This window comes from Actinomycetota bacterium, assembly GCA_030650795.1.
GTDB lineage: Bacteria > Actinomycetota > Actinomycetes > S36-B12 > S36-B12 > UBA11398.
The window spans coordinates 1-56718 of record JAUSDJ010000025.1; the positions used below are offsets into that span (position 1 = coordinate 1).

General features: G+C 58.6%; 59 protein-coding genes and 1 tRNA gene (1 of these 60 only partly in view). 34 read left to right on the forward strand and 26 right to left on the reverse strand.

Annotation, left to right across the window (positions count from 1 at the left end):
* Nucleotides 1-779 (reverse strand): SDR family oxidoreductase (locus tag Q7L55_07395; GenBank protein MDO8732378.1); only part of this gene is annotated, 779 nt, incomplete at its 3' end.
* An 85-nt stretch (nt 780-864) separates the two neighbouring features.
* Nucleotides 865-1230 (reverse strand): hypothetical protein, encoded by a 366-nt coding sequence (locus tag Q7L55_07400; GenBank protein ID MDO8732379.1) that lies wholly within the window; start codon nt 1228-1230, stop codon nt 865-867.
* A 389-nt stretch (nt 1231-1619) separates the two neighbouring features.
* Between Q7L55_07400 and Q7L55_07405 the strand changes: the two genes are divergently transcribed.
* Entirely contained in the window at nt 1620-3557 is a 1938-nt protein-coding gene (locus Q7L55_07405; GenBank protein MDO8732380.1) for a M13 family metallopeptidase, read from the forward strand.
* A 288-nt stretch (nt 3558-3845) separates the two neighbouring features.
* Nucleotides 3846-5042, forward strand: coding sequence for an AI-2E family transporter (locus tag Q7L55_07410; protein ID MDO8732381.1), 1197 nt, complete (start codon nt 3846-3848; stop codon nt 5040-5042).
* A 17-nt stretch (nt 5043-5059) separates the two neighbouring features.
* On the opposite strand, the gene Q7L55_07415 is transcribed toward Q7L55_07410, so the two are convergent.
* Complete coding sequence (locus tag Q7L55_07415) at nt 5060-6208, reverse strand: hypothetical protein (protein MDO8732382.1); 1149 nt, start codon at nt 6206-6208, stop codon at nt 5060-5062.
* 95 nt (nt 6209-6303) lie between these two features.
* Between Q7L55_07415 and Q7L55_07420 the strand changes: the two genes are divergently transcribed.
* Nucleotides 6304-6567 (forward strand): hypothetical protein, encoded by a 264-nt coding sequence (locus Q7L55_07420; protein ID MDO8732383.1) that lies wholly within the window; start codon nt 6304-6306, stop codon nt 6565-6567.
* A gap of 35 nt (nt 6568-6602) precedes the next feature.
* Here Q7L55_07420 and Q7L55_07425 read toward each other — a convergent pair whose 3' ends face one another.
* Complete coding sequence (locus Q7L55_07425) at nt 6603-8126, reverse strand: hypothetical protein (protein MDO8732384.1); 1524 nt, start codon at nt 8124-8126, stop codon at nt 6603-6605.
* A 22-nt stretch (nt 8127-8148) separates the two neighbouring features.
* Nucleotides 8149-9330: an FAD-dependent oxidoreductase gene (locus tag Q7L55_07430; GenBank protein ID MDO8732385.1), complete on the reverse strand. Its 1182-nt coding sequence runs from the start codon at nt 9328-9330 to the stop codon at nt 8149-8151.
* Nucleotides 9331-9394: 64 nt separating this feature from the next.
* On the opposite strand from Q7L55_07430, the gene purU reads away from it, so the two are divergent.
* Nucleotides 9395-10246, forward strand: coding sequence for a formyltetrahydrofolate deformylase (gene purU, locus Q7L55_07435; GenBank protein ID MDO8732386.1), 852 nt, complete (start codon nt 9395-9397; stop codon nt 10244-10246).
* A 14-nt stretch (nt 10247-10260) separates the two neighbouring features.
* Here purU and glgA read toward each other — a convergent pair whose 3' ends face one another.
* Nucleotides 10261-11424, reverse strand: a complete 1164-nt coding sequence (glgA, locus tag Q7L55_07440; GenBank protein ID MDO8732387.1) for a glycogen synthase — start codon at nt 11422-11424, stop codon at nt 10261-10263.
* Between the two features lie 64 nt (nt 11425-11488).
* On the opposite strand from glgA, the gene glgC reads away from it, so the two are divergent.
* Together glgC and Q7L55_07450 are read left to right on the forward strand one after the other, a co-directional pair.
* A complete protein-coding gene (gene glgC, locus Q7L55_07445; protein MDO8732388.1) occupies nt 11489-12712 on the forward strand; it encodes a glucose-1-phosphate adenylyltransferase in 1224 nt (407 codons plus the stop codon).
* On the forward strand, nt 12709-13998 hold the full coding sequence (locus Q7L55_07450) for a trypsin-like serine protease (protein MDO8732389.1): 1290 nt from the start codon (nt 12709-12711) through the stop codon (nt 13996-13998). The genes glgC and Q7L55_07450 overlap by 4 nt, the downstream gene beginning before the upstream one ends.
* A 7-nt stretch (nt 13999-14005) precedes the next feature.
* Here the strand turns inward: Q7L55_07450 and Q7L55_07455 are convergent, their stop codons facing one another.
* The 5 genes from Q7L55_07455 to Q7L55_07475 are packed head-to-tail and all read right to left on the reverse strand — an operon-like array spanning nt 14006 to nt 20255.
* Nucleotides 14006-14935: an NUDIX hydrolase gene (locus tag Q7L55_07455; protein ID MDO8732390.1), complete on the reverse strand. Its 930-nt coding sequence runs from the start codon at nt 14933-14935 to the stop codon at nt 14006-14008.
* Nucleotides 14932-16467 carry a CYTH and CHAD domain-containing protein gene (locus tag Q7L55_07460; protein MDO8732391.1) on the reverse strand — a complete coding sequence of 512 codons (1536 nt, stop codon included), beginning with the start codon at nt 16465-16467 and terminating at the stop codon, nt 14932-14934. Before Q7L55_07460 ends, Q7L55_07455 begins: the two co-directional genes overlap by 4 nt.
* On the reverse strand, nt 16464-18542 hold the full coding sequence (locus tag Q7L55_07465) for an RNA degradosome polyphosphate kinase (GenBank protein MDO8732392.1): 2079 nt from the start codon (nt 18540-18542) through the stop codon (nt 16464-16466). Before Q7L55_07465 ends, Q7L55_07460 begins: the two co-directional genes overlap by 4 nt.
* Before the next feature lie 40 nt (nt 18543-18582).
* Nucleotides 18583-19518 (reverse strand): mycothiol synthase, encoded by a 936-nt coding sequence (mshD, locus tag Q7L55_07470; protein ID MDO8732393.1) that lies wholly within the window; start codon nt 19516-19518, stop codon nt 18583-18585.
* A 2-nt stretch (nt 19519-19520) separates the two neighbouring features.
* Entirely contained in the window at nt 19521-20255 is a 735-nt protein-coding gene (locus tag Q7L55_07475) for a response regulator transcription factor (protein ID MDO8732394.1), read from the reverse strand.
* 52 nt (nt 20256-20307) lie between these two features.
* On the opposite strand from Q7L55_07475, the gene Q7L55_07480 reads away from it, so the two are divergent.
* The 3 genes from Q7L55_07480 to Q7L55_07490 all read left to right on the forward strand — a co-directional run bounded on the left by Q7L55_07480 (nt 20308) and on the right by Q7L55_07490 (nt 22137).
* The gene (locus tag Q7L55_07480) at nt 20308-21108 is read left to right on the forward strand and encodes an alpha/beta fold hydrolase (GenBank protein ID MDO8732395.1); all 801 of its coding nucleotides are present in this window, start codon (nt 20308-20310) and stop codon (nt 21106-21108) included.
* Entirely contained in the window at nt 21096-21587 is a 492-nt protein-coding gene (locus Q7L55_07485) for a thioredoxin family protein (protein MDO8732396.1), read from the forward strand. The genes Q7L55_07480 and Q7L55_07485 overlap by 13 nt, the downstream gene beginning before the upstream one ends.
* An 85-nt stretch (nt 21588-21672) precedes the next feature.
* Nucleotides 21673-22137, forward strand: coding sequence for a DUF4395 domain-containing protein (locus Q7L55_07490; GenBank protein MDO8732397.1), 465 nt, complete (start codon nt 21673-21675; stop codon nt 22135-22137).
* A 1-nt stretch (nt 22138) separates the two neighbouring features.
* Here the strand turns inward: Q7L55_07490 and Q7L55_07495 are convergent, their stop codons facing one another.
* Entirely contained in the window at nt 22139-22513 is a 375-nt protein-coding gene (locus tag Q7L55_07495; GenBank protein ID MDO8732398.1) for a DsrE family protein, read from the reverse strand.
* A gap of 126 nt (nt 22514-22639) precedes the next feature.
* On the opposite strand from Q7L55_07495, the gene Q7L55_07500 reads away from it, so the two are divergent.
* The 4 genes from Q7L55_07500 to Q7L55_07515 are packed head-to-tail and all read left to right on the forward strand — an operon-like array spanning nt 22640 to nt 24905.
* On the forward strand, nt 22640-23167 hold the full coding sequence (locus Q7L55_07500) for an FABP family protein (GenBank protein MDO8732399.1): 528 nt from the start codon (nt 22640-22642) through the stop codon (nt 23165-23167).
* On the forward strand, nt 23164-23607 hold the full coding sequence (locus Q7L55_07505) for a Fur family transcriptional regulator (GenBank protein MDO8732400.1): 444 nt from the start codon (nt 23164-23166) through the stop codon (nt 23605-23607). Before Q7L55_07500 ends, Q7L55_07505 begins: the two co-directional genes overlap by 4 nt.
* On the forward strand, nt 23607-24563 hold the full coding sequence (locus Q7L55_07510) for a folate-binding protein (protein MDO8732401.1): 957 nt from the start codon (nt 23607-23609) through the stop codon (nt 24561-24563). The genes Q7L55_07505 and Q7L55_07510 overlap by 1 nt, the downstream gene beginning before the upstream one ends.
* Before the next feature lie 54 nt (nt 24564-24617).
* Nucleotides 24618-24905, forward strand: coding sequence for a DUF2516 family protein (locus Q7L55_07515; GenBank protein MDO8732402.1), 288 nt, complete (start codon nt 24618-24620; stop codon nt 24903-24905).
* Here the strand turns inward: Q7L55_07515 and Q7L55_07520 are convergent, their stop codons facing one another.
* The 4 genes from Q7L55_07520 to phoU all read right to left on the reverse strand — a co-directional run bounded on the left by Q7L55_07520 (nt 24906) and on the right by phoU (nt 28240).
* Entirely contained in the window at nt 24906-25667 is a 762-nt protein-coding gene (locus Q7L55_07520) for a phosphoglyceromutase (GenBank protein MDO8732403.1), read from the reverse strand.
* Between the two features lie 36 nt (nt 25668-25703).
* Nucleotides 25704-26204, reverse strand: a complete 501-nt coding sequence (locus Q7L55_07525) for a YbjN domain-containing protein (GenBank protein ID MDO8732404.1) — start codon at nt 26202-26204, stop codon at nt 25704-25706.
* Nucleotides 26201-27499: a D-inositol-3-phosphate glycosyltransferase gene (mshA, locus tag Q7L55_07530; GenBank protein MDO8732405.1), complete on the reverse strand. Its 1299-nt coding sequence runs from the start codon at nt 27497-27499 to the stop codon at nt 26201-26203. The genes Q7L55_07525 and mshA overlap by 4 nt, the downstream gene beginning before the upstream one ends.
* 84 nt (nt 27500-27583) lie before the next feature.
* Complete coding sequence (gene phoU, locus Q7L55_07535) at nt 27584-28240, reverse strand: phosphate signaling complex protein PhoU (GenBank protein ID MDO8732406.1); 657 nt, start codon at nt 28238-28240, stop codon at nt 27584-27586.
* A 194-nt stretch (nt 28241-28434) separates the two neighbouring features.
* Here phoU and Q7L55_07540 point away from each other — a divergent pair, with 194 nt between their 5' ends.
* Both Q7L55_07540 and Q7L55_07545 read left to right on the forward strand, forming a co-directional pair.
* Nucleotides 28435-29562 carry an ATP-binding protein gene (locus tag Q7L55_07540; GenBank protein MDO8732407.1) on the forward strand — a complete coding sequence of 376 codons (1128 nt, stop codon included), beginning with the start codon at nt 28435-28437 and terminating at the stop codon, nt 29560-29562.
* Nucleotides 29559-30239 carry a response regulator transcription factor gene (locus Q7L55_07545; protein MDO8732408.1) on the forward strand — a complete coding sequence of 227 codons (681 nt, stop codon included), beginning with the start codon at nt 29559-29561 and terminating at the stop codon, nt 30237-30239. Before Q7L55_07540 ends, Q7L55_07545 begins: the two co-directional genes overlap by 4 nt.
* Nucleotides 30240-30247: 8 nt before the next feature.
* Here Q7L55_07545 and Q7L55_07550 read toward each other — a convergent pair whose 3' ends face one another.
* On the reverse strand, nt 30248-30841 hold the full coding sequence (locus Q7L55_07550; protein MDO8732409.1) for a hypothetical protein: 594 nt from the start codon (nt 30839-30841) through the stop codon (nt 30248-30250).
* A 76-nt stretch (nt 30842-30917) separates the two neighbouring features.
* On the opposite strand from Q7L55_07550, the gene Q7L55_07555 reads away from it, so the two are divergent.
* From Q7L55_07555 to Q7L55_07580, 6 genes are all read left to right on the forward strand, one after another.
* On the forward strand, nt 30918-31400 hold the full coding sequence (locus tag Q7L55_07555) for a CarD family transcriptional regulator (protein MDO8732410.1): 483 nt from the start codon (nt 30918-30920) through the stop codon (nt 31398-31400).
* A gap of 2 nt (nt 31401-31402) precedes the next feature.
* On the forward strand, nt 31403-32116 hold the full coding sequence (gene ispD, locus Q7L55_07560) for a 2-C-methyl-D-erythritol 4-phosphate cytidylyltransferase (protein MDO8732411.1): 714 nt from the start codon (nt 31403-31405) through the stop codon (nt 32114-32116).
* A 13-nt stretch (nt 32117-32129) separates the two neighbouring features.
* Nucleotides 32130-32615 carry a 2-C-methyl-D-erythritol 2,4-cyclodiphosphate synthase gene (ispF, locus tag Q7L55_07565; GenBank protein MDO8732412.1) on the forward strand — a complete coding sequence of 162 codons (486 nt, stop codon included), beginning with the start codon at nt 32130-32132 and terminating at the stop codon, nt 32613-32615.
* A gap of 9 nt (nt 32616-32624) precedes the next feature.
* The gene (gene cysS / locus Q7L55_07570) at nt 32625-34016 is read left to right on the forward strand and encodes a cysteine--tRNA ligase (protein MDO8732413.1); all 1392 of its coding nucleotides are present in this window, start codon (nt 32625-32627) and stop codon (nt 34014-34016) included.
* A 38-nt stretch (nt 34017-34054) separates the two neighbouring features.
* Entirely contained in the window at nt 34055-34999 is a 945-nt protein-coding gene (rlmB, locus tag Q7L55_07575) for a 23S rRNA (guanosine(2251)-2'-O)-methyltransferase RlmB (GenBank protein MDO8732414.1), read from the forward strand.
* Between the two features lie 80 nt (nt 35000-35079).
* Complete coding sequence (locus Q7L55_07580) at nt 35080-35517, forward strand: hypothetical protein (GenBank protein ID MDO8732415.1); 438 nt, start codon at nt 35080-35082, stop codon at nt 35515-35517.
* Nucleotides 35518-35536: 19 nt separating this feature from the next.
* Here Q7L55_07580 and Q7L55_07585 read toward each other — a convergent pair.
* A tRNA-Thr gene (locus Q7L55_07585) sits at nt 35537-35611 on the reverse strand.
* A 270-nt stretch (nt 35612-35881) separates the two neighbouring features.
* Between Q7L55_07585 and Q7L55_07590 the strand changes: the two genes are divergently transcribed.
* The 9 genes from Q7L55_07590 to Q7L55_07630 all read left to right on the forward strand — a co-directional run bounded on the left by Q7L55_07590 (nt 35882) and on the right by Q7L55_07630 (nt 46570).
* Nucleotides 35882-36337, forward strand: a complete 456-nt coding sequence (locus Q7L55_07590; protein ID MDO8732416.1) for a hypothetical protein — start codon at nt 35882-35884, stop codon at nt 36335-36337.
* Nucleotides 36338-36568: 231 nt separating this feature from the next.
* The gene (locus Q7L55_07595; protein MDO8732417.1) at nt 36569-38143 is read left to right on the forward strand and encodes a DEAD/DEAH box helicase; all 1575 of its coding nucleotides are present in this window, start codon (nt 36569-36571) and stop codon (nt 38141-38143) included.
* Nucleotides 38144-38192: 49 nt separating this feature from the next.
* Nucleotides 38193-38960 (forward strand): CPBP family intramembrane metalloprotease, encoded by a 768-nt coding sequence (locus tag Q7L55_07600; protein MDO8732418.1) that lies wholly within the window; start codon nt 38193-38195, stop codon nt 38958-38960.
* Between the two features lie 19 nt (nt 38961-38979).
* Entirely contained in the window at nt 38980-42156 is a 3177-nt protein-coding gene (locus Q7L55_07605) for a multicopper oxidase domain-containing protein (protein MDO8732419.1), read from the forward strand.
* Nucleotides 42157-42235: 79 nt separating this feature from the next.
* Nucleotides 42236-42535, forward strand: coding sequence for a DUF3263 domain-containing protein (locus tag Q7L55_07610; GenBank protein ID MDO8732420.1), 300 nt, complete (start codon nt 42236-42238; stop codon nt 42533-42535).
* Nucleotides 42536-42549: 14 nt separating this feature from the next.
* On the forward strand, nt 42550-43785 hold the full coding sequence (locus tag Q7L55_07615; protein ID MDO8732421.1) for an extracellular solute-binding protein: 1236 nt from the start codon (nt 42550-42552) through the stop codon (nt 43783-43785).
* A gap of 145 nt (nt 43786-43930) precedes the next feature.
* Nucleotides 43931-45568, forward strand: a complete 1638-nt coding sequence (groL, locus tag Q7L55_07620; GenBank protein MDO8732422.1) for a chaperonin GroEL — start codon at nt 43931-43933, stop codon at nt 45566-45568.
* Between the two features lie 85 nt (nt 45569-45653).
* Nucleotides 45654-46139: a hypothetical protein gene (locus tag Q7L55_07625; protein MDO8732423.1), complete on the forward strand. Its 486-nt coding sequence runs from the start codon at nt 45654-45656 to the stop codon at nt 46137-46139.
* Between the two features lie 47 nt (nt 46140-46186).
* The gene (locus Q7L55_07630) at nt 46187-46570 is read left to right on the forward strand and encodes a cold-shock protein (GenBank protein ID MDO8732424.1); all 384 of its coding nucleotides are present in this window, start codon (nt 46187-46189) and stop codon (nt 46568-46570) included.
* Here Q7L55_07630 and Q7L55_07635 read toward each other — a convergent pair.
* Complete coding sequence (locus Q7L55_07635; protein MDO8732425.1) at nt 46567-47271, reverse strand: TMEM165/GDT1 family protein; 705 nt, start codon at nt 47269-47271, stop codon at nt 46567-46569. The two genes, Q7L55_07630 and Q7L55_07635, sit on opposite strands and share 4 nt — an antisense overlap.
* Before the next feature lie 3 nt (nt 47272-47274).
* Between Q7L55_07635 and Q7L55_07640 the strand changes: the two genes are divergently transcribed.
* Complete coding sequence (locus Q7L55_07640; protein ID MDO8732426.1) at nt 47275-48048, forward strand: DUF3027 domain-containing protein; 774 nt, start codon at nt 47275-47277, stop codon at nt 48046-48048.
* 6 nt (nt 48049-48054) lie between these two features.
* On the opposite strand, the gene Q7L55_07645 is transcribed toward Q7L55_07640, so the two are convergent.
* Complete coding sequence (locus Q7L55_07645) at nt 48055-48276, reverse strand: hypothetical protein (GenBank protein ID MDO8732427.1); 222 nt, start codon at nt 48274-48276, stop codon at nt 48055-48057.
* Nucleotides 48277-48439: 163 nt separating this feature from the next.
* Between Q7L55_07645 and Q7L55_07650 the strand changes: the two genes are divergently transcribed.
* Nucleotides 48440-49267, forward strand: coding sequence for a hypothetical protein (locus tag Q7L55_07650; GenBank protein MDO8732428.1), 828 nt, complete (start codon nt 48440-48442; stop codon nt 49265-49267).
* Here the strand turns inward: Q7L55_07650 and Q7L55_07655 are convergent.
* The 4 genes from Q7L55_07655 to Q7L55_07670 form a co-directional block, all read right to left on the reverse strand.
* Nucleotides 49255-50442: an MFS transporter gene (locus tag Q7L55_07655; GenBank protein MDO8732429.1), complete on the reverse strand. Its 1188-nt coding sequence runs from the start codon at nt 50440-50442 to the stop codon at nt 49255-49257. The genes Q7L55_07650 and Q7L55_07655 overlap by 13 nt on opposite strands.
* Nucleotides 50439-51575: a phosphoserine transaminase gene (gene serC, locus Q7L55_07660; protein ID MDO8732430.1), complete on the reverse strand. Its 1137-nt coding sequence runs from the start codon at nt 51573-51575 to the stop codon at nt 50439-50441. The genes Q7L55_07655 and serC overlap by 4 nt, the downstream gene beginning before the upstream one ends.
* Before the next feature lie 123 nt (nt 51576-51698).
* Nucleotides 51699-51986, reverse strand: a complete 288-nt coding sequence (locus Q7L55_07665) for a hypothetical protein (protein ID MDO8732431.1) — start codon at nt 51984-51986, stop codon at nt 51699-51701.
* Nucleotides 51983-52765 carry a ParA family protein gene (locus tag Q7L55_07670; GenBank protein MDO8732432.1) on the reverse strand — a complete coding sequence of 261 codons (783 nt, stop codon included), beginning with the start codon at nt 52763-52765 and terminating at the stop codon, nt 51983-51985. The genes Q7L55_07665 and Q7L55_07670 overlap by 4 nt, the downstream gene beginning before the upstream one ends.
* 136 nt (nt 52766-52901) lie before the next feature.
* Here Q7L55_07670 and Q7L55_07675 point away from each other — a divergent pair, with 136 nt between their 5' ends.
* Nucleotides 52902-53594 carry a metal-dependent transcriptional regulator gene (locus Q7L55_07675; protein MDO8732433.1) on the forward strand — a complete coding sequence of 231 codons (693 nt, stop codon included), beginning with the start codon at nt 52902-52904 and terminating at the stop codon, nt 53592-53594.
* Here Q7L55_07675 and Q7L55_07680 read toward each other — a convergent pair whose 3' ends face one another.
* Together Q7L55_07680 and Q7L55_07685 are read right to left on the reverse strand one after the other, a co-directional pair.
* Nucleotides 53595-54836 (reverse strand): class I SAM-dependent methyltransferase, encoded by a 1242-nt coding sequence (locus Q7L55_07680; GenBank protein ID MDO8732434.1) that lies wholly within the window; start codon nt 54834-54836, stop codon nt 53595-53597.
* Nucleotides 54833-56230: an FAD-binding oxidoreductase gene (locus tag Q7L55_07685; GenBank protein MDO8732435.1), complete on the reverse strand. Its 1398-nt coding sequence runs from the start codon at nt 56228-56230 to the stop codon at nt 54833-54835. The genes Q7L55_07680 and Q7L55_07685 overlap by 4 nt, the downstream gene beginning before the upstream one ends.
* Nucleotides 56231-56294: 64 nt before the next feature.
* Between Q7L55_07685 and Q7L55_07690 the strand changes: the two genes are divergently transcribed.
* On the forward strand, nt 56295-56718 hold the 5' portion of the coding sequence (locus tag Q7L55_07690) for a hypothetical protein (GenBank protein ID MDO8732436.1). Its footprint extends 188 nt past the window's final position; only the first 424 of its 612 coding nucleotides appear in the window; its start codon is at nt 56295-56297; its stop codon lies off the right edge, out of view.

Consider the following 56718-nt stretch of genomic DNA (forward strand, 5'->3'; position numbering starts at 1 on the left):
CAACGCGAGGCCGCGAACACCATGCGCTTCTCGACCGGGTCCTGCCACGTTGCGATGCGGTCAGCGTCCACGGTGAAGATCTGGCCATTTAGTGGCTCTGATGCGGCCGACATGAGGTAGACCGCCATCGGTGCGATGTCCCCTGGTCCGCCCTTCATGATCATGTTCGACGCTTCGGTCATGCGCGTGTTGGCGACCGGGGCGATGGCGTTGCAGCGGAAAGAGCCGCCCTCCCCGGCCATGGCCACACTCTTCATGAGCGCTACAACGCCTGCCTTCGCAGCGCGGTAGTTGGCGCGCACTGGATCTCCTTGCAGATAGCCGGAGGAGATCGCGACCATCGACACCGGGCGCCCGGCAGCCACTGACTGCTCTGCGGCAGCTCGAAAGACTGTGAAGTGACCCTTGAGATGCGTGTCGACCACGAAGGAGAAGTCGTCCTCGGACATCTCCAGGAAAGGCCGGTGGCGCAGCACGCCCGCGCAGCAGACCACGCCATCCAAGCCGCCGAAGGCCTCGACCGCCGAGCGCACAATCATCTGCGCGCCAGTCATCGAGGTGACTGATTCACTGACCGCGATCGCGGAGCCGCCCAACTGCTCGATCTCACGCACGACCGCGGAGGCCACCTCGGAAGTCGGCGACGATCCATCGAGCCCGACGCCGTAATCCGCGACGACCACATTGGCGCCCTCCGCTGCCGAGTCCAAAGCGATAGCGCGCCCGATACCGCGACCTGCCCCAGTGATGACGACGGTCTTGCCCTCGAGTACTCCCATGCGGGCGCCTCCTTCCTGTGTCATGGCGATTGTCCCCGAGAGGGTTCAGGCTGTCCACAAGAGCGCGAACCTGCGCCGGATCCGTTCAGGGCCGACCCTGGCCTTGACCGAAACGAGCATGACGCACAGGCCCTCGGCGTGAGCCAGTTAGCGAGGCGGCGGCCCATCGACGCTCGGTCAGCATTCGGATGAAGAAGTAGAAGCCGCCCGCGTACGCCGAGGCCAGGACCATCGACGTCATCGTCGAGGCGATCGTCCATGACCGCAACTGCTCAGTTCGCGTGGGGAAGATGTACAAGATGACGAACGCGGCAAGCAGGAATGGCGCAATGAAGGCGGACAAGCCGCGTGTGTAGCCGAGAACATGATCGTCGCGAACAGAACTGCGCCACTCGATCATCGCCGCACCAGTACCGGTTTGATAGACGATTGCATCCGGCGCCCAACCCATCCAGTACACCCCCGTGCGATAGCACCGGGAGGCTTGCAATCAACGTGTTCTTGTTGAGAGTACTCACGAGATTGAGTGTCTGGAGGATTCGGGCGCGAGAAACTCGGAACCTCTGTTAGGTCAGAAGTAGGTCTTGCGTCCAGCGAAGGGCCGACCTGAACGGCCGAGCAGCGTGAGCACAAGGCCGATGATCATGTTGACTCCCAATGCCTTACAAGCGGAAATTGTGCCGTCAACCGGGGGCTGGGGTCGCGTCCGCGAGCGCGCGGAACAACTTTCAGCGAACGCTTCTACACAAGCGCAGTGTCATCACAGGTCAGCACGGCACCAAGCAGCAGCGAGCAGGAAATGCTCCCAGTACTCTCGTTCGCAGACAAAAGGAGAGTGCAATGGCGCTGCATGATGTGGACCGCGATCCATCCGTCAATCCGGGCGTGAATTTCTATCGCTTCGCGAACGGCGGTTGGCTTGAGGCCAATCCCATCCCCGCGGGCTTTGGTGCTTGGGGCGCATTCGAAGAAGTACAAACGCGCAATGAAACGCTGATCCACGAGCTCTTGCAGAAGGCTTCGGATAGTCCGGCCAACGAACTGGATCGCAAGCTCGGCGACTACTTCGTTTCAGGGATGGATACCGATGCGATCGAACGCGCAGGTATTTCTGCCATCCAGCCCTTGCTCGATGAGATCGAACTGCTATCCACCCACCAGCTCCTGCTGGACTTCCTGCCGCGCCTTCATAACTTTGGCGTTGCTGCCTTGTTCATGTGGGCAGTGGACGTCGACCACGATGATTCGACACAGAATCTGCTCTGGCTCGTACCTTCAGGTCTAGGTCTGCCGGAGCGGGAGTCCTACTTCGCTGACAGTGAAGCAGCAACGGGATTACGAGTGGCGTATGTCGAACACGTACGCGCTCAGTTGGTGAACATCGGCACTTCTGAGCAGGACGCGGCGGGCTTGGCACCCGCCATTCTTGAGTTTGAGACGCGCCTTGCTGAGCGAAATATGAGGGCCGAGGAGCGTCGCGATCTGGATCGCACGCTCAACCGTTTCACCATCGATGCGCTGGCCGCGCTCGCTCCCAATCTGCAACTACGCGAATACTTGATCGCTGTTGGAGCGGTTGGCGCCAACACAGTGAATGTGGCGAACACCGACTACCTGCAGCAACTCCACGCCATCCTCGCTGACACCGAACTGTCAATTCTGCGCGCATACATCAAGTTTCGGGTGGTCAGTGCATGCGCGAGCGCCCTGCCAACTCGGATAGAGGATGAGGCCTTCGAGTTCTACGGCCGTCGCGTCGGAGGTCAAAAGGAACCCAAGGAGCGGTACAAGCGCGTGATTGCAGCGCTCGGAAGTGATATGGGCGAGGCGGTTGGGCAGCGCTATGTCGACGAGACATTTTCGCCAGCAGCCAAGGATCGAGCACTCGAGATGGTGCGCGAAATCGTCGAGGAGATGCGTCAGTCGCTGCGGACGCGCGCCTGGATGACCGAGCAGACTCGAGCTCAGGCCCTCGTGAAGCTCGACGCCTTCGGGGTCAAGATTGGCTATCCGGATCAATGGCGCGACTGGTCTGGTTTAGAGATCAATCGCCATTCATTCGCTGCGAATCGGCTGAACGCGACTCGATTTGAACTTGATCGTGAACTTGCAAAACTTGCGGCTCCGGTTGATGAGAACGAGTGGGAGATGCCTCCGCATATCGTCAATGCCTACTTCCATCCCAGCCGTAACGAGATCGTGTTTCCCGCCGGAATCCTGCAACCACCGATGTTCGATGCTGACGCTGATGATGCGGTGAACTATGGCGGCATCGGCACCGTGATTGCACATGAGATCACGCACGGCTTCGACGACCAGGGTCGGCGTTTTGATGCCAATGGAGAGTTTGTTGACTGGTGGCATGAGGATGACCAACAGCATTTCACCGCCTTGGCCGAGCGCCTCGTTGCCCAGTTCGACGAGTACATCATTGTGGACGATGTCCATGTCAATGGGCGGCTCACACTCGGTGAGAACATCGCTGATCTCGGTGGCATTGCTCTTGCTCAACGCGCGCACGCACGCGTGAGCGTTGATTCTCCAGATGTCGATGGGCTCACGCCTGCTCAACGATTCTTTCTCGCCAATGCAACCCTGTGGCGAGTCAACATGAGCGAGGAGTTGAAACGAACTCTCGCGCAGGTCGACCCGCACAGTCCACGCGAGATCCGCGTTGCCGGACCATTCTCTAATCTCGATGCTTTTCAGCAGGCATTCGGCCTGGATGACGATGCACCGATCATGCGATCACGAGATGAGCGCATCGAGATCTGGTGAAAGCTTGGGCGGGCTCAGGTACTTCAATCGAGGTTCAGACGCTTTCAACGAACCTGACATCAGGCATGCCGACTACTCCCGATTGCTGCATCGCGAATCTCAACACCGGAGTCGTAGGCAACTTTCCAAGCATTGAAGTCTTCAACCTTTGCCCGAACAAACACTGTGGTCATGAAATCCTCCTATTTGGCGACGCGCCTTTTGAGGTTCAAGGAATATTGCCGCTGTCGGCGCTCCGTGTCTTGCGATTTGAGGTCTTCCCCTCTCATAGGCTGAATCAGGCGATAAGTGGACGCGACGATCCAAAGATTCGGGGGCCATGTGGTGGAAAACGACGAGATTTCTGAAGCGGAGCAGGACGCTGCAATCTCCCACGCCGAGCAGGTAGCCCCCAGCCTGATTCAGGTGACCTTTTCGCACTCCAATGTCTGGCGCATCGGCTTTGTCATCATGGGGGTGCTCGCCTTGGGTCTGCTGTTCGCCTTCATCCTTGAAGACGGCGGCAATGTCATCTTTACGGTGTTGATGTCGTGGTTCGCTGCAATTGCGATGGCGCCCGTGGTTGATCGGCTTTCGCTTCACATGCGACGCGGGCTGGCCACGATCATCGTGATGCTCGGATTCATGGCTGCTGTTGTGCTCTTCATCGTTACCTTTGGCGCTCTTCTGATCGATCAGCTCAGTCAGTTCGTAGACCGGCTCCCGGATCTCATCGATGGAGTGCTTGCTTGGGTCAACAAGACCTTCTCGCAATCGATCACGCGTGAGGACATTCTCAACTCCTTCAACATCGACACCAACGACATCACGTCAATTGCGACCAAGCTGGGCGTCAATGCCTTGGGCTTCCTGAGCTCAGTGGTGGGCAGCGTGTTCGGTGTCTTTAGCTTCGCGCTGTTCACCTTCTACCTCTCGGCCGATATGCCTCGGCTCAAACGTTGGGTGTGTCAACTGTTCCCCACGCGGTACCAGGGGATTGTGGAGAACGTCTGGAGTCTCACGGCTGAGAAGACTGGTAACTACGTTGGCGCTCGCGTTGTGCTCGCGACAATCAATAGCGTTACTTCAGGCATCGTTTTCGCGGTCATTGGCTTGCCCTACTGGCTGCCCTTGGCATTGTGGACCGGAATCGTGGCTCAGTTTGTACCCACGATCGGTACATACATCGCAATAGTGCTGCCGGTGATTGTTGGTCTGGCAAGTGACAATCCATGGGATGGCGTGATCGTGCTTGTGTGGGCTCTCATCTACCAACAAGTGGAGAACCTGACCTTCGAACCGAAAATCAGCGCTCGGGCTGTCAATGTCAATCCGGCGGTGGCCTTTGGATCGGTGATTCTCGGCGCGTCTCTCTTTGGGGTAGCGGGCGCCTTCCTGGCTGTGCCTGTAACAGCAATGATGCTCTCCCTGCTCAGTATCTACGGCAACAGATATGAGCTTTCATCGGTGGTGACGACGACGACTGTGGAGGAGTCGACGAGCTGATTGGTGTTCGCGCTTGCTCACGGGCGGCCTTTTGCGCGCAATTCGGTTTGCAACTTCTTGACTCGCCGCTTCAAGCGCGCGGAAGTCGAGAGTTCTGCTGATGGACGAGACCCATCGAGCGCGCCAAGCATCGCAGTCATCGCAGCGCTGATGGGCATGGAGATCGGAGGCACCTCTTCCACCACCTCAGGCCCTTGAAGATGCTCTGACAAGACCCCGAGATCACCAACAACATTGACTCCGCTCGCACGGATGACGTCGACGTAGATGCGAGCCAGTTCTGCGGCACGGTCAAGAGCCCACTGAGGAGTTTGCATTCGAGTTTCATCGGACCCTGGAATGCGGCGTTCAATCATCGCCTTGATCAGCCCGTCATGCACCTGATCACTAAATGGCCGCCAACCCTTGCCGCCGCCCAGAGAGATGTTGAGTTGTCGTAGGAGTTCGGCTTCGGCCAGGGTCATCGACCGATTCGGTGCGGCATCTCGATGATTGAGCAGAGTGTCATCAGGCAGGCCGAGCAGATTCTCGAAGTTTCGATAGATCCCGTCCCGCTCTGCGTCATCTACGACGACCACGGTCACTCGTTCTGGCCCAGCGATGCGAGCCCATCGCTCAACGACCTCATCGTGCCGATGGCGGATCCAGAAAGTCTCTGCCTTCGGTTCCAGATCAGTTGCTGTGAGCACATGTGTAAGCCAAGGGATGTATGCGGTCTCGTATCCCGACTTGAGGATCTGCTGCCAAGCTGAGGGCAGGATGCGACCGAGATTTCGCAGGGTGATGATGACGTGGGTCCGATCCTTGCCGATCTTGTCAACGATCCCTTGCGCTGTCTCGGTTGAGGATTCGGCAAAGAACTCACTTGAGCACACGGTGATGCCCCGATACGCATGGGCATCCTTCACGAAGTCGGTCCACGCGTGCGGGTCGGGGGCCGCTGATCCGCCAACTCGCCAGCCCAGCCGCCGCCCCATCGCCGAGGATGCAATGAGTCGATGTGCCTGACCCTCACCCGGGTAGCGAACACCCCATGTGTCCAGCACCGGCCGGCTGTTTGCGAGCGCCGCTTGGATGGCTGTTGTGCCGGTCTTGTGCACGCCAATGTGCAAAGCCAGCCCACCGGGCTGCAGGCCCAGTGGAAGTCGATCAGTTGGCGCGGGCACTCGCCGACTCTACCTGCGGGGGTGGTGCATGCTGTTCACGTTCTCACTGGGAGCATGAGCCCACATACCGCCAATTCCGAGCGAAGGGCACCATCATGTCAGCCACAGATTCCGCCGACAGCATTGAAATCGGCGAAGACATTGATGTCTCGGTCGTACTTGATGTGGACAACGAGGTGCTCGGCACTGTTGTCGATGATTTGATCGTTGCCACAGGCGTTGAAGGCAGCCTTGTTGACGAGACGATCGACATCTTGGACGCCGATGGGAACCTCGTTGTCGAGGACGAAATCATTGACGTATACGACGCTGACGGTCAGTTGATCGCCGAGACAGAGGTCGTTACCGCAATCGAATAGCCGGTTGACTCGTCCGGGCAAAGTGGATCGAGTGTCTACTGTCGAGATTCGAACAGCCCGAGCATCGCTGCAAAAGTCAGTACCGAACGCGGCGCGTAAGCAGTGCGCCAGAGCCCACTGTGGATTGCATTGCTTGAAAGCAATTCCAGTGGGTGCCGGAGTGGGGTTGCTGGCTGCGACGCACTATTGGGATTGCGCAAGTCGTGGACGAGCAATCCGGCCATCAACGCAGTAGATGTCGCTGGTTCAAAGACCTCGATGCCGAATCGAGCTGCTCCGCGATAGCCGGCTTTGAGTGCTCGACTCTTGATCACAGACTGAGTGCGGGTCATCGGGGCAATGTTGATCGACACAGTTTTGCCCTGATCTCGAGCCACGAGTGATCGCCAGCGTTGCAGGTGCTTTGCCAAGACGTAGTTCGGCCCTTGCTGCCCAATCAATGAGTCGTTGAGCCCATGAAAGTCATCGATGTGCGCGGTGGCGGCTGAATAATTGGGTTCGAATTTGCGAGCCATTCGCATCGGCAGTTGCAAGACTGTGTTGACTCCCCGTGTTTGCCACCGACGTTGTGATTCCGAAACGGCCTGGCTCGGAACGAGATAGACGTCGGTTGGGGATGAAAGCGAGGCGAGTTGGATGGGCTTTCCGGCATTGCCCAGCGCTTCGACGATGACGTCGACGGCAACGCTCAGCCGCACGTGCTTTGCCCCGTCGGCATATGCGTAAGAGCCCAGAATCAATGGGGCATCGTTCCTGGCCAGCCACTGAGCGATCTCGGGTGTTTCGACAAGGAGGTCTACTCCGGCGAGTTCAGCGATGACGTGATCTTCGTCGGGGTGAACTACCGCATGATCGTCCTCAGGTCGTGCCAAGGGAATGTGCAGAGTTCCCGAGGTTGCGCGAGCGATGGCGATCAACCGACTCCACGTGGCAGATTGCGGAAGGTCGACCGCATGCACTGTGGCACCCCAGCGCAGCAGTGATCTGGTCGGCGCCATCTCGGCACCTGCACCCAGTACTGCGATTTCAAGATCGGACAGATCAAGCCAGTCAGGGTTGTCGAGCAAGAGATTCAACGAGGCGGCAAACTCTGGCTCCGCGATGCCCGCCTGAACCCAGAGTTCCAGTTGCCGGCGCAGATCTCCATCGAAAAGGCGTTGGCCGCCATATGGAACCGAGAAGCCCGTCTCTCCAGCAGCGCGGCCACGGATAGTGGCAGTACCGAGCTGCGCAGCCGAGTTCAGCGCTGTGTCGAGCGAACCAAGTTGCCCATCTCGCGAGAAGTGAAATCGTCGGTGTGCTGAAGCGAGTCCAGCTGCGGCCATCGCAACTGCTGACTCAGGATGTTTCGCAGCGGCGAGCGCTGAATCCTTGATTGGTCCCAGATAGCCATGACGCCAATCGTCAGTGTGCTCAATTCGTGCTGCAAGCAAGGGGTCAGTTTCGCGCACACTGTCAGCGAGAATCGCGCGCCCGGTGGCCAGGGAACTGACCCGTCCGTCACCGCCAGTAGGGAAGGTGATGCCTTCGCTCGGAGCCGGTTCGGTGAGCTTGCGCATTTTCCGACAATAGTCCCGTGCTCTACTGCCGCGAGCTCAGAGATTTTCGGTATCTGGCCAATTCGGCGGTTCGATTGATCCCGATCACTGCCACGAGCCCCTGCGAGTCCCGGCATTCAATAATGCAGGAACCATCCTCATTCAACTCAATGACTGTGTGGTCGCTCGCGAGTTGCGGGATGCCAAAGGATTGAATCTGCATGTCATATTGATCAGACCAGAATGAGGGCACCACAGCAAAGGGCGCAAGTTCAATCCCGCCTGAATCCAGGAGACTATGCAGGGCCTTGCCCGCATAGGTGCCTGTGTCGCCAGCCACGGTCCAATGCTCAACGCGTCGCGCGGCTGGGCCGAACAGGGCGTTCGGGTGACGCGCGATGTCCCCGCAGGCGAATACGGCAGCTGTGGTGCCAAGGGTTCGAAGCCGCCCATCGGCCAGGACGCCATTGGAAGTATCGAGTCCTTGGCCTTCGAGCCACTCAACATTGGGTTGCGAGCCGATAGCTTCCAGCACGAGATCGGTCCCAATCACCTGACCATCTTCAAGCACGACTTCACGAATCGTGGAGTCTCCTCGGTACTCCCGAACGGTCTGTCCAAGGATGAACCGGACGCCGTAATCAAGGTGGCGCTGAGTGACGATCTCGCCGATGGTGTCACCGACGGCAGACGCCAGAGGGATCAGCTCTGGTGAGATGACCGTGACCTCGCAGCCGCGCGTGATTGCAGCAGCTGCCACCTCACATCCGACAAAACCAGAGCCAACAATGGTTACTCGAATACCGGGTTGGAGATGCTGCGCAAGATTTTCGGCTTGAGCCAAGGTGCGGAGCAGATGCCTTCCGGAAGCTGGACCCGGAATGGGAAGTGAGCGCGGCCGCAAACCTGTGGCAAGGATCAGGCCGTCAAAATGCATTTCGAGAAGTGCGCCTGCAGAGTCTTGATACGTCAACAATTGCTGCAAGAGTTCAACCTTCTGAACTGTTGACCCCAGACTCCAGGTGAATTCGGATTCGCTCTGCTTCATGGGCATCGGAAAAGTTCCAGTGCTAGCCAAGGAGAGTGCTTCCTTGGAGACCGATGGTCGATAGAGCGGCGCTTCATCGCCGATCAGTGTGATTTGGCCCGAGTACCCAGAGGAGCGCAAGGACTCGGCTGCTCGTACGCCGGCAATGCCGGCGCCGACCACCGCCACCCCGCTCATGACCTGATCGCGTTCATCCGGGGCACGCTACCTCTGCTCCAAGTCATCTCGTAGATTGCATGGCGTGACCGACATCAAGCACTACATCCTCACGTTCAGGTGTGTGGATGGTCCAGGCATCGTGCATGCAATCACGGGTGCCCTGCTTGAGGTGGAGGGCAACATCTTGGAGCAGGCGCAATTCACGGATGAGGATTCCGGCATCTTCAGCATGCGCACCAAATTTGAATCCCCGCTCGAGATCGACGAAGTCCGAGCAGCCGTCTTGGCCAAGGTGGCTGGCTTTGATCCAGAACTCTCACTGAGGCATGAGACTGATCGCCGCCGAGCGTTGATCATGGTGTCCAAGCACGATCATTGCTTGGTCGATTTGCTGTATCGCCATGAGATCGGCGAGTTGCCGATCGATATCCCGCTTATCGTCTCCAACCATCCCGACTGCGAACACATCGCCAAGCGACATGGCATCGAATTCATCCATCTGCCGGTGACGCCCGAAACGCGCACGAGCCAAGAATCCGTGCTCTTGAGTCTTGCCAGAACTCATGAAGTCGACGTTGTGGTCCTGGCCCGATACATGCAGGTGCTCAGTGAGAGCTTGTGTGCCGAATTGGCTGGAAGAATCATCAACATTCACCACTCATTTCTGCCTGGCTTCCGTGGTGCTCGTCCCTACCAACAGGCCCATGACCGCGGAGTGAAACTCATTGGAGCCACGGCGCACTTCGTCACTGCGCAGTTGGATGAGGGTCCAATCATTGAGCAGGCCGTCGAAAGAGTCACGCATGCGCACACGGCAACCGACTTGGCCGAGATTGGCCGAGATGTAGAGCGAGTGGTGCTGGCCAGAGCTGTGCGGCTGTTCGCTGAAGATCGCATTATGCTGACGGGCAAGCGCACTGTGGTGTTTCAGTAGGCGAGAGACGAAAGTCAACTCTCCATTGCGGCTTGATAGACGTCAACTGTTTGCTGGGCAATTGCATCCCAACCGAAGTGAGCCACAGCTCGTTCGCGTCCGGCCTTGCCCATGATGGCTGCGCGCGCGGGATCCTCGATGAGTGAGTTCACGGCGCCGGCAAACTCTCGTTCAAATCTCGCCGGGTCATTGACGTCGTAGTGCACGAGCAGTCCGGTTTCTTGATCTGCCACGACCTCTGGAATGCCGCCGACATCGCTGGCGATCACGGCTGTCTCACAGGCCATCGCTTCGAGATTGACGATGCCGAGTGGTTCATAGATTGACGGGCAAAGAAAAGCGAGAGCATTCGAAAACAGGGTGATCAGGGTGTCGCGATCAACCTGCTTTTCAATCCAAATAACGCTGTCTGCTCCTCGGGTCGCGCGCAAATCGCGGACAGCTCCAGCGGTTTCAACCTCGATTTCAGCAGTGTCGGCTGCTGACGCACACATGACGAGAGGGATATCGCCGGCGAACTGCTGGGCGGCCCGCAGTAGATGCACGAGTCCCTTCTGCCGGGTGATGCGTCCGACAAATAGCAGGTAGGGCTTTTCGGGGTCGATGCCTAGCCGCTCGAAGCTGGCAACGCTGCTCTGCGGCTTGTAGATCGAAGTGTCAATGCCGTTGTGCACGACGTGCACTCGCGCCGGGTCAACGAAGGGGTATGAGGCCAGCACGTCATTTCGCATCCCATTGCTTACGGCGATGACGGCCTTTGCCTCGGCGTAGGAGGAGCGCTCAACCCAGGATGAGACGTGGTAGCCCCCGCCGAGTTGCTCTTCCTTCCACGGCCGCATGGGCTCCAGGGAATGGGCCGTGATCACATGAGGAATGCCGTAGAGCAGTGATGCCACGTGGCCGGCGAGGTTGGTGTACCAGGTGTGCGAATGGACGAGATCCACATTGGCCACGGCCATGGCCATTTCGAGGTCAACACCCAGAGTCTGGATGGCCTGGTTGGCGCCGTGCAGAGAAGTGGGGACCGGGTGTGCCGTTGCATCTGCTCGATGTCCGCCAAAGCAGTGCACATACACCGGGGTCAATCTGCGGAGCTCGTGGACGAGTTGATCGACGTGCACGCCTGCGCCACCGTAGATCTCAGGTGGCCATTCGCGAGTGAGAATTCCAATGCGCACCTGATGAGCATAGGCATTTGAATGGCAGCCGCTCGCGCGGGCATTTCGGCACTAGGGTTCAAGGATGAGCGCGGAACCACATGTGCTAGCCATGGTCCTCGCCGGCGGTGAGGGCAAGCGACTCATGCCCTTGAGCGGAGACCGCGCCAAACCCGCAGTTCCTTTTGGTGGCTCCTATCGGCTCATTGATTTTGTCCTCTCAAATCTCATTAATGCCGGCCTTCGCCGCGTTTGCGTGCTAACCCAATACAAATCGCACTCCCTGGATCGCCACGTGACTCAAACTTGGCGGATGCCGACTTTGCTCGGCGATTACGTCACGCCAGTTCCGGCGCAGCAGCGGCTTGGCCCGCGCTGGTACACCGGCAGCGCTGACGCGATCTTCCAGAGTCTGAACCTGGTGCACGATGAAGCACCTGAGTATGTGGTGGTCTTTGGCGCTGACCACGTCTATCGCATGGATCCGATGCAGATGATTCATGCACACATTGATTCAGGCGCCTCAGTGACGGTTGCTGGCATCAGAATGGCGAAGTCAGAGGCTCACGAGTTTGGTGTCATCCAGACCGCTGCTGATGGTCACACCATTAGCGAGTTCCTCGAAAAGCCAGCAAATCCGCCAACAATTCCGGGCGACGATGAATCCTGCTACGTGTCGATGGGCAATTACGTTTTCACTACGGCAGCTCTGATTGACGTGCTCCGTGAAGATGCCGCTGATCCGGCATCGCTACATGACATGGGTGGAAACATCATTCCGATGCTTACAGCCCGCGGTGAAGCGCGCGTATACGACTTTGCGACGAATCTGGTGCCCGGTGCAACGGACCGCGATAGGGGCTATTGGCGCGATGTCGGAACTCTCGACAGTTACCACGACGCGCACATGGATCTGGTCTCAGTTCACCCAATTTTCAATCTGTATAACCGAAGGTGGCCGATCCTCTCTCATCTGCCTCCGCTACCGCCAGCAAAATTTGTCGAGGGTGGAAATGCTCACGAATCGATGATTGGGGCGGGCACGATCATCTCGGGCGCTCACGTTCGCACCTCGGTCATCTCCTCAAATGTGTCGGTCGAATCCGGCGCCTACGTCGAAGGCAGCGTCTTGATGCCAGGTGTGCGAATCGGACGCAATGCTGTCGTGCGCCGAGCCATCCTTGATAAGAACGTCATCATCCCCGACGGCGCCCAGATTGGCGTCGACATGGAGCGGGATCGGAGTCTGTACACCGTGAGCGATGGTGACATCGTCGTTCTGGGTAAGGGCATCCAGGCAGCACGATGAAATCACGGTTCGTTGCCATCGTGGCAGCGATCGCGATGTGTTTCGTTCCGTCGATTTCTACTGCAGCCCCGCAGGCATTTCCGTGGATTATCGGAGGAAGTACAAGCACCATTGATCAATCGCCCTGGCAAGTTCTGATCATCATCCGTAATTCGATGCAGTGCTCCGGCAGTCTGGTTAGTACCACGACGATCATCACCGCCGCCCACTGCCTCAATGGCTACGCAGCAAGCGATATCCGCGTCTGGGCTGGCATTTCAAAGACAAGTGGGAGATCACCGTCGACGGAATTGCCGGTGGCATCCATCACGCCGCATCCTGAATTCAGGCTCGACACATTCGACAATGACATCGGTTTGATCACCCTTGTTCGGCCGATCGACCTCACTGGGAGTCTGCAATTGCTCGCGCTGCCCTTTGGCCTGGATGCGCGATCTTGGCCGGCAAGTGGCGCAAACGCGGTGGTCTCTGGCTGGGGCGTGACAAACCCCACTGGCTCCACCACCACTGATCAACTGATGCGAGCAGATGTTTTGGTCCTCGCTGGGCCAAATGACCCCTGCGGTCAGTACGGACCTGATGTGGTACCCCTGCAGGATGTGTGTGCTGGTTCGCCTACTGGAGCAATCGATGCCTGCCAAGGCGATAGTGGTGGCCCTCTGGTCGTGGCTTTACCAGTGCCAACCCTTGCAGGTGTAGTCAGCTTCGGAACGGAGTGCGCGAAAGCCGGCTATCCGGGCTTGTACACACGGCTGACCACATTTCTGCCTTGGCTGCAGTCCCAGTTCGATGTACCAGTAGCGGCCCCTACGGCAGCAACTGGTGTGGTGGTCCGTTCCTCTCAAGGGCGAGTTGATGTCTCGTGGATTCCACCGGTGAGCGCCGGCATTGCCTCGACAAAGTGGAAAGTGACGGCGCAACCCAGTGGGCAAAGCTGCATGACAATGGCCTCGACTTGTGCGTTCACTCAGCTGACTCCGGGTCAAGAAGTCTCATTCACAGTCCAAGGCAGCAATGGCTTTGGCCAGGGGCTGCCGACAGTGGCAAGCCTGCCTGTCAAGGTCAGTGGTGGCCGAAGTGTGGTCGGCGCGCGAGTCCCAATACAAACCTTGGCGTCCTGGATTGGTGTTGATTTCGAATCAGTCTCCAGGGTCATCGTTCGCACTCCTCGAGTGTGCATGGTGGTGGGTGTCCGAGTGCGAATGAAGGCAGCGGGTACTTGCGTCGTGCAGCTGAATCAGGGACGCAAAGCGCAAAAAGTGACGGTGCGAGTCGTGCTGGCATAGCGCGCCGCTACTCGTTGAGTTCGTGCCTTTCGATACTCACCAAGCGCGGAGTGCCGTCAGGTGCGAAGGCACGATGCAACACGATGAATGCTCCTGGTTGCATTTTCGGATCCCATGCCGGTCGGCTCGCATCCTCGCCCATCGCCTCGGCAATGGTCTCCAAAATCGTTGGCAGCACTGGACGATGTGAGCAAATCACCATGGCGTGATGCTGACTCACAAGATCGCGCATTCGGGCAGCCGTCTTCTTGGGATTGGATTCAAAGTTCTCTTCGCTCAGCGCCGATTCGGAGATGACGGGAACCTGCGCGTATTTGGCGAACTTCTTCACGCTTTGCATGCATCGCTCGGAATCTGAGGAATGCACGGCAATCACTCCGTAAGCGTCCAGCAGTGGAACCAATGCCTTGGCCTGACTGCGGCCCTTGCCGCTTACCGGCCGTTGATGGTCGTTCTTGCCCTTGAAGTCAGCTCTCTTAGCCGCTTGTGCATGCCGCAGAATAATCAGCGGAACGGTCACCGGCAAGGTTGCTGCTTGCTCGACCAGATAAGCGTCGTGCTCGTAGGAGAGTAATTGCCTTGCTTGCGCAACTGGCATCCAGCGAATCTCGTCTACCTCATCGTCGGGCAGGAACTCCTCTTCGCTTTCAACCCGGGCGGCCCAATAGTCGACCATCTTGGGTACGCCAAGTGCTTGGTATTCCTGAGTCGGCAGTCGAGGCCCGAGCACTGCTTGCACTCCGGTCTCCTCGTCGCATTCGCGAATGGCAGCTGCGATGACGTGCTCGCCAATGTCGATCTTGCCCTTGGGCAGTGACCAATCGCTGCGATGGGGGCGATGAACAATCAAGGTCTCGTATCGACCCTGCACCCCGCGCAGTAGCACCACTCCTGCAGCGCGAACTGGGGCCTGGCTTTCCTCGTCGCTGGAACTCATACGAGGCCAGAATCTCGAGCGGCCTTCTTGGCGCCGCTCCATGCCTCAGCAAACTTCAAGCGACCCTCGTATTCAGCTTCCACTTCAAGTGCGTGCAACAGTCCAAGCGCAAAGCCGGTCTGTCCGTCTGTCTCAGAACTCTGAGCGAGTTCCTGAAGGAAGTGCTGTGCGACGAATGCATCCTGATGATCACCGAGCAGTTCAGTAATCTCGGCGAGCGCTTTTGAAAAGCGGCGCCTGTCGCCGCTGGGGAACACGGGGAGCACCGCATCGAGGGCATAGCGTGCGCGCTTGGCTTTGATCCGCGCGCGGTGCCACTCGCCAGGCGGCCCTTGGAGTTCAAGGCGCTTGCAGGATTTCGCCAAAGATTTCCAGGCCTTTTCGACCAGTGGCGGCAGCACTTCCTCGCAGGCTTGGTACGCCTCATCCAGGATTCGTGGAGTCCGCGCGGCTTCGACGAGATCCTCGATGAGATGAGCGTGCCGGTCACTGCGCAAGGCAGCCATTGCGCCTGACCGAGCGCCGTCCAGCCGTCGGTCAAGAGCAGTCCGCACGGCCGTGACGGCCAGTTCCGATTGAGGCTCGGGCAGAAGTGAACTGTGCGCGATGAGTCGTGCCTCTAGCACTTCACTGTCGCGGATGATGCCCATTTCAGTTGCGAGCCAGGCCAGTTCGTCTTCAAGAGCAACTGCCCACTCATGTTCAAGCAAGGGATCGAAGGTGCGCAGGATGCTGCGAAGGCGCCGGCCGGCGACGCGCACCTGATGCACGGCATCGGGAAGTTCGCGTCGTACGGCGACATCGGCAAAGATCAGATTTCGCACGTGACCTGCAATGGTGGAACGGATGGCATCGGCCGCGATGCCAGTTCGCGGAGGCATAGGCAGTTCTGGCACATCGGCAGGCGCGGAGGCCCGAGGTCCCAGCGCCGCAGCGGCCTTGCTCATCGTTCCAGGAACGGCGCCAGCGACCAGGAGTGCTGAACTCAGACGATCCATGGCTTCAAGAGCTGCTGGATTGTCGTTGTCGAGCAGTTCAATCTCGAGCTCACGAAAAATTGCCAGTGGGGTGCCGGCTTGATCAACCACTGTGACCGTGTCATCGACGATCTCTACGAGCGCGGTTGCGTCGGCACTGCTGACAATGTGCGCAGTGCGCTGGGTGCGCAGTTCTACTACTGGCTGCAATTCCTGCGCGCGGACGAGAGGGCTGATGATGTCAGCGAGTTCAGCGGGAACATGCCCAATGGCTCCGGAGTCCAGCGGCGTCTGCAATTCATCGCGCACCCAGTCGCCTTCGCCGAATACCGGCAACTTCAGATGCCATCCCTGGTCGGCGCCGCCCTCGCGTCGGCGCAGAGTCACCTGCCAACGAAACAAAGTGAGATCCACTGTGTCGTGGTAGACGGCGGTCATTGCAACAGTGGGATGCGTTTCGATTTGATCAACGACCGAAGAAAGATCCGGCCAGACAAACATCGCGTGGACTCGGAACTTGCGTTCAATCTCGCGATGGCTCGTGGGTGCGCTCACGACAAACCTGAATGACGTGTGCGCGCCATCAATGTCTCCTGATAATCAGGCAGAAGGCTGCCGTCTTCGGCGTGGACCTTGCGCGTCCAGACCCCTTCAACAGAGAGGTTCCAGACGCAGAAGTCCCCACCCATCGCCATGTCGAAGAGCTCATTGACCCACGCAATCTGGGTTGTATCGACAAGTCGGACCAAGGTCTCGACGCGTCGATCCAGATTGCGATGCATCATGTCTGCGGACCCAATCCACACCTCGCGATTGCCAGCATTCTCAAAGCAGTACGCCCGCGAATGCTCAAGGAAGCGTCCCAGAATGCTGACAACGCGGATGGTTTCGCTGAGTCCGGGCACCCCCGGTCGCAGAGCACAGATTCCGCGAACCCACACATCGATAGGGACGCCGGCTTGCGAAGCCCGGTAGAGCGCATCGATCACCGGCTCGTCCACAAGGGCGTTGCACTTGAAGCGAATGCCAGAAGCCATGCCGGCTTCATGGTTGTCGATCTCGCGCTCGATGCGTTCGACCAAGCCGATGCGCACTGAATGCGGGGCAACGAGCAGTCGCGCATATTCGGTGTTCATGGAATACCCCGAGAGCACGTTGAACAGATTGCCAACGTCCTCACCCACCTCTGCGGAGCAGGTCAGCAGTCCCATGTCCTCGTAGAGTCGAGCTGTCTTGGGGTGGTAATTGCCTGTGCCCAGATGGCAGTAACGACGCAATTGGTCGCCGTCATTTCGGACGACCATCGAGGCCTTGCAGTGCGTCTTGAGTCCGACGAGTCCGTAGACCACGTGCACTCCGGCCTCTTCAAGTTTGCGGCTCCAGTCGATGTTGTTCTGTTCATCGAAGCGAGCCTTGATCTCGACGATTGCGAGTACCTGCTTACCATTCTCGGCAGCCGTGATCAACGCGTCGATGATGGGTGAATCACCCGAAGTGCGGTACAGGGTCTGCTTGATCGCCAATACATGCGGATCGATGGCAGCCTGTTCCAAGAAGAGTTGCACGCTTGTGCTGAACGAGTCGTATGGATGATGCAGCAGAACATCGCGCTCACGAACGACTGCAAAGATGTCGGGTGCTTTCGAGGTCTCGACCTCAGACAGGGAGCGCGAAGTGTGCGAGACGTACACCGCCTGCTTGAGATCGGGACGATCAAGCCCGGCGAACGCCCAAAGCCCAGTTAGATCAAGGGGCCCTGGGATTCGGAAGACCTCACTTTCGGTGATGTCCAGTTCGCTGGTAAGCAGTTCGAGCACGTACGGATCAATGGAAGCTTCGACCTCCAGGCGCACTGGGGGACCGAATCGACGTCGCATTAGTTCACGTTCGAGCGCGAGCAGAAGGTTCTCGGCGTCGTCTTCTTCTACCTCAACATCCTCATTTCGTGTGACGCGGAAGCTGTGGTGTTGCAGAACCTGCATGCCTGGGAAGAGTTCGCTCAAGCGCGAGGCGATGACATCTTCCAACGGAACAAAGCGTTGGGAGCCCAGCGGAACAAAGCGCGGCAGAGAAGGTGGCACCTTCACACGTGCGAAGAGTTCGTTGCCAGTAATCGGATTGCGCACAACGACTGCGAGATTGAGCGAAAGCCCGCTGATGTAGGGAAAGGGATGCGAGGGATCAACCGCGAGGGGAGTGAGCACGGGAAACACCTGAGCGTGGAAGAACTCGTCGAGCGAGGATCGTTCACTTTGAGTCAGTTGCTCGTAGCGCAGCAATTCAATGCCGTTGGCGGCTAGGCCGGGGAGTACCTCTCCTTGGAAAACCTGTGCGTGTTCACGTTGAAGTGAATGTGCTCGATTCCAGATCGATTCGAGAACTTCCTTCGGGTTCTTGCCACTTGCCGAGCGAACCGCGATGCCGGTGGCGATGCGTCGCTTCAGGCCGGCAACGCGCACCATGAAGAACTCGTCGAGGTTGCTCGCGAAGATTGCAAGAAACTTCGCTCGCTCCAAGATCGGCAGATTCTGGTCTTCGGCAAGTTCGAGCACTCGTTGATTGAATGAGAGCCAAGAGAGCTCGCGATCAAGAAAGCGCTCGACGGGCAAAGTCTCGGATGAACTTGTCACGACGGCATAGTTCCATAAGAAGATGAACAAGCCGTAGGCATTAGATGTCCGATTGGTAGCGGTACATGACGTCGACATCCCAGTGCGCGAAGCCCATATTCTCGTAAAGAGTGATAGCGGCTTCGTTTGTTGCGTCGACGTAAAGCATGCTCTGCACAAGTCCGCGCGAGCGCATGTGATGCAGTCCAGCCAGAGTGAGGGCGCGTCCCAGGCCCTTGCCCTGCAGGGTGGGATCAACACCGACGACGTAGACCTCGCCGATGGCGTCGTGCACGTGGCCATGGTGGTCAGATTCGATGGATCCATGCACTTTGGTCCAGTGAAAGCCGAGCATTCGGCCAGAAGCCTTGTCGGCCGCGATCAGAAATCCGGGCACTGAAAACCACGGCTCGGCCATGCGTCGATGCAGATCTTCAATGGTCCAGTCGCCTTGCTCCATATGGCCGGCGAAGGCCAGAGAGTTGACCTTGACCCACTCCTCGTCATCAACACCAGGAATGAAGGTGCGCAGGATGACGTCGTCTGGGAATACGGCTTGGGGAAGAGGGGCCAGCAGTGAGCGCCGCATCTGCCACAGAGTGCGCAAATGCCGAAAGCCAAGACTGATGGCCCATTTGCCAGCATCGGCCTGCTCGCCATGGGCCCACAACCGAAGCTTGCCCTTCGGAGTTGCGGCCAGAATCTCCGTGATGAGTTCGCGGCCTAACTCCTCATTGCGCGCCTGGGGAGCGACGGCGATTTCAGCGCTTGGACCTTCGACTTCATCAGTGATGTCCAGATGCGCATAACCCACGAGTTCCTCCTGCTGCCAAAGCAGGAAATGGCGACCTTTGTCATCGCCGCCGTTGCGAAGGTGAAGGAGCACATGCTCGGAGACCGGCGACAGGCCATCAAAGTCTGTGACCTTTTCAATAAGCGCGACTGCGAGGTCGATCTGCGGCTGGTCAAGCCGAGTGGTGATTTCCAGGCCCTTCACGCCTACTGCAGCCTGACTTCGAGGATCTCTTCTTCAAGCACGGCCATCGAGGCATTGTCAAGATGCTGTGGCACGAATCGATAGCCGACGTTGCGCACTGTTCCGATCAGAGCCTCGTTCTCGATGCCGAGCTTGGCGCGCAGCCGACGAACATGGACGTCAACGGTGCGAGTACCACCGAAGTAGTCGTAGCCCCAAACCTCCTGCAGCAGCAAAGCTCGCGTGAAGACTCGGCCTGGATGTTGAGCCAGAAACTTCAGAAGCTCGAATTCCTTGAAGGTCAGATCAAGTGCACGTCCACGCAGTTTCGCGGTATACGTGCCTTCGTCAATCATGAGCTCGCCGCTGCGGATCTCTTCGGAGCTTGCAGAATTCGGATCGATTTCTGGAGTCCGACGGGAAGCAGCAAGTCGCAAGCGTGCTTCGACTTCTGCTGGCGAGGCGGTGTCAAGGAGCACCTCGTCCATGCCCCAATCCCATTGAACGGCGGCGAGGCCGCCTTCAGTTGTGACGAGAACAAGTGGGGCCTGCACGCCCGTCTGCTGCAAGAGACGAGTCAGACCACGAACCGCCGGGAGATCGCGCCGACCGTCGACGAGCAGAACGTCGCATTCGGGGGCGTTCAGCAGGGCTGTGGGTTCGGCCGGCAGGGTGCGCACTTGGTGAGTGAGCAGCATCAGTGCCGGGAGGACTTCGGCGGAGGATTCGAGGGCACGGGTGAGCAGCACGATTCGCATCTGCTGCACCTCCTAGGCCTTACGCGCCTGTGACTAGAGCGACAATGGTCCCATGAGACCAGTCCGTCAAACCACGCTGGTCGCCACAGACGGGGTCGAGCTCACAGTTAGGCAGCTCTACGGGGCAGGGGGAGCGGCGTTTGTCGTCGTCCATGGATTCAATGGCAGTGGGCTCGATGAGCAGGTCCAGGCCATTGTCGAGCGCTTGGCCGGCTTCGGGGACGTCATCACCGTTGACTTGCGGGGGCACGGGGCTTCACAGGGGCAATCGACCGTTGGGCGGCTCGAAGTCCTGGATGTTGACGCGGCTGTTCGCTGGGCCCGGGACTTGGGCTATGCCAAGGTCGTCACCGTTGGCTTCTCCCTGGGAGCCGCAGTGGCGATCCGGCAGGCGGGGCTGGCGATCAGCCCGGCTCAAGCCTCCGACGGCGATCCTGACGTCTTCAGCCCCCCTGACGTGGTCATTGCCGTCAGCGGCCCGGCCTTTTGGTACTACCGCGGCACTCGGGTGATGCGATTGGTCCATTGGCTCATCGAGACGCCTACGGGGCGCCGGGTGTTGCACGCCAAGGGCACGCGCGTTGCGCCAGAGAAATGGCCAGTGGACGGTCCCATTGAACCCGTGGCAGCCGCGGGAATGCTCGGAGCCACGCCTCTGTTGGTCATTCACGGAACCGCAGACAGGTATTTCCCCTTGGAGCACCCCAAAGCCCTTCATCGGGCGGCGCTTGAAGGTGGCAATGCCGATACTGAGCTCTGGGTCCTGGATGGCTTCGGACATGCTGAGGCAGCCATGGATCTGGAAACGATCGACGAGTTAGCGAGATGGGGGTTAGCGCGATGCGCGGAGTAGTCCTCATTCTTGTTGTGCTGATCGCGGCGAGCGCTTTTGGCCTGTGGCGTCGGCAGACCGACGGTCAGATGAAATCAGTCGCGCCCTCGACGCAGGCACCCATCCCGGTGGCTGACGACGATCCTGAAGTCGATGTCACCACGGCCTCGGCTGCCGAGCACGGGGGTGAGCAGTTGACATCCGACCTCTTGGGCGCCGAACTGGGCTCGGAAGCAACCCTCGTGCAGTTCTCAACTGCCTTTTGTCAGCCTTGCCGTGCCACTCGACGCATTCTGGATGAAGTCGCCAACATGGTCTCGGGAACCGTGCATATAGAGATTGACGCCGAGGCCCATCTGGATCTCGTTCGCAAACTCGATGTCCGTCGCACTCCGACAGTGCTCGTGCTTGATTCGCGCGGTGTCATCTCCAAGAGGGCAGTCGGGCTGCCTCGCAAAGCCGACGTGATCGCTGCACTCGGCCAAGTCATCCAGTCATAACCTGCAAATGACTCGCACGCGCTTGGCACTTGCAATGACCGTTGGCGACCTTGTTCCAACTCTTAGAGGGGATTAGCCTCACACCATGTCTCAGCCTGTTGATTGCGATCCGCGCGTCGAAGTTGATGTGCGCGGCCCCCGCTTTGCCGCTGCTGTCACCACCGTGGTGCTCGCGGTCATATTGGTTACCTTGGATTCGCCTGTCGGTGCAACTTTGCTCGTGGTTCAAGCTGCAGTGTTCGGCTTGGGCGCATTTGTTGGCTTGCGCGCCCAGCCCTACGGCATGTTCTTTCGTGCCTTTGTGCAGCCGCGTTTGGACCCGGTAACTGAATTCGAAGACGCGGCACCGCCGCGCTTTGCCGCGCTCGTGGGCTTCATCTTCACTGCGGTCGCGTTGCTTGGCCTCATCACTGGCGTAACCGTGATCGCTTACGTGGCCGTAGCCATGGCCTTGGGGGCGGCATTCTTGAATGCGGCCTTCGCCTTCTGTCTGGGCTGCGAGATGTACTTGATCGGCCGCCGGATCTTCGAGCGACCAGTAGCAGTCTGAGTCAGTAGACCAGCGCCTGCGAGCCAGTCGTGAGAATCTCTTCGACGAAACTCGCTGCGCCAGCAATGCGAATACCGGCAAGGACATCTTCCGAAGCAATGTTGCGGCGCTGTGCGCACTGAGAGCACAAGGTCACTGATCCAGTGGCAATGATTGCCGCAAGAAGATCTTCTAGCGGTGCAGCGTGAGGCAGGCTGAACTCTGCAGCCTTTCCTGGCAAGGCAAGCCAAGCGGCTTCGCCAGCGAGCCAAAGACTTACGCGTGAACCGGAAGCTGCAGCGATCGCAGCAACATTGAACGCTTGCGCGCAGCGCTCAGGATCGTCAATACCAGCTACAACTTTGACGACCAAAGGTCTCAAGGAATTCGCAGTCATGGAAGGTAGGCTTCCGTACATGCTTGAAATCGTCTACACAGGTGCCGTCGTCGTCGCTCTCGCGCTTCTTGGTGTCGGCTTGTGGCGTGGCGCCTTTCGTCTGTTCATGAGTCAGAGCTGAGCTCGGTGGGAGCAAGCGCCTACCCGACAGAACTGTCTGCGCTGTCCTGGCTGATTGGGCGTTGGGTTGGTGTTGGCACCGGTCAGTACCCCACGATCGAAGATTTCCGATTCGGGCAGGAACTCGCATTCAGCACAGACGGGCGACCCTTCCTCACCTATACCTCGCGCAGCTGGCTGTTGGATGAGGACGGCAATCGGGTGAAGCCACTGGCGGCGGAGTCAGGCTTCCTTCGGCCTGGGCCGGGTAACACCGTAGAAATGCAGCTTTCCCATTCGACTGGCTATTCGGAGATTTGGTACGGAAAAATTGAGGTGACCGGCATCGAGCAGGCCCAGATCACCGGCGCTCGAGCAGAGTTGCGCACTGATCTGGTTGCCCGCACGGAAAGCGCGAAGGAGTATGTCGAAGGGCATCGGCTCTACGGGCTGGTTGACGGACGCTTACTCTGGACCTTTGACATGTCGGCAATGGGTCAACCGTCGAGCAATCACCTCGCGGCAACCTTGCACCCGATTGAGGAGAGTCTGTGAACAGCGACTGGGATCAACGCCTGCGCGAACATGGATTCCGCATCACCCCCCAGCGCCAATTGGTGCTTGAGGCCGTAGAACGCCTGCGCCATGGCACTCCTGAAGAAATCTTGGTCGAGGTCCAGCGCACGGCATCGGGAGTGAATCTTTCGACGGTGTACCGGACCCTGGAAGTCCTGGAAGATGTCGGCTTGGTGACGCACGCTCATATTGGCCATGGCGCACCGACCTATCACGCTGTTGACGATGAACTGCACATCCATTTGGTATGCGATACCTGTGGACGAGTCTCGAGCGCTCCGGGTGAGATTGCGAAGATCTTCGTCGAGCAGTTGCGTTCCGATCACGCCTTTGTCACCGACATCTCGCATATGGCCATACATGGCGAGTGCGAATCCTGCTTCGGTGTGCTTGGCGAGGACTTGCTGCGGAGTCGCTGATGTCGATCTTGCCGCCAGAAAGCATCGTGGATCAGGGAATCGCCTGGCACTACGGCGATCCGTTCGGAGAGCAACGCCAGTTGCTCCAGGGCATCGGCATAGTTGACCTCAGCAATCGCGGAGTGCTGACGGTTACCGGTGTTGATCGGCTCACCTGGCTCAATGACCTCACCACGCAACTCGTCAACAGCCTCCCTGCGGGACAGAGTGCGCTTGCACTCATTCTGAGCCCAAATGGGCACGTTGAATATGAGATGCATTTGGTTGACGACGGCCTGACCACCTGGATCATCACTCAACCTGGGCAGGCAGCAGGCCTGCTGACCTACTTGGATTCGATGCGCTTCATGCTTCGAGTTGACTTAGCAGATGTCAGCGAAAGTCACGCGGTGGTGTACGAGCCAAGGCATTCAACTGACCCACGGCACCCCTCCTGGCTCGTTCCTGAGCACTTTGCGCAGCGCGGCTTGGCCGGACGTGAAGTCGTGCTTGAGCGACAGGAACTTGCGGAGCGTTTGAGTGCTGCGCCTCAAGCCGGCACCTGGGCACTGGAGGCCCTTCGAGTGGCGGCTGGCATGCCTCGCATGAATGCCGAAACTGACCATCGAACGATTCCAAATGAGGTCGATTGGCTCGGATCCGCCGTGCATATGAACAAGGGTTGCTATCGGGGGCAGGAGACGGTTGCCAAGGTCTACAACCTTGGCCAGCCACCGCGTCGACTGGCGCTCATTCACCTGGATGGCTCTTCTGAAGAATTGCCTGCTCATGGGGACGTGATCTCAGCAGGCGAGAAGACAGTGGGATGGATTGGCACCGCCGCTCGTCATTTTGAAAGTGGCAGCATCGCGCTGGCGGTGCTCAAGAGAAATGTAGCTCCGAATGCTGCGCTGCTTGTCGAGCACAATGGCGAGCTCATTTCGGCTGTTGAAGATCCAGCTCCAACAGGATGGTGAACTCTCCGCTGATCCCATAGCGGCATTGCGACGCGCATCAGTTACCTTGAGCCGATGTTCTATCAGGTGCAGAATCTCGTGCTGATCGTCTTGTGGGTCCTATTTCTCATCATCAAAGTATTTGCATTCATCGACTGCATTAGGCGACCCGCCCAAGCATTCACAGCCGTGAGCCGACAGAGCAAGTTGCTGTGGCTCATTCTTACGGGGGTTTCTGCGCTGGCTGGCCTCGTCGTGCAAGACCCACTATCGATCTTCGGTATCGCCGGGCTGGTGGCCTCACTCGTTTATCTCTTTGACGTACGGCCACGCATCATCGAGTTGTTTGCCAACCGCTGGTAGCTACTTCTTACCTTGCGCTGCAACTGCAGCGGCAGCGGTGGCCGCAGCCTCAGGATCCAAGTAGTCGCCGCCGGTTTTCAGTGGTTTGAGATCTTCATCCAGGCGATACACCAAGGGAATTCCAGTTGGAATGTTGAGACTGGCGATGTCAGCATCTGAAATGCCGTCCAAATGCTTGACGAGTGCGCGCAATGAATTGCCATGGGCGGCAACCAGCACGGTTCGCCCGCTGCGCAGTCCCTCTTGGACGATGACATCCTGCCAATACGGCACTAGTCGAGTGACGACGTCAGCGAGACATTCAGTTGCGGGTCGCGCTTCTGGCGGCAGAGTTGAGTAGCGAGTGTCATAAGTCTGTGCGAACTCACTGCCGGCATCTATGGGTGGCGGTGGCGTGTCATAGGAACGACGCCAGAGCATGAACTGGTCTTCGCCGTATTGCTCGAGTGTCTGCGCCTTGTCCTTGCCTTGCAGCGCTCCGTAGTGACGTTCGTTCAGTCGCCAGTTGCGAAAGACCGGAATCCAATGTCGATCGCACACATCCAAGGCAATCTGTGAGGTCTTGATAGCTCGCTTCAGGAGCGAGGTGTAGACGAGGTCGGGGAGAAGGCCGGCGTCGCGCAACATCTCGCCGCTTCGGACTGCCTCGCCAAGGCCCTTCTCGTTGAGATCCACGTCCACCCAGCCGGTGAACAGATTCTTCGCATTCCATTCGCTCTCGCCGTGGCGAAGCAGAATGAGGGTGTACGGAGCTTGGCCCATGGTCATGGCAGCATTTTGCCGGTCTCCCGGCGCACTTCACGCATCGGGATGTTCGAGCAGGTGCCGGAAAGCTTCGAGGTTGATCGTGGACTCGCCACGAGAGATGCGCCAATCCCATTCGCGCTGCATGGCACCAAGAAAGCCCATTTCCAAAATTGGGTTGAAGGATTCGTCGGAATATTCCAGAACCGCACCGAGAAGCCGATCCACTTCTTCATCGTCGATGGAGCGCAGTGAGACACGGCCTGTGAGGTAGATGTCGCCGAAGTGATCGATCGAGAATGCCACGCCATACATCCGTCGGTTGCGCTCGAGCAACCATTCGTGAACTCCGGCGAAGTTCTCCTCAGGGCACCGTGCGACGAAGGCGCTGACCGTCACTGAGTGCTGGCCAATCGTCAAAGCGACATTCGTCTTGAGCTTCTTGACTCCAGGCAAAGTGACGACAAGGGTCGGTCCAGCGATCTCTTCGAACTCGATCTCATTCGCGTTCAGATACGCACGAATGACTCCAGCGACCGACTGCGGTGTGCTCACTGTGCGACGCGCGTTGCCTGAAGCTCGAACTCTTCCATCGCTCGTGTGTAGGAAGTGATGAGTCCACTCGCGGTGGACTCCCAGCCGAACCGAGAGGCGTGGACACGGCTGCTCGCACGAAATTCAGCCATCGTCTTGGGATCTGTGAGCAGTTCGGACAGCACTCTCGCGTATTCATCGGCATTGTGCCCGGTGATCAGAACGCCGCTGGAACCGTCGGACACCGAGGTGCGAAGCCCACCCACCGCTGCAGCAACTACGGGAGTGCCGCATGCCTGAGATTCGATCGCGACGAGTCCGAATGACTCCGAATACGAAGGCACGACAGTGAGGTCGGCGGCGCGATACCAGTCAGCAAGGGTCGCGCGATCCGTTGGCGGCTCGAATCGAACCAGATCGCTGATGTTGAGCTCGTTTGCCAAATCGAGCAGCGCTGTGGGTCGGTCCAGACCAGATCCTGAAGGACCGCCGGCGATGACGATCAGCAGTCGCGATCGAAGTGCTGGGTCGGCTGCCAGCATCGCTGCAGCGGCACGAAGCAGCACGTCGGGAGCCTTCAAAGGCTGGATGCGTCCGACGAAGAGCAGCACCTTGGCCTTTGCTTGCACACCGAGTCGAGCCCGCGATTCTTCCTGGTTGCCTGGCGAGAACAGTTCAAGATCGACTCCCGGATGCACGACATCCACCCGAGTTGGATTTGCTCCGTAAAGTCCAATGAGCTGGCGTGCCTCGTCATTTGTATTGGCAATCAAGCGAGTTGCCGCACCGACGACCTGCTCTTCTCCGATAAGGCGACCGGCAGGCTCGGGGAGGTCACCGATAGCCAGATCGGCATTCTTGACCTTCGCCATGGTGTGCATTGAGTGCACGAGCGGCACTCCCCAGCGCTCTGACGCCAACCAGCCGACCTGTCCGGACAGCCAGTAGTGCGAGTGGATGAGGTCGAACCAGCCCTCCGGGCGTGCGGCTTCGGCTCGCAGGACACCCGATGTCACGGCGCAGAGTTGACCCGGAAGGTCCTCCTTGCGCAAACCCTCAAAGGGACCGGCTGTGACGTGTCGAACCAGAATCCCTGGAGCAAATTCGACTACTGGCTCAATGTCGGAGGAAGTGGCGCGAGTGAATATCTCGACCGCGACCCCAGCGTTTGCCAACTGTTTTGCCGTTTCCAGGACGTACACATTCATGCCGCCGGCATCACCGGTGCCGGGTTGATCCAAGGGAGAGGTGTGAATCGACAGGAGAGCCACTCTCTTGGGCAAGCGGGTGGAGGCCCGCAACTGCCGCACTGTCATTCGTAACTCCCTGAGTAAGTTCGAAGGGCAGCCTGACACATCACCGCAGACCTGACAAATGGTTTGGGCAGACCCGATAGGGGGCTATTGGGTGAGCGAGACGCCCACGTACGGCTCGCCAGTCACGATCGTGATCAGGCGACGGGTCACCGAGACCGCATGATCTGCGTAGCGCTCGTAGTAGCGAGAAAGCAGAGTGATGTCGATCGCTGCCTCGATACCGCTTTCCCACGATGGGGAGAGCACAACCCGAAATAGCTCTCGGTGCAGCCGGTCGACTTCTTCGTCGTGTGCAGCGATATCGGTGGCAAGGGACAGGTCCTTGGTGGCGATGACCTGACCGGTTTTGGTCACAATCGCCTGAGCCAGATCCCCCATCTCTTCAAAAGTTACGCGTAGATCCGCAGGTACGACGGGGTTGGGAAAGCGCATCCGGGCTTGCTTGGCTACGTGTGAGGCCAGATCGCCCATGCGCTCTAGTGAGGCGGCGATTCGAAGGGATCCAATGAGGATGCGAAGGTCGCGAGCAGTGGGCTGCTGAGCAGAAATCAGGTCTACGCAACGCTCTTCGATATCGGCTGTGAGGATGTCGATGCGTTCGTCTTGAGCAATGACTGACTGGGCCAGATCGTTATCGGAGTTCAGGAGGGCTCTCGTAGCGCTGAACATGGCCAAACCGACCAGAGTCGCGACCTCAACGAGTTCTGCGTTGACTGCCTCGATATCGCTTGCGTATGCCATGGGCTGGTTTGCCCCCCTTCGCGGTGGAGCATACGCACCCATAGTTGGAGTTTGCCCGAGTTCTATGACCAAAGGGTGAACGGGGATTGTCAGGCAGGTGAACGCCTTGCCCCTTGGGTGAACCCTGAGCAAATGCTTCGCATTTCAGGCTCTAGAGATTTCGCCTCGTGCGGAGCCGTCCCTATCCTTCAATTGTGGCTCGCCGTCTTGTTCGTCCTGTGGATGCCAATGGGCTACCTCTTGACACGCGCGAAATCCCTGATGAGGTAGCAAGAATTCTGGCCGTTCTCCCGTCGGCCTCAATAGTTGTTGATGCTCAAGGCGAGATCTTGCGGGCGAGTGCTCGAAGCGTCGCCCTTGGTTTGGTGAATCGAAATGCCATCACTATTGGCGAGATTGCTCGATTGGTGGCCAAGGTTGCCAACGATGGGGAACCTCGAGAGCAGGAGATGCGCGTTCGCCGACCGCCGCTGGGTCGGGAATTGCTGGAGCTTCGCGTCAGGGTCGCTGACCTTGGAACTGGCGGCATCCTCGTGTTGATTGATGACCTTGCCGAAGAGCGACGCGTTGACGCTGTGCGACGCGACTTTGTCGCCAACATCAGTCATGAGTTGAAGACCCCCGTGGGCGCTCTGGCGATCTTGGCCGAGGCCGTTCAGTCAGCCAGTGAGGATCCGGTTCAGGTCCGGCACTTTGCAGAGCGCATGCAATTGGAGGCCACTCGGCTTGGTCACCTGGTGCAAGATGTCATCGATCTTTCTCGATTGCAGGGCGACGATCCCCTCGAGCACTCTGAGGTCGTCGACGTCGATGAACTTGTGAAGCGCTCGCTTGAAGACGTGCGGACGATCGCCTCGGATCGCGAAATCGATCTGGTGATCGGTCCAGACTCCAACGCACTTGTGTACGCCGATATCGGTCAGCTGCAAACGGCCGTTCGCAATCTCCTGGTGAACGCGATCGCCTATTCCTCCGATGGCACCAGCGTGGCTGTGAGCGCTCGACAGGTCGACTCGATCGTTGAAATCATGATCAAGGACCAAGGCATCGGCATCCCGGCAAATGATCTCGATCGCATCTTTGAACGCTTCTATCGCGTTGATCCCGCGCGTTCGCGCGTGACAGGTGGAACAGGTCTTGGCCTGGCGATCGTCAAGCACGTCTGCCTAAACCATGGCGGTGAGTGCACCGTGTGGTCCGAGGTCGGAGTGGGTTCGACTTTCACTCTTCGCCTGCCTACGTATCGCCTTGAGACCGAGGCCGAGTTCGACGGCCTCAATATTGTCGAATTGCCGACAGCGGATGGAGCCACGAACTCATGACGAAGGTCCTGATTGTAGAGGATGAAGAGTCGTTCTCCGAAGCTCTTTCGTTCATGCTCAAGCGCGAGGGCTATGAAGTCGAGGTGGCTGGCGACGGGCACAAGGCCCTCGAACTTTTCGATCGCAATGGAGCCGATCTGCTGCTGCTCGATTTGATGTTGCCTGGAATTTCGGGCACCGAAGTGTGCAAGCACATTCGCCAGAAGTCAGCAGTACCGATCATCATGCTGACGGCTAAAGATGGCGAGGTTGACAAGGTTGTCGGTCTAGAACTTGGCGCCGACGACTACATCACCAAGCCCTTCTCATCGCGTGAACTCTTGGCTCGTATCCGCGCGGTACTCCGGCGGCACGGTGATGTGGACGATCTCTTGCCCTCGATTATCGAAGAAGGGCCGATCCGCATCGATGTCGATCGGCACATCGTGACGGTCCGAGGTGCTTCGGTAGCGATGCCCCTCAAGGAGTTCGATCTCCTGGAGTTTCTGATCCGCAATGCTGGTCGTGTGCTGACGCGAACTCAACTGATTGATCGAATCTGGGGCGCTGACTACGTCGGTGATACCAAGACCCTCGATGTCCACGTGAAGCGTCTGCGCTCAAAGATCGAGGTCGATCCAGCTCATCCCACGCATCTGTTGACGGTGCGCGGACTTGGGTACAAGTACGAGGGCTAGGTCAAGCTTCAGTTCGTAGTGCTTGCTGGCGCGGAACTCGGGCCTTCCATGAGCGAAGGCTCGGGAATCGCCGCGGGAGTAACTGCGAGCGGCACGATCCCTGAGTACAGGCCAACTGATGGCACTGTCAGAACCTCGATTGTGGTGTTGCCAGCATTTTGGAAGTTGAAGCGCACAGGCACGTAGCTACTCGTCGGGGCGCTCAAGCCACTGACGGGCACCTTGATCTGAGCATCGACATATCCGAACGGGGTGCTGCTGCCAGACGTCAGTTCGCCAAAGGCTGGTGCTGGCGTCACCGTCTTCCCGTCGACTTCGATGCCGTTGAGTGCGTCTGAAGTGACGCCGACATTCACGATCGTGCCGATCAGCATTGAGTCTGAGCCGGCTTCGCCGGTGACCAGGGTTGCGTTGAGGATCTTGATGTCGCCGATTTGGGTCTGGGTTCCATCGCCCGTGTTCATCGTGGCCTGCATGCTCGTCGTGGAGTTTATGCCGTTGAAGCAGCCACTAAGGGCAGGCACAGCGACAATGGCCAGCAAACTCAGGGCGATCGTGCTGCGGCGGACAAGGGGGCGGTGGCGCGTATATGTGTTCGTCACAGGATGCAGAGTAGCGACCAGGAATTCGGCTGTCTTCGCGTGGTAGTCTTAGTGGTCTCGAAAGGGGTTTAACTCAATGGCTTTCAATGTCGGCGACACCGTCGTCTACCCGCATCATGGGGCTGCAGTAATCGAAGCCATGGAGATTCGAACCGTAAAAGGTGAGAATCGCGAGTATCTCGTCCTCCGCGTGGCTCAAGGTGATCTCACGGTCCGGGTGCCTTCTGACAACGTCGATCTCGTAGGAGTTCGTGACGTCGTCAACCAAGAAGGTCTTGACCGCGTCTTCAATGTTCTGCGCCAGCCATACACCGAAGAGCCGACCAACTGGTCGCGTCGGTACAAGGCAAATCTCGAGAAGCTTGCCTCTGGCGATGTCATCAAGGTTGCTGAGGTTGTTCGTGATCTTTGGCGTCGTGAGCGCGAGCGAGGTCTCTCGGCTGGTGAAAAGCGGATGCTCGCCAAGGCACGCCAGATCCTGGTCAGTGAACTGGCTCTAGCGGAGAAGACCAACGAGGTTAAGGCTGAGGCCATCCTCGATGAGGTCCTCGCCTCGTAGACGTGGCTGTCCTGGGGCGCACTGCCGCTCTGGTGCCCGCTGCCGGGCGCGGTGAGCGTCTGGGTGCCGGCGTTCCCAAGGCTTTGCGTTTGATCGGTGGCACTCCCATGCTTGTGCACGCTGTGCATGCCTTGGCGGCGTCCCGAGCTGTTGACTTGGTTATCGTCGCTGCGCCTGAATCTGAAGTTGACGAGGTTCGTGCACTCTTAGCGGAGCAACCCGGAACCGCAGAAGTCATCGTGGTTACAGGTGGAGCCACTCGGCAAGAATCTGTTGCCCGGGCGCTGCTCACCTTGCCGGCAGACGTCGACGTCGTCCTTGTGCACGACGCTGCTCGCCCACTCGTTCCCAGCGAGATGGTGGGTGCTGTGGTCGCTGAAGTTCGGCGCGGTCACGACGCTGTCATTCCGGCCCTGCCAGTAACTGACACGATCAAGCGGGTTGATGCGGCCGAGAACGTGATCGGTACACCCGATCGCAGTGAGTTGCGAGCAATTCAGACCCCGCAGGGCTTCGTGCGCTCAGTCTTGCAAGCGGCGCACGCAAGAGCCGACGACAATTCGGCAACCGATGATGCATCTCTCGTTGAGCAGCAAGGCATCACCGTGCACGTGATTGCGGGTCATGAAGAAGCCTTCAAGGTCACCCGCCCGCTCGATCTGGTGCTCGCTGAAGCGGTGCTGGCAAAGCGAAGGGCTGCGCGTGCCATCGGATAACTCGGCGCTCCAAATGCCACGCGTTGGCATGGGTGTTGACGTGCACGCTTTTGCAGACGGACGCCCAATGTGGATGGCCGGATTGTTCTGGCCTGAGGAAACGGGCCTGGCAGGTCATTCAGATGCTGATGTTGCGTCGCACGCCCTGTGCGATGCACTCTTGTCTGCTGCCGGACTTGGCGATCTCGGTTCGGTCTTCGGAACGGATGATCCGCAATGGAGCGGTGCCTCAGGGATTGCGATGCTCAAGCATGCCGCGGCGCTGGTTCGTGCGTCGGGTGCGCAGATCGCCAATGCCTCGGTGCAGGTTGTTGGCAACAAGCCTCGCGTCAGTAGCCGGCGTCAAGAAGCAGAGGCAGTGTTATCAGCTGCGGTGGGAGCTCCGGTCAGTGTTTCCGGCACCACTACCGATGGCCTTGGTCTGACCGGGCGCGGCGAAGGCGTTGCCGCGATTGCTGTTGCCCTTGTGTTGCCAGCACCAGCCGCGCCTGATCGGTAACCTGCGCCCGTGGCAATTCAATTTCATGACACAGCTACGCGCAGTGTGCGCGAATTTGTGCCCCTCGAGCCGAACAAGGTAGGCATCTACCTTTGTGGTGCCACTGTTCAGGCTCCGCCGCATGTGGGCCATATCCGCAGCGGCGTTGCCTTCGACATCCTGCGCCGCTGGCTGATGGCTCGTGGATTCGACGTCACCTTCGTCCGCAACATCACCGACATTGATGACAAGATCATCAATAACGGCAGGGCGGCAGGGACTCCCTACTGGTCGATCGCCATGGTCAACGAGCGCGCATTTGCCGACGCCTATTCGGTGCTGGGTTGCCTGCCTCCTTCGTATGAGCCGCGCGCAACCGGTCACATCACAGAGATGGTGACGATGATGCAGCGACTCATCAATGCAGGCCATGCCTACGAACTCAATGGCGACGTCTACTTCGATGTGCAGTCCTTTGCCGACTACGGCCAACTCAGTGGTCAACGTCCCGACGAGATGGTTGCCTCGATCGATTCTGAAGCCAAGGGCAAACGCGACGCTCGCGATTTCGCGATGTGGAAGTCCGCCAAGCCTGGCGAGCCCTCTTGGCCCACACCTTGGGGAGAAGGTCGACCCGGATGGCATATCGAGTGTTCAGCAATGGCTGGCAAATATTTAGGTCCGCAATTTGATATCCACGCAGGCGGGCTTGATCTGATCTTCCCGCACCACGAAAATGAAATTGCGCAGTCACAGGCCGCCGGTGACGCGTTCGCCAACTACTGGCTGCACAACGCCTGGGTCACGACTGCTGGCGAAAAGATGAGCAAGTCGCTCGGTAATTCGCTGCTGGTCTCAGAAGTCATCAAGCGGGTGCGACCCATTGACCTGCGCTACTACCTTGCGTCTGTTCATTACCGCTCGATGCTCGAGTACTCAGATGCTTCAGTTCAGGAAGCTGGCCAAGCCTTCCGGCGGATCGAAGGATTCCTGGCTCGCTCTCGAGATCAGCTCGGCGATGAGGCGTCAACCCTCGCGCCCTCGCGTCCGGCTGAATTCGACTGGGCGATGGATGACGACTTATCAGTCGCCCAAGCCTGCGCGGTCTTGCACGACACTGTCCGAATTGGCAACGCGGCCATCGCAGAGGGCGATCGCGCGCTTGTGTCTACCACGTATGCGCACGTCATCGGCATGCTTGATGTGCTTGGACTGAATCCTGCGACTTGGCCAGGTGAAGCCGGTTCGACTGAGTTGACGACGGTGATTGGTGGCCTCATCACGGCTTTGCTCGATCAGCGGCAGGAGGCTCGGGCGCGCAAGGACTTTGCCGCTGCCGATGCGATTCGCGACGGGCTGGATGCTCTGGGGATTCAGATAGAGGACACTCCTCAGGGTGCTCGATGGAGCCTTGAGCACTGAGTCTTGACGAATACTTCTATAGCAAGGGGCAACACACCATGGCTGGGAACTCACAGCGTCGCGGGGCAATGCGCACGCCCGGAAGCAAGAAGGGCGCGAGCGTTGGCTCCGGCGGTCAACGCCGTAAGCAGTTGAAGGGCAAGGGCCCAACTCCTAAAGCTATTGAGCGTCCGTACCACGCTGCTGCCAAGCGGCAGCGCGCCGCTGAGCGCACTGATGATCGCGCTCCTCGCACCAATGTGCGTCGACCGGCAAAGCGCGAAGACGCGAGCATGCTAATGGGGCGCAACTCCGTTGTAGAAGGCTTGCGTGCAGCCGTGCCGGGCAAATGCCTCTATATGCAAACCCGGGTCGAGGCCGATGACCGTTGGCGTGAATCTCTGCGCCGCGCGATCGCCGCAAACATCCCGGTGCTCGAAGTGACCAAGCTCGAACTGGACCGCATGACTGACGGCGGTGTGCACCAAGGTTTGGTGCTGACCGTGCCCGCCTATGAGTACGCCAACGTCGAAGAACTAACCGACAGCACATTGCTCGTTGCCTTGGATGGGGTGACTGATCCCCGCAACCTCGGTGCAGTTGCTCGATCGGCAGCTGCCTTTGGAGCCGGCGGAATCGTCGTTCCGGCTCGTCGCTCCGCTGGGGTTACTGCTGGTGCCTGGAAGACCTCGGCAGGTGCTCTTTCCCGAGTGCCAGTTGCCCAAGTCACCAACCTCACTCGATCGCTGAAGTCCTTGCAGGAGGACGGTTTTACCGTGGTTGGCCTCGCTGCTGATGCCGAGCACACTCTCGCTGAACTCCCAGCACGCGTTCTGTCTGAGCCGGTTGTGATCGTCATCGGCTCAGAGGGCAAGGGCCTGTCCAGACTCGTCGCAGAAACTTGCGATTGGAAGGTGCGAATCGAAATGACCAAGGGCAATGAGTCGCTCAACGCCTCGGTTGCAGCAGGCATTGCCTTGCATGCAGTGAGCAGCGCTCGATAGGCGAATGAGCCGCTGAAAAAGTCGAAGTCTGGCTACAGTCATGGCATGCCGTGCCCTCGGTCCTCGAGCGAAGGAATCACATGAATTTCAAGTTCGCAGTACTTGTGTCAGGTATCGGACTCGTTGTCAGCCTCGGCCTTGCCGGATGTTCCAATAGTGATTCCAGCGCCGATGTCACGACGAGCCCATCCCCTTCGACGTCAGTCATAGGCGGAATGACCGAATGCACGCAAGCAGCCATTGAGCCAACATTGCTGGCCGAACTCAAGGGCGATTCGCAACTCATGGATTTCAGTCACCTGATGTGTGGCGATGGCTGGGCCACGGTGAATGGACTCATTGGCGATGGCAAGCAGGGCGCGCCTACTGCATTTATTTTCGAGCAGGAGGGGCAGTTCTGGATTCCGAAGCAAGCTGCCGACGTCTGCGGAACTATCAACTACAAGACGGATCCAGTTGCCTACCCCAAAGACGCTTTGGTGCCCGAGGCGCTATTCGAGAGCGCCTGCCTGACCTGAAAAGGCCAGTGAGGGGCTTTGGGGCCCCCGGTCAGGATTGAACTGACGACCTACCGCTTACAAGGCGGTTGCTCTACCACTGAGCTACAGGGGCGCGGGCCTCTGAGTGAGAGGGGCGCGGCGCCAAGTGTAGGAGTCCCGAATATGGTCAAAAATGCACCCACTCCGCCCCTAGTCAATGGGGAGGATGGGTCATACTGGTTGAGAGATCCAAAGCGGGCACGACCGACACATCACGATTTGGCCACTTCTGGGAAATTGTCTGTGAATCCTTCCCACTTTGTGGTTTCGTGTATATATTCGCGCGACAAGGCGTAAGAACAACGGCTGGCGAGTTCCTCGCCTGCCAACAACCGGAGGAATCATGAAGAAGAGTGTTCTCGGCATCACCGCAGCCGGACTGATCGCAGGCACGGCCCTTATCGGTGCACCTGCACAGGCCGCAACATCGAACGTCACCGTCCAGGTGAAGCTCGTCGACTCCTCACTGCTCGCTAGTGACGGCGTGCCAGCATCAAAGACCGCTTGCGTCACCGAGGATGGCCCCGCAGCAGGCGCCACCCTCAAGACCCCGATCGTGTTCAAGGACAAGTCCGGCAAGGCCATCGCCACCGGCGCGATCACCAAGGTCAGCCTTAACTACGTCGGCGGCGACTTCGCTGGCTTCTTCACCTGCACCCTCAGCGGTGTTGTGAAGGTCGACACAGCCAAGGCCAAGTCAGTCACTGTTGGCAAGACCAAGCCTGTCAAGATCAATGGCGGCCTCATCGCCAGCAACAAGGGCTTCGTCAAGATCGAGCTCTCAGCAATCGATCAGTAGCTAGAACTGTTCAAATCCCCCACCAGCTGCAGCGGCCGGTGGGGGATTTGTCTTTTCTTGAGGCGATTTCGCGATCCGAGCGAAGTCCCGTACCGTAACGGGGTCATCAGCCGATGACTGGGAGCTTTTTAGCTCACGTGCGAGTCTTGATACCCACGCGACCAACTGTCGCCATTCGAGACACGCGAATTCGTCTCGAATGAGAGTTGTGTTGCTGTGCCGTCTGCACCTTTGTCCGAATCCCCTTCATTCACCGATCTCGGTGTAGCCCCGCAGTTTGCGGAGGCTCTCGGTCGGCAAGGGATTCTCGAGCCCTTTGCAATCCAGATCGCCACGATTCCTGATGCCATCGCTCGTCGCGATGTGCTGGCTCGCGCCCAGACCGGATCAGGCAAGACCTTGGCCTTCGGCCTTGCTGCCTTGACTCGTTTGCTGGGCACCACCGCGAAGCCGCGTCAGCCACTGAGCCTGATTCTCGTTCCCACCCGTGAGCTCGCAATGCAGGTCAGCGACACCCTTCGCCCAATAGCGGAGGCTGGCGGCCTGCGCCAGCGGTTGATCGCCGGTGGCATGCCGTACAACAAGCAACTCGAAGCACTTGATCGTGGTGTGCACATGCTCATCGCAACACCGGGTCGCCTGATGGATCTTGCAGAGCGCGGATCAGTGGATCTCAGCAGTGTGGAAATCACGGTGCTCGACGAGGCAGATCAGATGGCAGATATGGGCTTCATGCCAATCGTTCGCGAAATCCTCGACCTCACCAAGCCGGGCAGCCAGCGCCTGCTGTTCAGCGCAACTCTCGATGGTGACGTTGATGTCATCCGCAAGGCGTACATGAACAACCCCGTTACACATTCACTTGCTCCCGCCTCTGCGTCTGTTGAGACGATGGATCACCACGTGATGCTCGTCCACCCGATGGACAAGGAACTCATCACTGCACAGATTGGTGCCCGAGATGGCCGCACGATTTTCTTCGTGCGTACCCAAGCTGGGGTTGATCGTCTCGCAGCACATATGACCTCTCAAGGCATCGCGACCGGTGCTCTCCACGGTGGCAAGACTCAGGCTGTTCGCACGCGAACCCTTGAAGCCTTCCGCAATGGCCTCACCCCCGCACTTGTTGCAACGGACGTTGCTGCACGAGGTATTCACGTTGATGGCATCTCGCTGGTTGTTCACGTAGATGCACCGCGAGACCCCAAGGACTATCTGCACCGCGCCGGCCGCACCGCTCGCGCAGGCGAGTCGGGCACGGTCGTGACTCTGGCAGCTCCTAAGCAGCAGCGCACTATCTCTTCTCTGACCAGCCGCGCTGGTGTGGATCCGGTAGTGAAGCGCGTTCGTCCGCTCGATGCCCACCTGGTTGAGGTCACAGGCGCTCGTGAGCCTTCCGGCACTCCATGGTTCCCACCGCGTGAAGCTCCTGCGCGCTCAAAGTCCGGATCTCGATGGGGCGCTCAGGGTGGTCGTTCCGACAAGCCTCGATACGGGGACAAGCCCCGTCGCTTCGAAGATCGTCCGGCCCGTGATGATCGTGCGCCTCGCACGGATCGTTACCGTGATGATCGGCCTCAGCAGTCGGCTGCGCCGCGTGCGGATCGTTATCGTGATGATCGTGCGCCGCGTGCGGATCGTTATCGCGATGATCGGCCTCAGCAGTCGGCTGCTCCGCGCTCAGATCGCCGTACCGACAAGCCACGTCATTCCTCGCGCCCGACCGCAAGCGCAGGTCGTCCGCACAAGGCAAGTGCCCCCGGCAAGCGCGGTGGCGCTCCTACGGCTCAGCGCAAGACTCGCTGAACCTAGACTCCGGTGAGCGGGGGATCCCTGCGCATTCACTGGAGCCTTGATGATCAATTGGGTCGTGCCCGAACAGGTTTCGGGTTTGGCTATCTGGCCGTTGGTTGTTGTGCTGGCCTTGCTCGTTTTTCTCAACATTGTCAACAATCGAGTTGCTCCGCAGACCCAATATTTGCTGTGGGCATTTGGCTGTGCGGTCGTGCTGATTGCGATTGGTCTGCTCGACGGCTGTTCCTGGACCGATATGGGCCTAGGACGCCTGTATCTGTTGAGCGGAGTCTTTTGGGGCGGGCTCTGCATCGTCTTGATTGCGCTCGTCTACTTCATAGGCTCGCTCATGCGGCGGACGCGAACTGCCTTCCATGATGAACGCATGTCCGGACTCAGCGCATCGGGCGTGCTCTTCCAGGCGCTCGTGGAAGTGCCACTCGGAACGGTGCTGCTTGAAGAGATTGCATTTCGCTCAGTGCTGTTTGCGATGCTCGCGCGCAGGTTTGGCTTGATTTGGGCGATTGTCCTGTCGTGCATTGCATTCGGCTTGTGGCATGTGTTGCCATCGATTGGCACTCACGAGCAGAATCCAGCACTCGGTTCGGTCGTGGGTGAAGGTCGTCGAGGCAATGTGCTCGCCGTGCTGTTCAGCGTGGTGGGCACCGCCCTCTCCGCAGTGGTCTTCATCTTTCTGCGACTTCTGTCTGGCAGCGTGCTGGCACCCATGGGCTTGCATTGGGGAACCAATGGACTGGGATATGCATTCAGTTGGGTGCTCATTCGGCTCAGGGATCGAGGAGCCAGTCGTCTGCCGCCAGCTGCTTGATCTCCACTAGCGTTCGCATATGCGAGGCAAACACTGGGGAATTCGAGTTGGCTCTGTTGTAACAGCGTGGCTGCTGATCGTTGGCGTCACCATCGGGGTTGCCGCTACAGCTTCCTCCCGTGTCGCTGCGACCGCGTTCACGGCATCTTCAGCCTCGGCGCGCCCTTATGCCGAGCCGGTCGTGCTCTCACCAAGCAACGGTGTTCTCGAAGTCACGCTCACCGCGCGTCAGGGCCGTGCGACTATCGACACGGCAGCAGGTCCGGTGCGCAACGCACTGCTGTTCGGCTATTCGGTGCAGCAGGGAAATGCATCGAACGGCGCAATGAATGCAGTCGATCTCTACCCAGGTCCAACCTTGCAGGTCAATCCAGGTCAGAAGCTGATCGTCCATCTGGAGAATGAACTCGAGGGATTGACGATCAAAGACTTCAGCGATCCGGCATTCACGCCGGCCGGCAAAGCGGTGTCCTTGTATCCCGCGCAATTGACCGAAGCTCCGATGAACAACCACACGCATGGCTTGCATGTCAGTCCTGCGGGCAACTCCGACAACGTGCTGCTGAACATTCCGGCTGGGATGGCAAATACCTATACCTATGCGATTCCTGCGGATCATCCGCAGGGTTTGTATTGGTACCACTCGCATCGGCACATGCTGACCACAGCGCAGACCTACCGAGGCCTTATCGGCATGCTGGAGATCGGTCGCGCAGATGGGGGTATTCCTGCAGTGACGCAGAACTCGCTGCCGGTGCGAACAATGGCTTTGCAGTACAACTACGTCTTTGATCGTGCCAACGGTCAGACCACCTTGAATAATGCCTTCTGGCCAGCTGATCTGAGCACTTTGAAGCCAGCCACGAAACAGTCGCTGGCCGACGGCACCTACGAGCCCAAGCTCACGCCAGTCAATTTCACGGACACCAAGCCCGGCACGCAGTACTTCACCGCTTGGTGGACGGGTCCACTGAGTGTCGATAACAACCGTGGGGTCTTCCAATACGTGCCTAGCAATCTGCAGTCCTTTGTCGGGGACGACGGCAAGACGCTCGTGCCAGCCAATCCCAATCTGCCTGATGCCCAGCGCGATGTTCAATACACAGTCAACGGAGCGTTCCAGCCTGTCGTCAGTTCAGCGCCTGGGCAGACCGAGATCTGGGTGCTCGGCAATTTCAGTGAGGCGGCATACATGCGCGTTGCCATCACTGAGACGGCTACCGGGCAGCGGACCAAACTCGCCGTTGTCGCGCAGGATGGCAACCCCTACGAGACAGTTCAGACCCCACCGACCGAGAACGGCACCACCTTGTTGATCCCGCCGGGTTCGCGGTACGCACTTGCCGTGACGATGCCCAAGACTGGCGGACTGTCCCTTGAGATGCCGTCATACGAAGGTCAAGGAGACATCACCACCAAGAACATGGGGATTCTGTATACCAATAATGGAACCCCCAAGTCTCCTGCAGTGACTGGCACCGTCCACCTGAATCCGCTATCGGTGAGTTACATGGATGGCTTCTTCGCCTACCCAACACAGACCTTGCTGACCACACAGCCAACAACGGGCAGCGGAACGACCGTTGCCTTTGCGCAGGGTCAGGCACTTAATGCCTACACCTCTTTCGACGACCTCTCGAATGTGAAGCCCGCAGTGCAACGCACGCTGGTGATCAGTGGTGGCTTCGCGAACACCCTCAGCAATCCGCAGGATCCAAATACCTTCACCTACCAGTTCGATGGCAATCAATTCCCGAACATCCCGCTGCTGCAGCCTCGTTTGAACACATCGGAGCAGTGGAATTTCGTCAATCAGAACAACGACCAGCATCCGATCCACATTCACGTCAATGACTTTCAGGTTGTCGACTACTTCGACCCGGTGGCCAAGCTTCATCTGACCAACCAGCCCTTTGGGCAGGACAATCAGAACACTCCGGCACCGCTCTACAACAAGAGTGGGTCCACGGTCGTGACTCCCGGGCGGATGTCGCTGCGCACTGAATTCAAGCAATTCATTGGCGCGTACGTGGTGCACTGTCATCGTCTGAACCATGAGGACAACGGATTGATGGCACTGATCAATGTCATTCCGAATATCACGGCGTATACAGTGGCCGTGCCGGGGGATGCCAAGCGTCCAACGCGCGTGACGATCATCAACGAGGACACCCACAAGACCATTGCTGCCCTTGCGCCCTTTGGCGCTTCGAGTGCGCCGGTTGATGTGGCAATGGGCGATGTGAACGGCGACGCAATTCTTGACTTGATCGTTGGAGCCGGCAAAGGCGCGCAGCCTCGAGTCAAGGTGTACTCCGGTGCGGCCGATACAAGCGGCGCGAGCTTCCACGCTGTGCTGCTCGACACTCTGGTTTTCGATCCCGGATTCCGCGGCGGTGTCTCAGTTGCTTCAGCCAACATCGATGGAACCCAAAATGGCGACAATGTGATTGTGGGCTCGGGTTCGGGCATGCCTGCAACGGTGAAGGTATTGAAATCTGGCACTGACGTCACCACTCGCAGTTTGTTCGCAACCTGGCAGCCGTACGGCGGATTCACCGGCGGGATTGATGTCGCTGCCGGATTGGTGGATGCCAGCGGAAGATCAAGTGTCATCACGGCTCCGGGTGCGGGCATGGAAGCACGCATTCGCACCTACATGTTCGACCTCTACACGCCGACCGCACAGCATCGAGCCATGGCCACACAAATGGGGCAGCCGGTGAATTCGACGAACAAGCCGGCACTGACCAGCGATTTCCTTGCTTTTGATTCGGGATTTCGAGGCGGAGTCAATCTGGCCACCGGCTGGGTCGCCGGGCAGGAGGGCGGCTTCTCGCGCATCGTCGCCGGGCAGCAGTCAGGTGGCAGTTCTGTCGCGGTGTTCAGCAGCGGATCAGCATTGGAAGGACACCCAGGGATGTATCTGGTGCCAGCCGATGACTACTCGATGGCCACCACCTTCATCAAGTCCGCTGCATTCCAGGCCTTCCCAGGCTCCAGCAAGGGGGTGCAGGTAGCGACGAGTGCCAACCCCAGCTCAGCGGATCTACTGGTTGGCGGTTTCGTCGGCGGCACGGCCAAGGTCAAGGCCTTGAATCTGCAACGTACCAGCAAGCAGGCCAAGCAGTGGTCGGCCACCACCCTCTACGCTCGCGATTTCGGGAGCTCCATCGGGGCATTAGGCGGCCGATGAGCCCAATCAGCAGCCAAATGACACGGTTGTGATTTACCATCTACGATGGTGTCACCGTTCACAATCGAAAGGACCCGGCATGGATTCAGCCCGTCAGGCTTATGGTCAGCCTGTGGTCGCCGAACTGTCCGATCGTGACCGTGCAATCTTGGAATTCGAGCGCCAATGGTGGAAATTCGCCGGTGCCAAAGAGCAGGCGATCCGTGAACTGTTCGACATGAGTGCAACGAGGTACTACCAGATTCTCAATGGCCTCATTGATCTCCCCGCCGCGCTGGAACTTGATCCCATGCTCGTCAAGCGGCTGCGTCGTATGCGCTCCTCTCGCCAGAAGGCTCGCTCAGCGCGTCGACTGGGCGCGGAGCTTGAATCTCGCTGATCGCGAGTACAGCCATGCGCCGTCTGACCACTTCAGTGTTGGCAGGCAGTCTCATATTCGGACTGCTCGCCGTCCTGCCCATCTCGCCTTCAATCGCCGCAGGAGATCACCTGGTGATCTGGGCCGATCAAATTCGGGCTGATGTCATCAAGCAAGAGTTCCCCGATGGCTTCAAAGGAACCAAGCTGACGGTCGTCGTCAAAGAGAGCCTTGCAGCAATCGAAGAGCAGCTGAAGAGCGTGAAGCCAGAAGATGGCCCGGACGTCATCGCAGCTGAGAACACTTCGACTGGCGCACTCGTCCAGGCAAAGTTGATCCGCCGCCTGACGCCAGGCAAGACTGTCGCCAGTCTGTTTCCGACCAATGTCCTCAATGGTTTCCGCTACAACTCCCGTACCTACGGCATCCCGATTCAATATGAGAATCTCGCGATGGTGACTAACACCGCGCTGGTTCCAAAGCAGCCTAAGACCTTTGCCAAAGTGGTTGCGGTCGCCAAGAAGTTGCTCGCCAACGGCAGGGCAACGGCGGGTGTGGCCGTTGGCCAAGGTGACGCGGGCAACGCCTACAACATGTACCCCTTCTTCAGTGGGCTGGGCGGCTATGCACTTGGTGTTGATGCCAAGGGCAATATCAATCCGAGCGATGTCGGCGTCGCAAACCCGACTTTCCTTGCCAATGCCGGGCAGATCAAGCAGTGGAATGCGGATCGTGTGATTGCCTCCTCGATGACGACCGCGGCAGCCAAAGACACGTTCGCGGCCGGCAAGGCTCCGTTCTGGATCACTGGCCCGTGGGATCTCAATTCGATCGTCGCCCTGCCTTTTGGCTACCGCATCACCTCCATTCCGAGCATGGTTCAGACCAAGGCAACTTCGCCGCTATTGGGCATGAAGGGCTTCATGGTCACCGTTTTTGCTCAGGCTCATCAGATGCGCAAGGTGGCGAACAGTTTCCTGACCGAAGGCATTGCCCGAGCCGGAATTCAAGCCGCCTTCGCGACGGCTGCACGTCGGATGCCCGCAAATCGCAAAGCTGCCTCGGGCGTCACTGATCTGCGGCTGCGGGCTTTTGGCACCGCAGGTGCCTCTGGAGTGGCTATTCCGAATGTTCCACAGATGCAAGATGTCTGGGGTCCGCTGGGCACGGCTTGGCTCGTGACGACCAAGGGATCGGGCGCCTCAGCTCCCGCTTCGGCCTTCACTGAGGCTCAGGCAAAGGTGGTTTCAGCCATCTCCGCACGCTCCTAGAGACCCCTGCGTCCGTGGCGTGAGCCACAATTTCCATTTGCACTCTCCTAGGCAGAGTGCTAAAAATGACTTAGCACTCGACACCTGTGAGTGACAATCTACGGAGTGACAACTCCCGCTCGGACGTTCCTGGAGGAACAGGTCAATGGCAAAGATCATCGCATTTGATGAAGAGGCGCGTCGCTCGCTTGAGCGCGGCATGAACGTGCTCGCAGACGCAGTCAAGGTCACCCTTGGCCCTAAGGGTCGCAACGTTGTCTTGGAGAAGAAGTGGGGCGCACCCACGATCACCAACGACGGTGTATCTATCGCCAAGGAAATCGATCTCGAGGATCCCTACGAGAAGATCGGCGCTGAGCTCGTCAAGGAGGTCGCCAAGAAGACCGATGACGTCGCAGGCGATGGCACCACTACGGCAACTGTTCTTGCTCAGGCGCTCGTGCGTGAGGGTCTACGCAACGTTGCTGCCGGCTCCAACCCCATGGGCCTCAAGCGCGGCATCGACAAGACCGTCACAGTGATCTGCGATGAGTTGCTGTTGATGGCCAAGGACGTCGAGACCAAGGAGCAGATCGCTTCCACCGCTGCGATCTCTGCTGGTGGCGATGCTGAGGTCGGCAATCTCATTGCTGAGGCAATGGACAAGGTTGGCAAAGAAGGCGTCATCACCGTTGAAGAGAGCAACACCTTCGGACTTGAGCTTGAACTCACCGAGGGCATGCGCTTCGACAAGGGTTACGTCTCCGCGTACTTCATGACCGATCCCGAGCGTATGGAAGCCGAACTCGAAGATCCTTACATTCTGATCATGAACTCGAAGATCTCTTCAGTGAAGGATCTCCTGCCACTGCTTGAGAAGGTCATGCAGTCAGGCAAGGCCCTGGTCATCATCGCTGAAGATGTTGATGGCGAAGCGCTTTCCACCTTGGTGGTCAACAAGATCCGTGGCACCTTCCGATCAGTTGCAATCAAGGCGCCGGGCTTTGGCGATCGACGCAAGGCAATGCTGCAGGACATCGCGATTCTCACCGGTGGACAGGTCATCTCTGAAGAGGTCGGCCTCAAGCTCGAGAACGCAACACTCGATCTGCTTGGCCGCGCCCGCAAGGTGCAGGTCAGCAAGGACGAGACCACCATTGTTGAAGGCGCGGGTGACGTTGACCAGATCAACGGTCGCGTGAATCAGATTCGCACTGAGATCGAAGGCTCGGATTCGGACTATGACCGCGAGAAGCTGCAGGAGCGCCTGGCCAAGCTGGCCGGTGGCGTTGCAGTGATCAAGGTTGGCGCAGCAACTGAGGTTGAGCTCAAGGAGCGCAAGCACCGCATTGAAGATGCCGTCCGCAACGCGAAGGCTGCAGTTGAGGAAGGCATCGTCCCTGGAGGTGGCGTTGCGCTGATCCAGGCTCTTGCCTCGGCATCTGCAAAGATCGAAGCACTCGGCCTCACAGGTGAGCAGTTGGTTGGTTCGAACATCGTTCGGGTCGCCATCAGCGCACCGCTGAAGCAGATTGCCGAGAACGCCGGTCTCGAAGGTGGAGTCGTGGCCGAGAAGGTTCGCGAACTCACCCCGGGCCATGGTCTGGATGCCTCAACTGGCGAGTACGTCGACATGATTGCCATGGGCATCATCGACCCAGCCAAGGTGACTCGTTCGGCTCTGCAGAACGCAGCCTCAATCGCTGGCCTGTTCCTGACGACTGAGGTCGTTGTGGCTGACAAGCCTGAGAAGTCGGCACCGGCAATGCAAGGTGGCGGCGACATGGGCGGTATGGACTTCTAGTCCGCCGCACACACTCATACAAAGGACGGCATCCCTTTTGGGATGCCGTCCTTTGTATGAGTGCCGGACTACATAGGGTCACTCCATGCCACTCCCCGCTGGCTCTTGGAGCCTTCAGCAGACTCATCCGGTCCTGACGTTGCAGTCGGAGGTCAAAGGCCGCCCATTTACGTTGAAAGCCCCGATTGACTCCGCTGACGTCACCGTTGCCGAAGAGGTGACGGTGTCGCTGGGCGTTGGAATCGATCAGGTCACCGCGGGCAACTTTCTTCTCGATGCGGCCCTGCGCGGCTTTCTCGTGAACTACGGAGCACATGAGCTCTTCTTCACGGGCACTGGTGATGCAAAGGCTGATCCGGTGACTTTAGGTGGCCTGGCCAAGGCTGGCAGAGTCGCTGTTGATCTCACCTTGGAGTTGGGCGAAATTTCTAGCACGGCACAAGCCTTGGTTATCGACGTGACAGGCACCGCCATATTCAAGGACGTTGATGTCCCGATCCCTGGCATCGGAAGCTTGGATCAGCTCGCCCTGGCAGTGCATGCGCAACTAGAACTCGTCCTCACTCAGTAATTCACCCATAAGTTCTCCCCCATCGGTCTGCTGAGTACTCTTGCGGGATGCCTACGGGAACTGTGAAGTGGTACGACACTGAGAAGGGCTTCGGCTTCATCGCATCTGATGACGGCGAGGATGTATTCGTGCATGTGTCGACCCTGCCCGACGGCGTTACTGCGCTGAAGCAGGGAACCAAAGTTGAGTTCGGAATCGTCGACGGTCGCCGAGGCAAGCAGGCGCTTTCCGTCTCGATCATCGGACCGGTTCCGTCAGTGGTCAAAGGCAGCCGCAAGCCTGCCGGCGATCTCGCGGGAATCGTTGAAGACGTCATCAAGATGCTGGATAGCGTGGCAACTCAACTTCAGCGAGGTAAGTATCCTGCCGACGCTGTTGCCCAGAAGACCGCCGCAGTGCTTCGTGCTGTCGCAAATGATCTGGACATCTAACTCGGTCTGAGTGCCTGCACGAGTTCATAGGCAGTCCAGAGCGCTAGGCCCAGCAGCACAACGCCAGATGCGATTCGCACCTTCGAAAGTGGCACCCGCTGCTGCAGCCATCTTCCGAGAACGACCGCGAGTCCGCCAACAGTGATCAGCGCTAGCCAGGAGCCGATGAAGACCGCGATGGGTTGTCCGGTCTTGGCTGCCTGCGCTGCTGTGAAGATTTGAGTCAGATCGCCCCACTCTGCTGCGAACAGCACAAGGAAGCTCGTGATGAATGCACGTCGGGCCGAGTCGCTAGGTGCATTCGCTACCTTCGCAAGCACCTGCAATTCTTCATCAGACTCAGCAGCGATTTCCTCGGATCGAGATTTCAAGCCACCGCGGATCAGAATGACCGCACCAACCGCGAAGAGCACGGAAGTCACGGCTAGCACTGGTTCTACTGGCAACAAGGCGATGAAACCCCCGGCTACCACTGCGATGAGGCATTGCATGAAAAAGGCTGCGCTCACACCGAGCCAGACCCACAAGTGTCGGAAGCGGGTTGCGAGAACCAAAGCAGCAATGAAGGTCTTGTCGGGAAGTTCAGCCAGGAAGATCACTGGAAAAGTCGTAAGAATGACCGCGAAGTCGACATTCCACATAAGTCGCGAGCCTAAGTGCCCCCGGCCCTGCACTGTTGGGCGGGAGTGCGCGAGAATCACGGTGTGACCCCTTCGAACACTGCAACTGCGATCAAGTCTGATCCAGTGCTCATCGGCGCGAGCGAACTTGCCCGTGCGGCCGTGGTGGATGAGGTTGGCACTGAGTTCGTTGGCGAGCATTTGGGTTCGCACATGGACGCTGAGCGCATCGTCACGCATTTGTTCGTCTGCACGAACCCGGCTTATTTGGGTTGGAACTGGGCGGTCGTGCTTGTCCGCGCAGCCCGCGCTAAATCGGCAACCGTCAATGACGTCGTGCTCATGCCTGGTGACCACGCGCTCACCGCCCCGGCGTGGGTGCCTTGGAGCGAGCGCGTACAGGCAGGTGATCTCGGTGTTGGTGACATTCTCCCAACTCCAGCCGATGATGCTCGCCTCGTTGCGGGTCTCACTGGCGAAGACGAGCTTGAGGGCGTTGCTTCGCTCGCCCCGCTCAGCCCAGGGCAGTGGGAGATTGGCCTGGGTCGGGTGCGCGTGCTGTCATCCATTGGCCGCGAAGAAGCTGCTCAGCGTTGGTACGACGGTGAGACCGGACCACAAGCAGCAATGGCGCGCAATGCGGCGCTTGAGTGCGGCACCTGCGGATTCCTTCTGACGATGGGAGGCATTGTCGGACAGGCCTTTGGCATTTGCGCGAACGAGCTTGGGGCAGCAGACGGCAAGGTTGTCAGTCACAACTTCGGATGTGGCGCGCATTCAGAGGTTCTTGTCGAGTCACCTGTCGAGCATGCCGAACTCGCGCTACCAGATGAGATGGGCGACCTCGGTCACTCTTAGGCCCTGCTAGGCCCGAAGCTTGCCTCGCAGGTAGAACAATCCACCAAGGCCGCTGACCATGCCGATGGCGCAAGTCAGCATCCACCATCCGGCCCCGGCATCCCTGGCGAGCAGGATTGGCAGCCCAATTGCCGCAGCGAGCACCCAGGCCACGGTGCCCAGGCGGATAGCAGTCGAAGCCGAAATCACTGCCTCGTGCTCTGGGCGATACGCACTCGAGCGACTCATGAATGCTCTCCGATTTCGATGGATGCTGTGACGGACACGGTACTGGCTGCCTTGGAGCAGGGACGTAAGGTCGGGCTATGAGTCCTCGCGCACGGCGCATCATCACGCTCGTCGTGCTTGTATCGCTAATCGGCACCGTTGTCCTGGCCGCACTGCTCAGTACATGAGGCGGCTGAGCACCAGAGTTCTTGCGGTGTCGCTCGGCTTGATCATGCTGGCGGTTGTTCCAGCGCAGGCTGTGCCTTCGTGGAAAATCCAATGCAATTTCCAAGACAAGAGATTCACCGAGATCAGTGGGCTGACTCGCTCATTGAATTTTCCCGGTGTGCTGTATCTCAACAACGACTCTTCTGATGGTCCATACATCTATGCCGTCGATGAGCGGACATGCAAGACGCTGGCGACGCTGAAGATTCAAGGCAGCCGCGCGCGAGATTACGAAGCGATTGCGTCAGGGCGTGATGCCCGAGGACGAGCAGTTATTTGGCTGGCAGACATTGGTGACAATTTGGATTCTTGGCCCTACGTCGAGATCTTGCGCATTCGCGAACCCGGAGTTCTCAAGTCGCAGACGGTCCATTCCCGAACCGTGCGAGTGAGCTACCCCGATCGCCCACATAATGCCGAGACAGTGCTTGCCAACCCTACGGACTCGCAATTGTGGATTGTCACCAAGCAACTTGCGCACGGAAGTTTGTACAAGCTGCCGAAGCCCTTGCGAAAAGCGAATACGGCCGTACTTATGCAGGCCGAGGACGGATTCATCACTGATGGCGCGGTCTCACCCCAAGGCGATCGTTATGTCTTGCGCACCTACTTTGATGCGACTGTGTACGCTGGGCTGCCGCCAGGTCGTGAGCAGGTGACCTTTGACCTGCCCGGGCAGTTTCAGGGCGAGGCGATCACCTGGACTGCTGATGGTAAAGCCCTGCTCATCGCGGGTGAGCGCGACGATCGATTACTGAGAGTTGAAATACCTCAGGCGGGTTGATGAACGATTGCTTCGGGTGCACTCACTGGACGCACCAGCAAGATCGTCAGTGCGATGCCGAGAAACACCGGCACCATCAAGAAGGCCAAATGGAAGCCGATGTGGTCGGCGAGCACACCGAGCGCGATTGGGGCGGTAGCAACGGCGATGCTCGCGAAGACCAGTGCGAGGGCGGACGCTCGGTCGGTCAGACCGTCAGAGACCTGGATTGCCCTTGCAATGCCAAGCGGAGTTTGCACACTGATGCCAATGCCACCCACGGCTAGACCAAGAAGCACGGCTGGCCACCAGGTGAAGCTCCAAGCCACGACGAAGGCCAGCAGCGAGAGTACGACCGAACCTCTAAGCAGGAAGTCGGCAGCATGCCGCTCGGCGAGCCGAGCGCCGATCAAACGTCCAAGCAGCATGCCTCCGGTGATTGCTCCGATTGAAGCAGCCGCCGCGCCGGCTTGGAATCCGCAACGTTCGCGCAAGAGATCTGCACTCCAGAAGGTCATTGAGAATTCGGTGGCTACGAAGCTCATGAACAGTGCCAAACTCCAGTAGATCTCGCGCGGCATCTTGTCTCGCCGTTCGTGCACGAGTTCGCTGGCCGCAGTTCGATACGCATCGAGATTGCGCCCTCGGGCAAACTCCACGATGACCAGAGCAATTACGGCGACCCAGATGCCGGCACGCCAGCCAAGAACCGTCGCCGTGGCAAGGCCAATCGCCAATGGTGCAAGCAAGCCGAGAAAGGCAGCGACTGCATTGGTTTCGAGCAGTGCGCTTGCCCCAGCTTCCCCCTGATGGTCCATCACGAAGGCGTTCAGAGCAGAGACAAAGAAGGAGCCGCACATTGCCGCGATGAATGCACCAGCCAAGGTGACCGGAAAGCTCCCATTGGGTGACGTGTAGATCACGATGCCCGCGATGGCTCCAATTCCACCAACGCGCATAACGACGCCGCGGCCCCAATACATGAGCGCCTTGCCCGCGAGCAGCGAGCCGATGAGGCTGCCTGTTGCCAGGAAGGTGCCGTGCAAGGCCGCGATCGAGCGAGTGGTGCCCTGCTCATCGCGAAGTAACGCCTGGGTGGAGCCGAAGGCATAGATGAACCAAGCGAAGAAGCCGTTCTGCAGGTAGCAGATCCAAGTTGGCTTATCGCGACGAGGCCGTGCCGTGGCAGTGGTCATGAAAGTTCAGAGATCACAAAATCGATACAGGTAATGAGCGCGCGTACATCGTCTGGCTCAACAGATGGGAAGACGCCAATCCGAAGCTGATTGCGGCCAAGTTTGCGGTAGGGCTCGGTGTCGACAATCCCATTGCTGCGCAGGGCTTTTGTGATCAGCGTTGCATCGATCGAGTCGTCGATGTCGAGAGTCGCGACAACCCCAGAGCGTTTTGCTGGATCAATGACGAAGGGGCTGGCAAGCGGATTTGCCTCTGCCCAGTCGTACAACAAGCCCGATGACTCTGCAGTACGAGCTGCGCACCAGCTCAAGCCACCATTGCCGTTGAACCAGTCAACCTGCTCGGCCATCATCAAGATGGTGGCGAGTGCGGGGGTGTTGTAGGTCTGGTCTTGAACTGAATTGTCGATCGCGGTCTGCAGATCAAGGAATGGCGCGATCCAGCGCTCAGTGGCCTTGATTTCGGCAACGCGCGCCAAGGCGGCTGGTGACATGAGTGCGAACCACAGGCCCCCGTCTGAGCCGAAGCTCTTTTGCGGTGCGAAGTAGTACGTATCGAACTGCAGAGGGTCAACCATGAGGCCGCCAGCAGCAGACGTGGCATCGATGATGACGAGTGAATCAGCATCGGCACCAGCCACCCGAAGAGGCGTGACCGCTACACCAGTTGAAGTCTCGTTGTGCGGTGAGCAGTAGGCATCGACACCGGCTTCAGCAAGGAAACTGGGGGCATCGCCGGGCTCTGCAGTGCGAATCGTTGGTTCGCCGAGGAACGGCGCTTCCTTCACGCCGCTGGCAAATTTTGCGCCGAACTCGCCGAAGGACAAGAACTGTGCGCGATCGCGAATGAGTCCGAATGCTGCGGCATCCCAGAATGCAGTGGAACCGCCATTGCCCAGAACCACTTCGTAGCCATCAGGCAGGCTGAACAGATCAGCAAGACCAGCGCGCAGTCGCCCCACCTGTGACTTGACTGTCTTCTGTCGGTGGCTAGTGCCCAGGTAGGTCCTCCAGACGTCAGTGAGCGCATCGACCTGCTCCTGACGCACCTTCGAAGGTCCAGCACCAAAGCGGCCATCGACGGGAAGGAGTTCAGCAGGAATCTGGATGTTGTCGGGCACAGAACGCTCCATTGACTTGGGTAACCGGGGACTCACGCTCATCGACCTCAGTGCTGCAGTCGCGGATGAGGCGCCCGTGCTGGGCGCGGGGCTAAGTCTATGGACTCTGCCAGGCATCCCAAATTGGCGCTTGGTTCAGCGCTGGAGGTAGGTCCGAGCCAGCATCGCCACGAGGGCATCCACGCTCATCCCGCGTTTCGCGGCATCTGCGCGCAGAGCCTTGCGGATGGATTTTGGGATCTCGATAGTCAGTTCCACGAGCTTGTCCTCCTTGGGGCCAAGGAGGGCGTCAGAGGTATTTCCGGAGTTCAGCGGGGCGCGTTCTCCGAGTTCGCGCGGCAGAGTCGGATGCCACACGGCATCGTTGGCCCGTGACAGTGCCGCCCGTGGGGTGGGATCGAACTCTGGTTTGGCATCGCTCATCTTGGCTTCTCCGTTGTGCGAATGGCGGGCATGAGTTCGTCATAGAGGGCATCAAATACCCGGGCGAGTTCGACGCCCGCAGGCGAGTCCCAGGCATGAATGGGCATCCCTGCGGCTTCTGCCTGTTGAATGGCGTTGCGCTCCGGGATGATCTGGTCGCTCACCAGCGTTCCGTATGAGTTGCGTAGTTCTTCGATGCGCTGCCGCTGCTCAGCCACAGACGGCCTGGCCTTATTAACCACAATCGCGGCGGGACGCATGAGCGGGTTGGTCGAACTGCGGATGACCTCAGCAGCCTCCATCGCCTGCTCAGCTCCGCGCAGCGCAAAGAATCCAGGTTCGGTGACGATCAAGGCGCAATCGCTGGCGCTGAGCGCATTGCGCGTCAGCTCGCCAAGTGATGGCGGGCAGTCGATCAGCACGATGTCGTATGACCTGGGCAGGCTGGCCAGGCTGGCTCGCAAGCGAAGTGAGGAGTGCCGGCCTTCAACCGTGTTGCGATGTTCGAGGGCTCGCTCGGCGGCAAGCACATGCACCTTCTTTCCCCAAGGGGAATGCTCGACTGCATGGATGGCAATGCCGGGACGGGCGTCGGCCATGACGTCGTTGATGGTGAACAGTGGATTCTCAATCTTCAAGCCCATCGTTGCGTTGGCTTGTGGATCAAGATCGACCACGAGTACTCGGTGCCCGCGAGCCCAAGCCGCACTTGCCAGACCAAGAGTCACCGATGTTTTGCCCACTCCACCCTTCATCGAGACGATGGAAAAGGTGGGCATGGGGCCACATCGTACGTGTCAATGGCCAGCCGTCTGGCGAATCGTTGCGTAGTCCTCCGGCGGCACGGCTTTCGCCATCTGACATAGGCTTAGGGCTGCCTCAGCACACATGCCATGCGAGCAAGGAAGGGGCAACATGACTGCATTGATCGATACAACTGAGATGTATCTGCGAACCATCTTTGAACTCGAAGAAGAAGGCATTGCACCCATGCGCGCCCGAATCACGGAGCGTTTGCATCAAAGCGGCCCCACGGTTTCACAGACAGTTGCGCGAATGGAACGCGACGGACTCGTCGTGGTCGCACCGGATCGGCAGTTGCAGTTCACCGATGAAGGTCGAGACGCAGCAATACGCGTGATGCGCAAGCATCGGCTTGCTGAGTGCCTGCTCGTCACTGTTCTTGGCTTGCCTTGGGAAGACGTGCATATCGAAGCCTGCCGATGGGAGCACGTCATGAGCGAGACAGTCGAACTTCGACTGCTCGAGATCCTCGGGCACCCGACCGAGTCGCCATATGGGAATCCGATCCCAGGGCTCGACATTCTGATGCCCAATTCTGCAAGCGCGGTTCAGGACACTGTTGGCCTGCTTCCACTGACCGAGGTGGTGACCATCGAGGTTCAGCGCGTGAAGATCCGCCGCTTGGCCGAGCCTGTTCAAGAGGACGCGGTCGCGATGGCGCAGCTTCGCCGAGTCGGCGCGACTCCTGGCTCAACTGTGGTCGTCAATCGCACTATCGGCGGCATTCATATTGGCATCAGTGGCGAGTACGCCGAATTAGGCGACGAGGTCGCGCAGCATGTACTGGTTCAGCCGCAAGCCTGATCAAGCAACGTCAAGCTGCATGCGCAGCGCAACTCCTGATCGGTAGCCGTTGACCAATTTCACGCCAAGGGTTTGGTGCAACTGAATCGTGTTGAGATCGAAACCCAGTCTCGAAGCAGCCATGTATAGGCGCCAAACCCGAGCGGTTCCCAGTCCGGCCTCACTTACAGCCTCATCCCAATGTCCTTCGAGATTTTCGCACCAATGCTTGAGCGTCAGCGCGTAGTGCTCACGCAGATTCTCATCATGTCGAATCTCAAAGCCAGCAGCATTCATCGTGCTGATGAGATGCCCTGGTCCGGAGAGTTCTCCGTCGGGAAATACATAGCGATTGATGAATGAAGTGCGGTAGTGCGAAGGCTCACTGTCATTGGGACGGGTGATCGTGTGGTTCAGCATCCGACCACCCTGGCGCAGCTTGCCGAACATGAAATTGAAGTATGAGAGGTAGTTGGCTCTACCGATGTGCTCCGTTAGCCCAATGGATGAAATTGCGTCGAATTCCGTTTCAGGAACATCGCGGTAGTCGCTGAAGCGAATCTCGGCAGAACTGCCTAGCCCAGCATCGTCAATGGCTTGTTGACCCCAAAGTGCCTGCTGCTGCGACAGAGTCACCCCGATTGCCTTGACTCCGTAGTGCTTGACGGCGTGGAGGATCATCCCGCCCCAGCCACAGCCGACATCGAGCACGCGCATACCAGCTTGTAAGCCGAGTTTGCGACAGACCAGATCGAATTTGGTTGCTTGAGCTTGCTCCAGGGTGGCACTCTCAGTTGGAAATACTGCGCAGGTGTAGGCCATCGAGGGCCCCAGCACCCAGTTGTAGAACTGATTCGAAACGTCATAGTGGTGATGGATCGCATCGGCATCGCGGCTCTTGGAATGGCGACGTCCGGAAAGCTTGTGCTCCTGTGGTGGTGGCGCTGGGCGTGACATCACGTAGGGCAGCAGTTCCTTGGCCAGGCGCGCCTTCTCCTTTACCCCAAGGTGGGATGTGTCCAGCGGCCACAGTTTGGCAAGGGCCTGGTATGTGTCTCCGATGATCTCGAGGTCGCCACTCACATAGGCGCGAGCCAATCCGAGTTGTGAGCGCTCAGTCGCGATGTATTGCGCTCCACGTGGGTTGCGCAGTTCAAGTGCAACCTCAGCATCGGGCGGGCCAGCTGTTGAGCCATCGAAAGCACGAAAGCCAACTCCGCGCTCTTCTGGGACAATCCTTGCAAAGACTTCAGAAAGCGTCATCGCTGTTCCACCACCTTTTCGTACAGTCCCAGCAGTCGCCCTGCAGGGTCGTAGCGTGTTTTAAGTGCTGGGTACTGCGTCCCTCCGTAGATAGACCAAAATGTGGTCTGATCGTAGAACGAAGTTGAGTAGAGAGATTTACGGCCATCCAATTCGGTCACCTTGGCTTCGATCCGGCGATTGACCAGGCCCGCCTTTGGGTCGACGTCATCAGCCACCGGCACGCTCGACCAAAAGCCGACATTCACATACGTGGTGTCCGGGTCGAACTCGTACAGTGGCCAACTGGCCTGCGGATCGCGTTGCTTGAGTGGACAGATCCAGATCGGACTAATGCCTACTTCCTGATGGAAGAACTCAAGAAATTCTGGGAGCCGATTAATTGGCACTTCGATGTCTTGCACCACTGCCTCTCGTTGAGGCTTGCGCTGAAGGCGGTTGAGTTTCCCCGAGATGTCATAACGGTGATCAAGTGCAATGAATTTCCAGTAGACGTCGCTACGCAACTTTGACTTGGGCCAAAACTTGCGCACCAAGGGCTGCTGGGCTCCGAATGCGCGGGAGCACCAAAACCAATCGGTGTCCCACCTCCACAGATAGTCGTGAACGGTCAGGTAGTCATCTGATCGCGACTGGATCGACCGGTAGTACGGCTGCTCGCCTGTGTAGTCGCTCGTGCGGATACCGGGAGGCAGCTCGCGGTGCATCGTCCCTAGGGACAGATAGTGCTCACGATCAGAAAAGATGGAGCCATCAATGAAGTCGACCGGCTCGTCTTCGTATAAGCGTGTACTCGTGATCTGCGCAATGGCTTCTGTCAGTTGTGTCGACGAGGCAAAGTGGATATGTCGCAGATGCACGTACGGCAGTGCAGGTTCGAGTTCGATTGTGATGCGCAGCGCGTACCCGAGAGAGCCATAGGAGTTGGGAAATCCGTAGAAGAGATCACGATGTGGATCATCGTGCGCCCCAGTGACAGTGACGACTTCGCCGGCGCCGGTGAGAATGTCCATCTCGATTACAGATTCATGCGGGCTGCCTTGGCGGAAGCTGGCTGCCTCAATACCCAGCCCGGTGACAGCTCCGCCCAGAGTGATGGTCCGAAGTTGTGGAATGCACAGTGGCATCAGGCCTAAGGGGAGGGTGGCCGCGACGAGGTGCTCGTAGGTGGTCATCCCCAAGACTTCAGCCGTGCGGGCTTGCTGATCGATCTTGAGGACGCCATCAAATGAGGCGACATCCAGACCCGGAACTGTGACTGCTGCTCGTGGTCGAAAGAGATTAGAGGTCTGCTTGGCCAATCGGATGGTGCTTCCCTCAGGGATTCGCGAGTACTGGTCGGCAATCCGGGCAACCAAAAGTTCGTATCGTTGATCAGCTGCGGATGTCAGCATGAAAAGCCACGGTAGTCGGTACGTGCGTACTCGTCCAAGGAAAGCAGTAGGAGATGATGAGGCGGTGAAGCTTTCCCGGTGGTTACCCCCCGTGCTCGGATTCGCCGTGTTCCTGACCACCCTGTTCGGACTCGGCTTGATCGTGGGCGATTGGACCTCGCGCAATCTTGAGATGAGAGCGCTTGTGAGTGCAGTTGAAGATTCTGAATCGGCTATGCAGTGGACCGATGATCAGATTCAAAGCATCATCAAGCAGTACGGCGCGAATGGCACCCTTAAGCCGGCTCAGCAGAAGAAGGCCTTCGACGCGCTATCCGAAGCGGCGTATGAGGGAAACTTCGCTATTGGAGCCGCAGGGGAACAGGTCGCAAAGGTCAGCGTTCTTCCGTGGCACGGCGATATCAAGAGCGCGCAGACTGCCTACCTTGCGCACAACAATGCATGGCAGGACTACATGCAGACCGCGACGGATGATCCGACTGTCTTAT

Bases quoted from the DNA above. Each gene is read 5' to 3' on its own strand.
- Q7L55_07400 (MDO8732379.1), bottom strand. From the start codon at position 1,230: ATGGGTTGGGCGCCGGATGCAATCGTCTATCAAACCGGTACTGGTGCG.
- Q7L55_07405 (MDO8732380.1), top strand. From the start codon at position 1,620: ATGGCGCTGCATGATGTGGACCGCGATCCATCCGTCAATCCGGGCGTG.
- Q7L55_07420 (MDO8732383.1), top strand. From the start codon at position 6,304: ATGTCAGCCACAGATTCCGCCGACAGCATTGAAATCGGCGAAGACATT.
- Q7L55_07425 (MDO8732384.1), bottom strand. From the start codon at position 8,126: ATGCGCAAGCTCACCGAACCGGCTCCGAGCGAAGGCATCACCTTCCCT.
- Q7L55_07430 (MDO8732385.1), bottom strand. From the start codon at position 9,330: ATGAGCGGGGTGGCGGTGGTCGGCGCCGGCATTGCCGGCGTACGAGCA.
- glgC (MDO8732388.1), top strand. From the start codon at position 11,489: ATGAGCGCGGAACCACATGTGCTAGCCATGGTCCTCGCCGGCGGTGAG.
- Q7L55_07450 (MDO8732389.1), top strand. From the start codon at position 12,709: ATGAAATCACGGTTCGTTGCCATCGTGGCAGCGATCGCGATGTGTTTC.
- Q7L55_07455 (MDO8732390.1), bottom strand. From the start codon at position 14,935: ATGAGTTCCAGCGACGAGGAAAGCCAGGCCCCAGTTCGCGCTGCAGGA.
- Q7L55_07475 (MDO8732394.1), bottom strand. From the start codon at position 20,255: ATGCGAATCGTGCTGCTCACCCGTGCCCTCGAATCCTCCGCCGAAGTC.
- Q7L55_07480 (MDO8732395.1), top strand. From the start codon at position 20,308: ATGAGACCAGTCCGTCAAACCACGCTGGTCGCCACAGACGGGGTCGAG.
- Q7L55_07485 (MDO8732396.1), top strand. From the start codon at position 21,096: ATGCGCGGAGTAGTCCTCATTCTTGTTGTGCTGATCGCGGCGAGCGCT.
- Q7L55_07490 (MDO8732397.1), top strand. From the start codon at position 21,673: ATGTCTCAGCCTGTTGATTGCGATCCGCGCGTCGAAGTTGATGTGCGC.
- Q7L55_07495 (MDO8732398.1), bottom strand. From the start codon at position 22,513: ATGACTGCGAATTCCTTGAGACCTTTGGTCGTCAAAGTTGTAGCTGGT.
- Q7L55_07510 (MDO8732401.1), top strand. From the start codon at position 23,607: ATGTCGATCTTGCCGCCAGAAAGCATCGTGGATCAGGGAATCGCCTGG.
- Q7L55_07515 (MDO8732402.1), top strand. From the start codon at position 24,618: ATGTTCTATCAGGTGCAGAATCTCGTGCTGATCGTCTTGTGGGTCCTA.
- Q7L55_07520 (MDO8732403.1), bottom strand. From the start codon at position 25,667: ATGGGCCAAGCTCCGTACACCCTCATTCTGCTTCGCCACGGCGAGAGC.
- mshA (MDO8732405.1), bottom strand. From the start codon at position 27,499: ATGACAGTGCGGCAGTTGCGGGCCTCCACCCGCTTGCCCAAGAGAGTG.
- phoU (MDO8732406.1), bottom strand. From the start codon at position 28,240: ATGGCATACGCAAGCGATATCGAGGCAGTCAACGCAGAACTCGTTGAG.
- Q7L55_07545 (MDO8732408.1), top strand. From the start codon at position 29,559: ATGACGAAGGTCCTGATTGTAGAGGATGAAGAGTCGTTCTCCGAAGCT.
- Q7L55_07555 (MDO8732410.1), top strand. From the start codon at position 30,918: ATGGCTTTCAATGTCGGCGACACCGTCGTCTACCCGCATCATGGGGCT.
- ispF (MDO8732412.1), top strand. From the start codon at position 32,130: ATGCCACGCGTTGGCATGGGTGTTGACGTGCACGCTTTTGCAGACGGA.
- rlmB (MDO8732414.1), top strand. From the start codon at position 34,055: ATGGCTGGGAACTCACAGCGTCGCGGGGCAATGCGCACGCCCGGAAGC.
- Q7L55_07580 (MDO8732415.1), top strand. From the start codon at position 35,080: ATGAATTTCAAGTTCGCAGTACTTGTGTCAGGTATCGGACTCGTTGTC.
- Q7L55_07590 (MDO8732416.1), top strand. From the start codon at position 35,882: ATGAAGAAGAGTGTTCTCGGCATCACCGCAGCCGGACTGATCGCAGGC.
- Q7L55_07600 (MDO8732418.1), top strand. From the start codon at position 38,193: ATGATCAATTGGGTCGTGCCCGAACAGGTTTCGGGTTTGGCTATCTGG.
- Q7L55_07605 (MDO8732419.1), top strand. From the start codon at position 38,980: ATGCGAGGCAAACACTGGGGAATTCGAGTTGGCTCTGTTGTAACAGCG.
- Q7L55_07610 (MDO8732420.1), top strand. From the start codon at position 42,236: ATGGATTCAGCCCGTCAGGCTTATGGTCAGCCTGTGGTCGCCGAACTG.
- Q7L55_07615 (MDO8732421.1), top strand. From the start codon at position 42,550: ATGCGCCGTCTGACCACTTCAGTGTTGGCAGGCAGTCTCATATTCGGA.
- groL (MDO8732422.1), top strand. From the start codon at position 43,931: ATGGCAAAGATCATCGCATTTGATGAAGAGGCGCGTCGCTCGCTTGAG.
- Q7L55_07625 (MDO8732423.1), top strand. From the start codon at position 45,654: ATGCCACTCCCCGCTGGCTCTTGGAGCCTTCAGCAGACTCATCCGGTC.
- Q7L55_07630 (MDO8732424.1), top strand. From the start codon at position 46,187: ATGCCTACGGGAACTGTGAAGTGGTACGACACTGAGAAGGGCTTCGGC.
- Q7L55_07645 (MDO8732427.1), bottom strand. From the start codon at position 48,276: ATGAGTCGCTCGAGTGCGTATCGCCCAGAGCACGAGGCAGTGATTTCG.
- Q7L55_07650 (MDO8732428.1), top strand. From the start codon at position 48,440: ATGAGGCGGCTGAGCACCAGAGTTCTTGCGGTGTCGCTCGGCTTGATC.
- Q7L55_07655 (MDO8732429.1), bottom strand. From the start codon at position 50,442: ATGACCACTGCCACGGCACGGCCTCGTCGCGATAAGCCAACTTGGATC.
- serC (MDO8732430.1), bottom strand. From the start codon at position 51,575: ATGGAGCGTTCTGTGCCCGACAACATCCAGATTCCTGCTGAACTCCTT.
- Q7L55_07665 (MDO8732431.1), bottom strand. From the start codon at position 51,986: ATGAGCGATGCCAAACCAGAGTTCGATCCCACCCCACGGGCGGCACTG.
- Q7L55_07670 (MDO8732432.1), bottom strand. From the start codon at position 52,765: ATGCCCACCTTTTCCATCGTCTCGATGAAGGGTGGAGTGGGCAAAACA.
- Q7L55_07675 (MDO8732433.1), top strand. From the start codon at position 52,902: ATGACTGCATTGATCGATACAACTGAGATGTATCTGCGAACCATCTTT.
- Q7L55_07680 (MDO8732434.1), bottom strand. From the start codon at position 54,836: ATGACGCTTTCTGAAGTCTTTGCAAGGATTGTCCCAGAAGAGCGCGGA.
- Q7L55_07685 (MDO8732435.1), bottom strand. From the start codon at position 56,230: ATGCTGACATCCGCAGCTGATCAACGATACGAACTTTTGGTTGCCCGG.